Origin of the sequence: Acetobacter senegalensis (assembly GCF_001499615.1) — a bacterium.
In the GTDB taxonomy this organism is placed as follows: domain Bacteria; phylum Pseudomonadota; class Alphaproteobacteria; order Acetobacterales; family Acetobacteraceae; genus Acetobacter; species Acetobacter senegalensis.
The window spans coordinates 3,095,001-3,152,671 of sequence record NZ_LN606600.1 but is presented as its reverse complement, the minus strand read 5'-3'; the positions used below and the strand labels follow the sequence as shown (position 1 = coordinate 3,152,671).

At 53.1% G+C, this 57,671-nt stretch carries 50 protein-coding genes, 1 tRNA gene, 2 rRNA genes, 10 pseudogenes and 2 riboswitches (2 of these 65 cut by a window edge); of the genes and pseudogenes, 28 read left to right on the top strand and 35 right to left on the bottom strand.

What is annotated here, in order from left to right; all coding sequences use genetic code 11:
* The 4 genes from ASN_RS14715 to ASN_RS14700 form a co-directional block, all read left to right on the top strand.
* On the top strand, positions 1-509 hold the 3' portion of the coding sequence (locus ASN_RS14715; RefSeq protein WP_099048385.1) for a TetR/AcrR family transcriptional regulator. The gene continues 103 nt to the left of window position 1, outside the view; the window shows 509 of its 612 coding nt (coding positions 104-612); its start codon lies beyond the left edge, outside the window; its stop codon occupies positions 507-509.
* Positions 510-592: 83 nt separating this feature from the next.
* Positions 593-1,540: an alpha/beta fold hydrolase gene (locus ASN_RS14710; protein WP_086896542.1), complete on the top strand. Its 948-nt coding sequence runs from the start codon at positions 593-595 to the stop codon at positions 1,538-1,540.
* A 17-nt stretch (positions 1,541-1,557) separates the two neighbouring features.
* On the top strand, positions 1,558-2,400 hold the full coding sequence (locus ASN_RS14705) for an alpha/beta fold hydrolase (RefSeq protein ID WP_058988604.1): 843 nt from the start codon (positions 1,558-1,560) through the stop codon (positions 2,398-2,400).
* 109 nt (positions 2,401-2,509) lie between these two features.
* Positions 2,510-3,790, top strand: coding sequence for an MFS transporter (locus tag ASN_RS14700; protein ID WP_058988603.1), 1,281 nt, complete (start codon positions 2,510-2,512; stop codon positions 3,788-3,790).
* Between the two features lie 141 nt (positions 3,791-3,931).
* Here ASN_RS14700 and ASN_RS14695 read toward each other — a convergent pair whose 3' ends face one another.
* Both ASN_RS14695 and ASN_RS14690 read right to left on the bottom strand, forming a co-directional pair.
* Complete coding sequence (locus tag ASN_RS14695; RefSeq protein ID WP_197603297.1) at positions 3,932-4,483, bottom strand: DUF2867 domain-containing protein; 552 nt, start codon at positions 4,481-4,483, stop codon at positions 3,932-3,934.
* A gap of 89 nt (positions 4,484-4,572) precedes the next feature.
* Entirely contained in the window at positions 4,573-4,881 is a 309-nt protein-coding gene (locus tag ASN_RS14690) for a hypothetical protein (protein WP_058988602.1), read from the bottom strand.
* 50 nt (positions 4,882-4,931) lie between these two features.
* Between ASN_RS14690 and ASN_RS14685 the strand changes: the two genes are divergently transcribed.
* Entirely contained in the window at positions 4,932-5,897 is a 966-nt protein-coding gene (locus tag ASN_RS14685) for a LysR family transcriptional regulator (protein WP_197603296.1), read from the top strand.
* Between the two features lie 10 nt (positions 5,898-5,907).
* Here the strand turns inward: ASN_RS14685 and ASN_RS14680 are convergent, their stop codons facing one another.
* Entirely contained in the window at positions 5,908-6,795 is an 888-nt protein-coding gene (locus ASN_RS14680; protein WP_058989369.1) for an MBL fold metallo-hydrolase, read from the bottom strand.
* A 353-nt stretch (positions 6,796-7,148) separates the two neighbouring features.
* Here ASN_RS14680 and ASN_RS14675 point away from each other — a divergent pair, with 353 nt between their 5' ends.
* Positions 7,149-8,042, top strand: coding sequence for a LysR family transcriptional regulator (locus ASN_RS14675; RefSeq protein ID WP_058988601.1), 894 nt, complete (start codon positions 7,149-7,151; stop codon positions 8,040-8,042).
* Positions 8,043-8,697: 655 nt separating this feature from the next.
* Here the strand turns inward: ASN_RS14675 and ASN_RS14665 are convergent.
* On the bottom strand, positions 8,698-9,084 hold the full coding sequence (locus tag ASN_RS14665; protein ID WP_176364899.1) for a winged helix-turn-helix transcriptional regulator: 387 nt from the start codon (positions 9,082-9,084) through the stop codon (positions 8,698-8,700).
* A gap of 100 nt (positions 9,085-9,184) precedes the next feature.
* Between ASN_RS14665 and ASN_RS14660 the strand changes: the two genes are divergently transcribed.
* From ASN_RS14660 to ASN_RS14645, 4 genes are read left to right on the top strand one after another with little or no spacing between them, the layout of a single operon-like run.
* Positions 9,185-10,204 (top strand): zinc-binding alcohol dehydrogenase family protein, encoded by a 1,020-nt coding sequence (locus tag ASN_RS14660; protein ID WP_058988599.1) that lies wholly within the window; start codon positions 9,185-9,187, stop codon positions 10,202-10,204.
* 37 nt (positions 10,205-10,241) lie between these two features.
* Entirely contained in the window at positions 10,242-10,604 is a 363-nt protein-coding gene (locus ASN_RS14655) for a nuclear transport factor 2 family protein (RefSeq protein WP_058988598.1), read from the top strand.
* Positions 10,601-11,035, top strand: coding sequence for a cupin domain-containing protein (locus tag ASN_RS14650; protein WP_058988597.1), 435 nt, complete (start codon positions 10,601-10,603; stop codon positions 11,033-11,035). Before ASN_RS14655 ends, ASN_RS14650 begins: the two co-directional genes overlap by 4 nt.
* Positions 11,036-11,039: 4 nt before the next feature.
* Complete coding sequence (locus ASN_RS14645; protein WP_058988596.1) at positions 11,040-12,191, top strand: L-dopachrome tautomerase-related protein; 1,152 nt, start codon at positions 11,040-11,042, stop codon at positions 12,189-12,191.
* A 183-nt stretch (positions 12,192-12,374) separates the two neighbouring features.
* Here ASN_RS14645 and ASN_RS20625 read toward each other — a convergent pair whose 3' ends face one another.
* The gene (locus tag ASN_RS20625) at positions 12,375-12,656 is read right to left on the bottom strand and encodes a recombinase family protein (protein WP_457851329.1); all 282 of its coding nucleotides are present in this window, start codon (positions 12,654-12,656) and stop codon (positions 12,375-12,377) included.
* On the opposite strand from ASN_RS20625, the pseudogene ASN_RS20585 reads away from it, so the two are divergent.
* Positions 12,584-12,760: pseudogene (locus ASN_RS20585) on the top strand (Tn3 family transposase); the annotation flags it as partial. The gene ASN_RS20625 and the pseudogene ASN_RS20585 overlap by 73 nt on opposite strands.
* 63 nt (positions 12,761-12,823) lie before the next feature.
* Here ASN_RS20585 and ASN_RS14635 read toward each other — a convergent pair.
* Positions 12,824-13,231, bottom strand: coding sequence for a MerR family transcriptional regulator (locus tag ASN_RS14635; protein WP_058988594.1), 408 nt, complete (start codon positions 13,229-13,231; stop codon positions 12,824-12,826).
* A gap of 64 nt (positions 13,232-13,295) precedes the next feature.
* Here ASN_RS14635 and ASN_RS20490 point away from each other — a divergent pair.
* From ASN_RS20490 to ASN_RS14615, 4 genes and pseudogenes are all read left to right on the top strand, one after another.
* Positions 13,296-13,580, top strand: a pseudogene (locus tag ASN_RS20490) (hypothetical protein); the annotation flags it as partial.
* 61 nt (positions 13,581-13,641) lie between these two features.
* On the top strand, positions 13,642-14,049 hold the full coding sequence (locus ASN_RS14625; RefSeq protein WP_269148857.1) for a cation transporter: 408 nt from the start codon (positions 13,642-13,644) through the stop codon (positions 14,047-14,049).
* Between the two features lie 275 nt (positions 14,050-14,324).
* A complete protein-coding gene (locus tag ASN_RS14620) occupies positions 14,325-14,900 on the top strand; it encodes a hypothetical protein (protein ID WP_058988592.1) in 576 nt (191 codons plus the stop codon).
* Between the two features lie 158 nt (positions 14,901-15,058).
* Positions 15,059-15,616 (top strand): phosphate-starvation-inducible PsiE family protein, encoded by a 558-nt coding sequence (locus ASN_RS14615; protein ID WP_058989366.1) that lies wholly within the window; start codon positions 15,059-15,061, stop codon positions 15,614-15,616.
* A gap of 53 nt (positions 15,617-15,669) precedes the next feature.
* On the opposite strand, the gene ASN_RS14610 is transcribed toward ASN_RS14615, so the two are convergent.
* From ASN_RS14610 to ASN_RS14595, 4 genes and pseudogenes are all read right to left on the bottom strand, one after another.
* Entirely contained in the window at positions 15,670-15,999 is a 330-nt protein-coding gene (locus tag ASN_RS14610) for a hypothetical protein (RefSeq protein WP_058988591.1), read from the bottom strand.
* 86 nt (positions 16,000-16,085) lie between these two features.
* Positions 16,086-16,568, bottom strand: a complete 483-nt coding sequence (locus ASN_RS14605) for an Hsp20 family protein (protein WP_058988590.1) — start codon at positions 16,566-16,568, stop codon at positions 16,086-16,088.
* 269 nt (positions 16,569-16,837) lie between these two features.
* Positions 16,838-17,304 (bottom strand): annotated as a pseudogene (locus ASN_RS14600) (YbaK/EbsC family protein).
* An 85-nt stretch (positions 17,305-17,389) separates the two neighbouring features.
* Positions 17,390-18,145, bottom strand: coding sequence for a class I SAM-dependent methyltransferase (locus ASN_RS14595; protein ID WP_058988589.1), 756 nt, complete (start codon positions 18,143-18,145; stop codon positions 17,390-17,392).
* 99 nt (positions 18,146-18,244) lie between these two features.
* Here ASN_RS14595 and ASN_RS14590 point away from each other — a divergent pair, with 99 nt between their 5' ends.
* Positions 18,245-19,027, top strand: coding sequence for a helix-turn-helix transcriptional regulator (locus ASN_RS14590; protein WP_058988588.1), 783 nt, complete (start codon positions 18,245-18,247; stop codon positions 19,025-19,027).
* Entirely contained in the window at positions 19,024-19,560 is a 537-nt protein-coding gene (locus ASN_RS14585; RefSeq protein WP_058988587.1) for a hypothetical protein, read from the top strand. The genes ASN_RS14590 and ASN_RS14585 overlap by 4 nt, the downstream gene beginning before the upstream one ends.
* A 170-nt stretch (positions 19,561-19,730) precedes the next feature.
* On the opposite strand, the gene ASN_RS20290 is transcribed toward ASN_RS14585, so the two are convergent.
* The 3 genes and pseudogenes from ASN_RS20290 to ASN_RS19295 form a co-directional block, all read right to left on the bottom strand.
* Positions 19,731-20,273, bottom strand: coding sequence for an NADPH-dependent FMN reductase (locus ASN_RS20290; RefSeq protein WP_058988586.1), 543 nt, complete (start codon positions 20,271-20,273; stop codon positions 19,731-19,733).
* A gap of 60 nt (positions 20,274-20,333) precedes the next feature.
* Entirely contained in the window at positions 20,334-20,792 is a 459-nt protein-coding gene (locus ASN_RS14575; RefSeq protein ID WP_058988585.1) for an isochorismatase family protein, read from the bottom strand.
* 43 nt (positions 20,793-20,835) lie between these two features.
* A pseudogene (locus ASN_RS19295) lies at positions 20,836-21,015 on the bottom strand (IS5/IS1182 family transposase); the annotation flags it as partial.
* Between the two features lie 171 nt (positions 21,016-21,186).
* Here ASN_RS19295 and ASN_RS14570 point away from each other — a divergent pair.
* Together ASN_RS14570 and ASN_RS20485 are read left to right on the top strand one after the other, a co-directional pair.
* Positions 21,187-22,080, top strand: a pseudogene (locus ASN_RS14570) (DDE-type integrase/transposase/recombinase).
* Positions 22,077-22,381 (top strand): annotated as a pseudogene (locus ASN_RS20485) (VapC toxin family PIN domain ribonuclease); the annotation flags it as partial. The pseudogenes ASN_RS14570 and ASN_RS20485, both read left to right, overlap by 4 nt.
* Before the next feature lie 263 nt (positions 22,382-22,644).
* On the opposite strand, the gene ASN_RS14555 reads toward ASN_RS20485, so the two are convergent.
* From ASN_RS14555 to ASN_RS14485, 15 genes and pseudogenes are all read right to left on the bottom strand, one after another.
* On the bottom strand, positions 22,645-23,298 hold the full coding sequence (locus ASN_RS14555) for a contact-dependent growth inhibition system immunity protein (RefSeq protein WP_157765195.1): 654 nt from the start codon (positions 23,296-23,298) through the stop codon (positions 22,645-22,647).
* On the bottom strand, positions 23,298-23,582 hold the full coding sequence (locus ASN_RS14550; RefSeq protein WP_058988583.1) for a hypothetical protein: 285 nt from the start codon (positions 23,580-23,582) through the stop codon (positions 23,298-23,300). Before ASN_RS14550 ends, ASN_RS14555 begins: the two co-directional genes overlap by 1 nt.
* Before the next feature lie 898 nt (positions 23,583-24,480).
* Complete coding sequence (locus tag ASN_RS14545; RefSeq protein ID WP_157765194.1) at positions 24,481-25,032, bottom strand: contact-dependent growth inhibition system immunity protein; 552 nt, start codon at positions 25,030-25,032, stop codon at positions 24,481-24,483.
* Positions 25,033-25,034: 2 nt separating this feature from the next.
* The gene (locus ASN_RS14540; protein ID WP_058988582.1) at positions 25,035-26,111 is read right to left on the bottom strand and encodes an endonuclease toxin domain-containing protein; all 1,077 of its coding nucleotides are present in this window, start codon (positions 26,109-26,111) and stop codon (positions 25,035-25,037) included.
* Positions 26,111-26,668, bottom strand: coding sequence for a contact-dependent growth inhibition system immunity protein (locus ASN_RS14535; RefSeq protein ID WP_058988581.1), 558 nt, complete (start codon positions 26,666-26,668; stop codon positions 26,111-26,113). The genes ASN_RS14540 and ASN_RS14535 overlap by 1 nt, the downstream gene beginning before the upstream one ends.
* A gap of 48 nt (positions 26,669-26,716) precedes the next feature.
* The gene (locus ASN_RS14530) at positions 26,717-27,268 is read right to left on the bottom strand and encodes a contact-dependent growth inhibition system immunity protein (protein ID WP_086898825.1); all 552 of its coding nucleotides are present in this window, start codon (positions 27,266-27,268) and stop codon (positions 26,717-26,719) included.
* A 2-nt stretch (positions 27,269-27,270) separates the two neighbouring features.
* Positions 27,271-28,038: an endonuclease toxin domain-containing protein gene (locus ASN_RS14525; protein WP_058988580.1), complete on the bottom strand. Its 768-nt coding sequence runs from the start codon at positions 28,036-28,038 to the stop codon at positions 27,271-27,273.
* 8 nt (positions 28,039-28,046) lie between these two features.
* Positions 28,047-28,328, bottom strand: a complete 282-nt coding sequence (locus ASN_RS14520; RefSeq protein WP_058988579.1) for a hypothetical protein — start codon at positions 28,326-28,328, stop codon at positions 28,047-28,049.
* A 74-nt stretch (positions 28,329-28,402) separates the two neighbouring features.
* A complete protein-coding gene (locus ASN_RS18995; RefSeq protein WP_082666708.1) occupies positions 28,403-28,954 on the bottom strand; it encodes a hypothetical protein in 552 nt (183 codons plus the stop codon).
* Between the two features lie 2 nt (positions 28,955-28,956).
* Positions 28,957-29,724 carry an endonuclease toxin domain-containing protein gene (locus ASN_RS14510; protein WP_058988577.1) on the bottom strand — a complete coding sequence of 256 codons (768 nt, stop codon included), beginning with the start codon at positions 29,722-29,724 and terminating at the stop codon, positions 28,957-28,959.
* An 8-nt stretch (positions 29,725-29,732) separates the two neighbouring features.
* Positions 29,733-31,682 carry a hypothetical protein gene (locus ASN_RS14505; protein ID WP_058988576.1) on the bottom strand — a complete coding sequence of 650 codons (1,950 nt, stop codon included), beginning with the start codon at positions 31,680-31,682 and terminating at the stop codon, positions 29,733-29,735.
* Between the two features lie 488 nt (positions 31,683-32,170).
* Positions 32,171-32,661 (bottom strand): annotated as a pseudogene (locus tag ASN_RS14500) (DDE-type integrase/transposase/recombinase); the annotation flags it as partial.
* A gap of 249 nt (positions 32,662-32,910) precedes the next feature.
* The gene (locus tag ASN_RS14495; RefSeq protein ID WP_167541319.1) at positions 32,911-35,028 is read right to left on the bottom strand and encodes a TonB-dependent receptor; all 2,118 of its coding nucleotides are present in this window, start codon (positions 35,026-35,028) and stop codon (positions 32,911-32,913) included.
* Between the two features lie 26 nt (positions 35,029-35,054).
* Complete coding sequence (locus ASN_RS14490) at positions 35,055-36,812, bottom strand: ABC transporter ATP-binding protein (protein WP_058988574.1); 1,758 nt, start codon at positions 36,810-36,812, stop codon at positions 35,055-35,057.
* Positions 36,809-38,539 (bottom strand): ABC transporter ATP-binding protein, encoded by a 1,731-nt coding sequence (locus tag ASN_RS14485; RefSeq protein WP_231948522.1) that lies wholly within the window; start codon positions 38,537-38,539, stop codon positions 36,809-36,811. The genes ASN_RS14490 and ASN_RS14485 overlap by 4 nt, the downstream gene beginning before the upstream one ends.
* 157 nt (positions 38,540-38,696) lie before the next feature.
* Between ASN_RS14485 and ASN_RS14480 the strand changes: the two genes are divergently transcribed.
* From ASN_RS14480 to ASN_RS14455, 6 genes and pseudogenes are all read left to right on the top strand, one after another.
* Positions 38,697-39,695 (top strand): helix-turn-helix transcriptional regulator, encoded by a 999-nt coding sequence (locus tag ASN_RS14480; RefSeq protein WP_082666706.1) that lies wholly within the window; start codon positions 38,697-38,699, stop codon positions 39,693-39,695.
* A 421-nt stretch (positions 39,696-40,116) separates the two neighbouring features.
* Positions 40,117-40,304: pseudogene (locus tag ASN_RS14475) on the top strand (hypothetical protein); the annotation flags it as partial.
* A 373-nt stretch (positions 40,305-40,677) separates the two neighbouring features.
* Positions 40,678-40,884, top strand: a riboswitch (cobalamin riboswitch).
* A gap of 85 nt (positions 40,885-40,969) precedes the next feature.
* Positions 40,970-43,225 (top strand): TonB-dependent receptor, encoded by a 2,256-nt coding sequence (locus ASN_RS14470; protein ID WP_082666704.1) that lies wholly within the window; start codon positions 40,970-40,972, stop codon positions 43,223-43,225.
* 30 nt (positions 43,226-43,255) lie between these two features.
* Complete coding sequence (locus ASN_RS18990) at positions 43,256-43,465, top strand: CbtB domain-containing protein (protein ID WP_081473601.1); 210 nt, start codon at positions 43,256-43,258, stop codon at positions 43,463-43,465.
* Between the two features lie 15 nt (positions 43,466-43,480).
* A pseudogene (locus ASN_RS14460) lies at positions 43,481-43,720 on the top strand (CbtA family protein); the annotation flags it as partial.
* Between the two features lie 50 nt (positions 43,721-43,770).
* Complete coding sequence (locus tag ASN_RS14455) at positions 43,771-45,201, top strand: PepSY domain-containing protein (RefSeq protein WP_058988568.1); 1,431 nt, start codon at positions 43,771-43,773, stop codon at positions 45,199-45,201.
* A 506-nt stretch (positions 45,202-45,707) separates the two neighbouring features.
* Here ASN_RS14455 and ASN_RS14450 read toward each other — a convergent pair.
* Together ASN_RS14450 and ASN_RS14445 are read right to left on the bottom strand one after the other, a co-directional pair.
* The gene (locus tag ASN_RS14450; protein WP_231948246.1) at positions 45,708-46,001 is read right to left on the bottom strand and encodes a hypothetical protein; all 294 of its coding nucleotides are present in this window, start codon (positions 45,999-46,001) and stop codon (positions 45,708-45,710) included.
* Positions 46,002-46,084: 83 nt separating this feature from the next.
* A complete protein-coding gene (locus tag ASN_RS14445; protein WP_058988567.1) occupies positions 46,085-47,179 on the bottom strand; it encodes a Rieske 2Fe-2S domain-containing protein in 1,095 nt (364 codons plus the stop codon).
* 326 nt (positions 47,180-47,505) lie between these two features.
* A riboswitch (cobalamin riboswitch) is annotated at positions 47,506-47,738 on the bottom strand.
* 380 nt (positions 47,739-48,118) lie between these two features.
* On the opposite strand from ASN_RS14445, the gene ASN_RS14435 reads away from it, so the two are divergent.
* The 3 genes from ASN_RS14435 (at position 48,119) to ASN_RS14425 (ending at position 51,379) form a co-directional block, all read left to right on the top strand.
* Positions 48,119-49,102 carry a DUF1852 domain-containing protein gene (locus ASN_RS14435; RefSeq protein ID WP_058988565.1) on the top strand — a complete coding sequence of 328 codons (984 nt, stop codon included), beginning with the start codon at positions 48,119-48,121 and terminating at the stop codon, positions 49,100-49,102.
* Positions 49,103-49,129: 27 nt separating this feature from the next.
* Positions 49,130-50,158, top strand: a complete 1,029-nt coding sequence (locus ASN_RS14430) for a methionine synthase (RefSeq protein ID WP_058988564.1) — start codon at positions 49,130-49,132, stop codon at positions 50,156-50,158.
* 321 nt (positions 50,159-50,479) lie between these two features.
* Entirely contained in the window at positions 50,480-51,379 is a 900-nt protein-coding gene (locus tag ASN_RS14425) for a LysR family transcriptional regulator (protein ID WP_058988563.1), read from the top strand.
* 208 nt (positions 51,380-51,587) lie between these two features.
* Here ASN_RS14425 and ASN_RS14415 read toward each other — a convergent pair whose 3' ends face one another.
* The 5 genes and pseudogenes from ASN_RS14415 to ASN_RS14390 all read right to left on the bottom strand — a co-directional run.
* Complete coding sequence (locus tag ASN_RS14415) at positions 51,588-53,801, bottom strand: TonB-dependent receptor (protein ID WP_231948245.1); 2,214 nt, start codon at positions 53,799-53,801, stop codon at positions 51,588-51,590.
* Between the two features lie 213 nt (positions 53,802-54,014).
* Positions 54,015-54,891: pseudogene (locus ASN_RS18980) on the bottom strand (Nramp family divalent metal transporter).
* A 402-nt stretch (positions 54,892-55,293) separates the two neighbouring features.
* Positions 55,294-55,370, bottom strand: a tRNA-Met gene (locus ASN_RS14400).
* Positions 55,371-55,399: 29 nt separating this feature from the next.
* Positions 55,400-55,515, bottom strand: a 5S ribosomal RNA gene (gene rrf / locus ASN_RS14395).
* A 111-nt stretch (positions 55,516-55,626) separates the two neighbouring features.
* Positions 55,627-57,671 (bottom strand): 23S ribosomal RNA (locus ASN_RS14390); it runs 696 nt beyond the window's last position.

Here is a 57,671-nt window from a genome sequence, read left to right as displayed (position 1 = left end):
GCGCGTCGATGACGCAGCTTGTCGATGCCATGCAGATCAACTCCCCCAGTATTTACGCCGCCTTCGGCAGCAAGGAAGACCTCTTCCGCGAAGCAGTCGAACTGTACGTCGCATCCGATGGCGGCTCGACCATGCGGGCGCTGACCGATGACGATGACGTGCGTCATACGCTACGATCGATGCTGGCCGAGGCAATCCAGACCTTTACCCGCAATGACGAACCGCGCGGTTGTCTGATCGTGCTCGGCGCTCGTCATCTTGGGCCTCTCAGTGACCCCATTCGCACCTTCCTGCGAGACCAGCGCGAACGCATTCGCATCCTCCTCGTAGAGCGTCTGTTAAAGGCAAAACAGAATGGCGAACTGGCGCCCGAAGCCGATGAAAAGGCGCTCGCGGCCTGCGTCATGACGTTCCTCAATGGGATATCGATCGAAACCGTAGATGGCGTGTCACAACCGACGCTCCTCGCTGCGGCCGACCTATTCCTGGATCGCCTGATCCCCCGCTAATATTATGTAACAACCATCACAGAATACTTGCGGGTCGGCACTGAGCGATATATGTGCTGCGTATCACATAAAAGATGATGCGCATGCAACCTGCTGGATTTTCGATCGGCGAACCTGTCTCTGGCTTTGGTTCGGTAACGGGCGTTCCCCTTCTGCCGGATGGCTTTACCGATACCTTCAAGAGCTATCTGATCGATATCGGCGCCGTGCGTCTGCATGCCGTAATCGGCGGCCAAGGGCCTGCGTTGCTGCTGCTCGGCGGTTGGCCGCAAAACTGGTTCGCGTGGCGCGCACTCATGCTGCCGCTGGCCGAACGCTTCACCGTCATCGCCGTCGACCCGCGCGGCGTCGGCCTCTCCGACAAGCCGGAGGATGGCTATGATGCCGATACGCTGTCCGCCGACATGTTCGCGCTCATGGATGCGCTCGGCCACGAACGCTTCGCCATGGTCGGTCACGACATCGGCATGTGGACCGGCTACGCGATGGCTGCTGATCGGCCGGAGCGGATTGCCCGCATTGCGCTGGGAGAGGCGATCATCCCTGGTCTCTCCGCGTCGCCGCCGCTGATTAGCGACGACCGACGCACCAGCGACTTCCTGTGGCACTTTAACTTCAACCGTGCGCTCGGCGTTAACGAGGCGCTGGTCCAAGGCCGTGAGGCGATCTATTTCGGCTACCAGTTCGCCACCAAGGCGGGTTCACCGGAGGCGCTCCCCGCCGCTGCGCGTGACTTTTACATCGAACAACTGCGGCGCGACCCCAAAGCCCTGCGCGCGAGCTTTGAATATTACCGGGCAATCGATGCTTCGATCCCGCAATATCGTCGGCGTATGGCACGCAGGATCGCACTACCGGTGCTGGCCTTCTCCGGCGCCCTTGCGTGCAGCGACATGGTCGAACAGGAACTCCGATCCGTCGCCGATGACGTGCAATCTGTCATCATTCCCGACAGCGGCCATTATCCGGCCGAGGAACAGCCTGAAGTTCTTCTTGCAGCACTTCAGGCCTTTCTCGCTCCCTACGCCTGACAGACAGGAGACACGACATGCCCCACCCTACCCTGACACACGCCATAGCCCAGATCGGCGACGTGCACCTCCATTATGTCCGCGCCGGTAAAGGTGAGCCAGTGCTGCTTGTCCATGGCTGGCCCCAGACGTGGTACGAATGGCATCGTGTCATTCCCCACCTCGTCGAGGCGGGCCATGAAGTGATCGCGGTAGACATGCGCGGTGCTGGCGATTCCTCGCGGCCGGCCAGCGGTTACGACAGCAACACCGTCGCCGACGAGTTGCACGCACTCGTCCGCCACCTTGGCTTCGCAAGCATCCGCCTGGTGGCGCATGATAATGGCGCACGGGTGGCCTATGCCTATGCTGCTCGTCACCCTACCGAGGTCAAGAGTCTGGTGTTCCTCGAAAGCAAGATCCTCGGCATAGAAAGCGACGATGATGCATCGAAGGAATACTGGCATTTCGGCTTCCATCAGGAGGCTGACTTACCGGAAGCACTCCTTGCCGGGCGCGAGCGCGAGTATCTTAGCTTCTTCTTCAAGCGCTATGCGTTCGACCCGCGTTCGATCACGGAAGCCGACATCACCGAATACGTGCGCTGCTATAGCGGGCTCGGTGGGATGCGCGCCGACTTCAATTACTATCGCGCCTTTCCGGAAACCGCAGTGCAAAGCCGCGAACTGGCGAGAACGAAGCTGACAATTCCGGTCCTTGCCTATGGCGGCTCACATTGCATGGGCGAGATCCCACTGCGCTCGATGAAGCTGGTAGCGAATAATGTGCAGGGCGGCGTCATCCCCGACTGCGGCCACTGGGTGCCCGATGAGAAACCGGAATGGATCGCGCGGGAGATCAACAGGTTTCACGGGGTTTAAGGCTGAAGAAACCAGGCCGCTGCGTGAGACAACATTTCCAAACTCGCAACTTGACGATGTTCCCGATCGGCCCCCACGGTCGGGACAACGTAACTTACCGGTCAGTCATATGAAGCTTGCCATACCCCGAAACATGAGAACACAACGCCCGCATGTCTTCGTGCTGGTGGTCGGGCTCACGTTTCTCTCACTGCTGGTATCCGCTGGTGTCCGGGCCACTCCCGGCGTGCTGATGATGCCGTTGCAGGACGCGTTGGGCTGGAGCCGCAGCAGCATTTCCCTCTCGGCCGCAGTGGGCATCTTCCTGTACGGGCTCGTTGGGCCTTTCTCCGCAGCCCTCATGCAGAAGTTCGGCATCCGCCGCATGCTGATTGGTGCGCTGCTGCTGATCGGTCTGTCGACGCTCATGTCACTGGGGATGACGCAACCCTGGCAGTTTTTTCTGACCTGGGGTGTGCTGACGGGCTTCGGGACGGGTGCGGTGGCGATGGTGCTGGGTGCCACAGTGGTAAACCGCTGGTTCGTGGCCCGGCGTGGCACGATCATGGGGTTACTGGCTGCCAGCACGGCAACAGGTTCATTGCTTTTCCTGCCGGGTCTTGCGGCACTTGCCCATCATTTCGGCTGGCAGGCACCTGTCATGGCCGTTGCCGCAACCACCCTGATACTGGTGCCCCTTGTGGCTCTTTTCCTGCCCGAGCACCCGGCTGATCGTGGACTGGTGCCGCATGGGGCAGAGCCGGATCATGAGTCGCTTCGGTATACGGACCAGAACCCCTTACGCACGGCCATAACAGCCCTTCTGGCGGCTACGCGCAAACGAGACTTCTGGTTTCTGTTCGCCACCTTCTTTGTCTGCGGTTTCACCACGAATGGACTGATTGGTACGCACTTCATCGCGATCTGTGCCGATCATGGCATCGGGGAAGTTCCAGCAGCCGGTTATCTGGCCATGATGGGGATGTTCGATCTTGTCGGCACGACGCTGTCCGGCTGGCTGACAGACAGGCTAGATGCACGCTGGTTGCTGTTTTCCTATTACGGGCTGCGGGGGTTGTCGCTGATTGCGCTACCCTTCATCGATTTCTCGCCTGAAAGTCTGATGATCTTCGGAATATTCTACGGCCTCGACTGGATCGCAACAGTTCCGCCAACCTTGCGTCTGTCCAACATGGCATTTGGAGAACGGTCTGCTCCCATCGTGTTCGGCTGGATCGTCTTCGGGCACCAGATTGGCGCAGCTTGTGCCGCGTCCCTCGCGGGCATACTGCGCCAGGCGCAGGGAAGCTATCAGGACATGCTTGTCCTCGCAGGCACTGCTGGGGTTGTGGCAGCGTTTCTCGCCGCAAGCATCGGTAAGGGTCGCGCCTTGCAGAAAACAATGAACTGACCCGATCATCAACCGGAAACAATATAGATTATGCAAAACTGTGCTGTGCGGAAACGGGTTTTTCTCATCTTATCTGGGATTATATGACTTTTTGGGAACACATCGCTTTGTCTCAGCAAGCTCTTTTGTCATCGTAAAGGCTCAAGCTTTCCTTCCTACACGTTTCAAGCTTGACCGAACGACAAGGAAATGAAACGGCTTAATCAAGGCCAGATAAAGACGGCCCAGATTGTTGTGGCAGTGGACGACGGTCGTGACAATTACTTCGAAATCGCTTCCATTCACTGGCATTCGAAGCAAGATCGAAATTTTGAAATCAAGGTGCCGGTCATTTTCACCCAGTACAAGTTCACTTGAATTACGCGCAAGAACCGGGAAAAAATCGATGGATTTGTTTCCCGTTGCGCGCGCCTTACATCGCAGTTCGTCCGTTGTTTTTAGACCGAAGAGAGCTACGATATTATCGCGTATTGCCAGAAGGCCACGAACCCACCAGGCAGGGCGATCAAAAATGATATGCGCTATAAGGTCTATGTCGTAGGGCACATCATTATGAGGTATTAGGCTAAAGGAGTCGACCAGGTCGGCGTCCTTGAATGTGCTGGCAATACTGCTCTCTGGAGGTAGATGAGCCAACTTCACAGTATTGCCCGTACCCTTCAATATCATGTTCAACGGATGATGTTTTTTCATCTCTTTGTCACCAGAAGATCATTCCGGGTCTGCGATGTGATAACTCCAACCTAATCCAAGGATTATCCGAATATGCCGCCGTGACCACCTTATGCTGGTCCCAACAGGCTTTTATCGAACAAGGCCTGAAACTGTACGAATGGGCCTAGCGCTACCACCTGACGATCAAGCAAATGTTCCTGAATCATAGGTAAGCGGTCGAGTTCGGAGTGAAGAGTGGCTTCATCAGCTACTTCATAGATCAGAGTAACGACAGGCGGGCTTGCCGAGAAATAGAACTCGCGGAGCACGCCATTATTATAAGACTCCCAAACCGCCTTGATCTCCGGAACCATGTGCGGTGCGATGTCTTCCACTTTCTTGCCGGCAGCCGGCGTCAGTAAGACTAAGTATTTCATCTCTCTCTCCATTCTAAGTAAGACTTAATATGTGGCAGATGAGGATGCTCTTGAAGCTCAGTAGCGTTCATGTCAGTGTTGACTGCATGTCCACACCATCACTGTCTCCGGGCCTTCTTCAGCTTTTGTGGTTCGTTCGCATCGTTGAAGCTGGCTCATTCGCAGAGGCAGCTCGTCGCGCGGGCGTTACAACTTCAGCCATGTCAAAGGCCCTAGCTCGATTTGAACAAAAGCATGGGGTTCGTCTGCTGCACCGAACGACGCATGCGCTTTCCCTTACTGACGAGGGTGACCGTCTGCTTAGTCAGGGTCGTCATTTGCTGGACAGCCTGGCACAAATAGAAACGTCACTCGCTGAATTGGGAACCCAAAGTGCCGTCGGACGTGTCCGGGTCACTGCTCCAACAGCATTTGCGCGAACCTGTATCATGCCTGAACTACCCGCGTTCCTGCATGCACATCCAGAAATCAATATCGAAATCCAACTGGGTGACGAAATGGCGGATCTCGCCACACGTGGCATTGATCTCGCTATCCGCTCTGGTAGTCTCGTCGGTCTGCCCGGCCATATCTCTCGCAAACTATACTCGTTCCCTTGGGTCGCATGTGCCACCCCCGAATATCTTCAGAGTCATGGTGTGCCGGAAACACCGGCGGATCTGGCAGGACACACGCAAATCGGCTTCAGGAATAAGGGAACAGGCCAAATCGACAATTGGCGCTTCGTGTCACCGATAGATGGAAAGACCATACGTTATGTTCCCCGATCAAAGCATGTCTTTGACGATGCTGAGACCGCCTGGAGCATCATTCGGGCCGGGTTCGGCATCGGGTGGGCACCTGCATGGCTGGGTCTTGATGATCTTCGAAGGGGCCATGTCGTCGAGGTGTTAAAGGACTGGCGGATCGCTGAGGAACCTCTTTCTGCCGTGCGGCTGGAGAAACGCCATACGCCTGCACGCACACAAATCGTTATGGATTTTCTTGCCACCCTCCCTTCGACCTGGAAGATTTAAAAATAGAAATCTAGCGGAAATACCAGTCTATTTTCTTATTGTGTGGTATTACTCTACCTGCGGATGTCATCGGAAAATGCGTGGTAAACACTGTAGCGTCGTGTTCGACAGCGTAATCCAAGGCCCATTTGCGCGACGTAATGGCGGTCTGAGGATCTGCGTCAAAAACGGCACTCCACTCCGGAAAACTAACCTGAATCGGATGATGCATGACGTCCCCCGTAAAGAGTGCACACTCTGTGCCAGACTTCAGGACAATAGATGCATGATGGGGTGTATGCCCCGGTGTCGGGTGAAAGGAAAACCCCTCGAGGATTTCCGTCCCATCCACGTCAATCTGGTCTGCAAGACCCGCCGAAACAATTGGATCAACGCTATCTTCGCGTGTCATGAAGCTGGTTTTATTACGGGCAGTATCATGAGCCGAATCACTAAAAAAGTCGTATTCGGCTTTGGAAAAGAGATACCGAGCATTCGGGAAGGTGGGAACCCAGGTGCCGTTCTGCTTTCGTGTATTCCACCCGACATGATCGACATGCAGATGTGTCAGAAGAACAAAATCGATTTCTTCCGGTCGGACACCAGCGCGCATTAGATTTTCAAGCCATGCAGTCTGTAAATGATCAAAATACGGTGCCGCTGGGCGTGCTTTGTTATTTCCGGCTCCCGTATCGACAAGAATTTTCCGGCCGCGATCCTCAATCAACCAGCTATGAATGCTCAAAAGGATATTTGCTCCTGAAACATCCAGCGTTTCAGACAATTGAGGATAAACCTGAAGAGCACGCGCGCCATCCCAGTCTGGAAGCAGCTGTTCTGGGGAGAGTGCAGCCAGCGTCAGATCCTGAATTTTCAGGATACGGGCATCACCTATGGTGTACCATTGAGGAGCGTTCATAAGCATAGGACTTCCTTTCATTTTCCAGCGTAAGAAAATCGCACTATCAGCGTGAAGTAATCGAGACTTAAATTCTTGTAGGGGGCACCCGGCCGTACGGTCTGACAGGCAACCGAACAGCGAAGACTAGGAGGCTGTCTGCTTGGATCATACGTTTGAGAGACAGCACATGGGCCACGACTTGTTCCCCTCACCCGTCGCCGTCCGGGTGACCCATACGAGAAAGAAAAACAGGCATTTCGAAAGTCTCCATCAGAGAATGGCTTGCTCATCAATCGGAAAGCTCAGCATATTCTTCTTTTTTCGAGGATAAATCGTCTATATAAGACATCAGTCACAACTAAGGGTGATGAATGCTTGACCGTCTGACCAGCATGAAGGTTTTCATCAAGGTTGTAGAATTGGGCTCTTTTGCAGCGGTCGCCCAGCGTCTGAACCTGTCGCCACAGATGGTGGCCAAACATATAGAGGCTCTCGAGCGTCATCTTGGCGCGCGCCTGCTGCATCGGACCACCCGTCGTCAAAGCCTGACAGAAACCGGACGACTTTACTGCGAGCAGTGTCACCTTGTGCTAAAGGCTGCCGAACGGGCGGACAGTCTGGCGGCCAATACGCTTGGTACACCGCGCGGAACGTTATCTGTCAGTGTCCCCGTTACCTTCGGGCGAACGGTATTTCTTCCGTTTCTTCACGATTTTCAAAAAAGATATCCGGAAGTCCAGTTCCAGTTGTCTCTGACAGACCAACGGGTCCATCCCACGATGGATGGCCATGAAGCCGTTATCCGAATTGGCAAACTGGACACGGACCTCACAGCCATCAGTCGTCCTCTGACGGCCTATCGACGGGTCATCTGCGCCACTCAGAATTATCTGGAAAAACATGGAATTCCAGATACGCCTGAAGATCTGACCGAGCACCAGTGTCTCGTGTATGAAAATGCTGGCGGTCCTGTAACGACATGGTCTTTTTCACGGGGGAGCATTACGCGCTCTGTCCCCATCTCTGGCAAGATTATCAGTAATGACTCAAGCGTCCTGCATTCTGCAGCGCTTGCTGGCGACGGGATCCTGCTGGGATATGAGCCAGCGCTGCTTCCAGAAATACAGAACCAAAGCCTTGTCCGCATCCTGTCACATTGGACAATTCCTGACAGACCCATGCATTTGCTCTATAATGCGGGCTCGGTCATGACACCCAAGCTTCGAATATTTGTAACCGAGCTTCAGCAGGCATTTCCCCCCTAAGCATTTTTTCAGCATCAAGGTCCGTTTTTGGGACCCGACCTACGGCGTGTCGTCGTTAAGCCCTGAGAGCTTGAAGTGAGGATTGTACGTCCTGTCGCTCTGTGCTGACTGTTTTCCCGGCTTTGGAGGAGAACAACAGATGCCGCACTATGGCTTACGTGACGACCGGTGAGAGCAGATATCTTTGATTATAAGCACTGCGACAATGAGGCCGCGAAGCAGGCGACCGATGCAGTCTTCAGCCCCGGCATCGCTCGTAAGCGACAGCGAGAACTATGGTACGCAGCCAGGCGACATGCTGACCGAGGAGCAACTCAGGATCATCGCCCAGTTCACGTCCGAAAGGCTAGCAACCTTCATCGTCAATCTAAATCAGCCACGCTCTCTCCCGCCTAGCAGCAATCTGCGTTCGGATATCAAGAGGCAATCAGGAATGTAACTAGATGAACCGATTCGTTGATAGCTCTGTGCTTGGCAGCAGATGTTGTCGAGCATATGAGTGTCGGCTTCTCCACTCTTACCGATTTGCAGCCGACCGTCGGCTTACCCCGCATTGCAGTCGGTCCGCTTCAAGCGAACGACCTGTGGAAGCGGACATTCTGATTCGGTGTGAAAGGGGTACGGGGAGCGGTGAGAGGTTGGCCGAAAACGTACGCTAAGAGTTTGTTGGAGAGCCTTTCATATCGGCGCAGATCTCAGGAACATGTCCGAACGTTGTGTGCTCGTCGCCCCAGGCCTTGAGAGCCATGATAACAGGCTCGAGGGTTTGCCCGCGTGTAGTGAGGCTGTATTCCACCTTTGGCGGAACTTCCGGGTAGACCGTCCTTAAGACAAACCCGTCACGCTCCAGTTCGCGAAGCTGCGTTGTCAGCATTCTTTGGGTGATATTGGGCAGGCGCTTACGGATGGCGTTGAAGCGTAAAGTCCCCTGAAGCAGGTGGTAGAGGATCACGCCTTTCCATTTCCCGTCAATGAGCTGAAGCGTTGCTTCAACAGCGCAGCCGGGGCTGCAATCAAGCGACTTATGGCGAATGCGGGTCATAACGGTATCATTTCCGACACTATAGGCGTTAAAAGTGCGTTCTTGTCTGAAAGCATCATAGCGCTCACGCTTCTCCTGACTCAACACAGGAGCAGATATCATGCGGGCCATCGGTTATCAGACGCCGCTTCCCATCGAAAATCCGGCCTCTCTTCAGGACATCGATCTTCCAAAACCTGTCCCCACGGGTCGGGATATTCTGGTGGAAATCAGGGCGGTGTCGGTCAATCCGGTTGATACGAAAGTCCGCAGCAGCGCAGCACCAGAGGTGGGTCAGTGGCGCGTTCTGGGCTGGGATGCCGCAGGTATTGTTGTTGGAACCGGACCGGACGTGACGAATTTCTCTGTCGGCGATGAGGTCTTTTATGCGGGGGCGATCAATCGCCCGGGGACCAACGCCGAGTTTCATCTGGTTGATGAACGGATTGTTGGTCGCAAACCCCGCTCCCTGAACTGGGCCGAAGCCGCAGCCTTACCTCTGACCGCAATCACTGCCTGGGAGATGCTTTTCGATCGTCTGGACATTGGTCGGCCTGTTCCAGGAACGACATCGTCCGTATTAATCATCGGGGGCGCAGGTGGGGTCAGTTCCATGGCGATCCAGTTGCTCAAGGTTCTGACCGACATCACAGTTATTGCCACGGCTTCACGCCCCGAAACGCAGGACTGGGTCGCATCTCTCGGGGCAGATTACGTGATCGATCACAGCAAGCCTCTGGCCGCACAGGTTGCTGCCCTTCCTACGGGCGCTCCCGGCTTTGTCTTTTCCACGACGCAGACGGATCAACATTTGTCAGAAATCATCGAACTTCTTGCGCCCCAGGGACATTTCGGTCTGATTGATGATCCGGCTGATCTGAATGCCGTCCCTCTCAAAAAGAAAAGCCTGTCCCTGCACTGGGAGCTGATGTTCACCCGCTCACTGTTCGGAACGGCAGACATCAGCGCGCAGGGGAAGCTCCTGAACGACGTGTCGCGGCTCGTAGATGAAGGTCGTCTTCGCACGACGCTCGGCAAAAATCTTGGCGCGATCACCGCCGCCAACCTGCGGAAGGCTCATGCCCTGATCGAGAGCGGTCAGGCCAAAGGTAAGATCGTACTCGAAGGTTTCCCTGCCTGAATGGAGCAGATCATGACTGAAACAGCTAAAAACGCTCGTGGAAACCTGGTACAGGACCGGTGATACGACACTCCTTTCTGATGGAATTGTCTGGAGTGTTCTTCCGACCTTCCCTGAAGGTGGGCAGTATGTTGGACGAAAAGCTGTGGAAGAGCAGTTTTTCACCAGGATCATGAAACATTTTTCGGATTACGTGACACTTCCACACAGCGTCACCGCCAAAGGAAAGAGGGTCGCGACAACAGGTGTTTACCGCGTGCGAACAGCGCGTGGGCAGTCAGGCGATATTGCCTTCGCGCATCTCTGGACCGTGGAAAACGGAGAGATCACGGCACTGCATCAGGTCGCCGATACTGCCGCCATACAGAAACTTCTTGGAAGTGGAGAACTGGTGTTATGAATGACGAAGAGCATCTGATGACCTTGAACCGGACGGGTGGACGGTTCAACCTCAATGAAATTGCCGCAGCGTTCCCGGAAACGGCGGACACAATGCTGCTGGACACCTATCTGACCGACAAGCCTGAAGCCAGTATCCGGGTCTTCCGGATCTATCGGGATGTGCCGCCGCATTATCATACCCAGTGCGATGAAGTGCTTCATGTCCTGTCCGGGACAGGCACATTCTGGATAGATGATCCGGCTGACGAAGCCCCGTTTGCACCCGGCCATCTTCTGGTGTTCCCCCGTCAGGCTGTGCATGCCGTGCCCCGCATTCTGAGCCATCCTGTCGTTTTTCTCGCCATTGATACACCGCGTCGTGCACCGGACGACGTGGTGTTCGTCGATCCTGCCGCCGGCACGCCGTCCGGTTTTATTGCGAGGATCTGACGTCATGGGGCTCATGAAACAGATACGACGGCAGGATTTTTCAAAGAGAACTCTGCACAAAAGCGCCATCGCCGCTTTCATGGCGCTCGTTGCTGCGTGCGCGCACCTCGAACCTGTGCATGCCCAAAACATCAGGATCGAAGCGACCACTAAGTCAATGGACTGGAACGCCGTGGCGCTTGCTGGTGGTCATGTGTTTGTCGCAGGCCCTCGCTGGACCGGGTTTTCCGGGCCTGCCGTGGGTCTTTTGACGAAGAGCAAAGAGATAGAGCCGTTTCCGGATGCTGCCTGGAATGGCTGGAAACCCGGGCAGGATGCGACGCATCGGTTTGTTAGCGTCAATGCCCTCCATGTTGCTCCTGATGGAATGCTTTGGGTTGTTGATACTGGAACTCCCTCTTTTGGAGGCAGCCCCGTATCTGCCGGAGCCAAACTGGTCCGCATTGATCCGGCAACAGGTCATGTGCTGCGGATCTATCCTCTGGGTCCAGAAATCGCGCAGGCAGGCAGCTATATCGACGATATCCGTTTCAACGGGACGCATGCCTATCTGACGGATGCGGGCAAGGCAGCGTTGATTGTTCTTGATATCAGAACAGGCCATGCACGCCGCGTTCTGGACAACGATGTTTCCACACGCGCACGCACAGATCGACTGATTGTCATGGATGGGCACGTCGTGAAGACAGGTCCGCATCAGCCGCTTCTGGTGAATGCCGATCCGCTTGAAGTCAGTCCGGACGGGAAATGGCTGTATTTCGGTCCGCTTGAAGGGCCGTGGTCCCGCGTCCCGACAGCTTTGCTTGATGATTCGAATGTGTCGTCAACCGATTTGTCTGCTGCTGTTCAGCCTTGGTCTGATTTACCTCCCATCGGGGGGAGCGCCATGGATACCGCAGGAAATCTCTATTTCACCAACCTGAGGGATAATGGCGTTTATCGGAGAGACGTTTCCGGAAAGATCACGAGACTGATCTCGGATTTACGTCTGCACTGGGCGGATGCACCTTGTCTTGCTTCAGACGGTCGTCTCTGGTTGCCAATCGCACAACTGGATCGTCTTCCACAGTTCCATCAAGGGCAAGCCCGCAGTCACCAACCGTTTCTGATGGTGTCGATCGATCCTCACGTTACCCACACCAGAGATAAGCCATAAGTCTCAGTTTTGAGAGATTTTTCGTGTTTTTTGCGCCAGAAGTTTTTCCCCATCCGGTCTGATTTTACCCTCGGGAATGACATGTCGATACAACGTCTGGCGGCTGATCCCCAGTTCAGAACACAGATCTCCAACCTGGGTTTCAGGATCACTCATGGCGGCCTAAGCCAGACGAAGTTTGGCTCAGGTCATCTTGAAGGGACGGCCACCCTGCCGTCCTCGGGCACGTGCAGAAGCCAGACCTGCGCGTGTGCGTTCAACGATCAATTCCCGCTCGAACTCCGCCAGTCCGGCAAAGATCGCGAAGATCAAGCGACCATTTGCGGTGGTGGTATCGATCGAGGCTCCTTCGCCCGCCAGGACCTTCAACCCGACACCGCGTTTGGTCAGGTCTGGACCGTGCCGCTCAGCATCTTCGTCAGACGGGCATCGCGGTGCCCGATGACGTGCTTGCTCATGTAGCACCACTCGGCTGGGAGCATATTGGCCTGACAGGTGATTATCTTTGGGGCGAAATCGGGCCGCCGCGAGATAATTTCAGGCCTCTTCGGTTGCAATCCGGTTCCTAAAATCCTTAGCGTACGTTTTCGAACAGCCTCTCACTGCTCCCCGGTAATCTGAGCTGCCTTTCGCTAAACCCTGTCGTCCCCGTAGCCCAGCACTTCGATCACCCGGCATTCCTCGACCGTACCGCGCGCACACCGATCTAGCGAGCGTTGCAGCTCGGCGCGCAGCGCCACCAGCCTCCCAATCCGTCGGTCAATATTCTCGACGTGGCGGCGGGCGATAGCGTCCACCTCGCCGCAGGAACGCTCCGGCTGCTCGCTAAGCGTCAGCAACTCACGAATGTCGGCGATCTCGAAGCCCAGCTCGCGGGAATGACGAATGAAGTTGAGCCGGGCGAGCTCGTCCGCACCGAAGCGCCTTTGCCGCCCTTCCGTTCGTGCCGGTGTCGGAAGAAGCCCGACGCCTTCGTAGTAGCGGATCGTCGGCACCTTGACCCCAGTGCGCCGCGCCAACTCGCCAATCGAGATCCTCATGGTGCTTTTCCCTTGAAGCTCTAGTGGCTAGAGATTGTAGGGTGATCCCGAGAAGGAGTCACCCATGTCCGAGAACTGCTGCAAGTCCGAGACCGCCAGTTGCGCTCCGCCACCTCTGGTCGTGCCCACGAAAACAGTCACACCAACCGTCGAGGTGACGACATGCGGCACCGTCGAGGATAGCTGCTGCCCGAAGGGTGTCCCGGTCTTCGACGGTGTAGACCCGCGCTACAAGCGCGTCCTGTGGACGGTGATCGCGATCAATGGAGCGATGTTCGTGACCGAAATGGCGGCAGGACAGCTCGCTGGCTCGCAAGCCCTCAAGGCCGACGCACTCGACTTCCTGGCCGATACCGTCACCTACGGTTTGAGCCTGGCGGTGATCGGCGCGAGCCTGCGCACGGCGAGCCATGGCGGCACTCGCCAAGGGCGTCTCGCTGTCGCTGATGGCGCTGTGGGTGTTCGGGTCCACCGTCTACCACACGCTAATCCTCGGCGTTCCGCAGGCCGAGATCATGGGTGCGATCGGCGTCCTGGCGCTGGCCGCGAACCTTGCCTCGGTGTTCCTGCTCCTGCCCTACAAGGATGGCGACGCCAACGTGCGCTCGGTGTGGCTCTGCTCTCGCAACGATGCGATCGGCAACCTGATCGTCATGGGCGCGGCGCTCGGCGTCTGGAGCACCACCAGCGCATGGCCCGACCTTGCGGTGGCCGCGATCATGGCTGGCATCTTCCTGTCATCAGCGGTGCAGATCCTGCGGCAGGCATGGGGAGAATATCGAACCGACGCGACTGGCACGAAGGCAGCCGCCGCATAGGGTGAGGATCATGCGCCCATGTCCGCTTCCCGGCAACGCAAAGCGGGCCAGCCACGTCGTAGAAGTAGGCGACTGCAGTCTGCCCGCTATGCTTCCATTAAGACGACAGGTAGTTGTGGGGGCTGAATGGAACGTGGTCTGTAAGGTGAAATACTGACTCAGTCGACATTCATGTGCGCGTTTTTCACCATCATTCCCGTCTTGCTAACGGGCTTTTTGCGCGCCATATTCCTTGCATCGTCCGACACTGCTTATCAGATACGGAGGATTCCAAAATGCATTTTTCGCGGATGTTTCACGCTGGCGCTGTTGTCGCCACATTGGCTTTCGGGGTGGCTGCCATGCCAGCGCAAGCACAGGGTAATTTGCACGTCATTGATGCGCAGGGGCATCAGGTTGGCATTCTGGTGCCAGTCCAGAATATCCCCGCCACCCCCTCGATATCCGATATCGCGATGTTTGACGCCCTTGATCGCATGATGACACGCGATATCGCTGTCATGGAGGCTGCCGACCGGGAACTGACAGCACGACTGGTCAGCACGTTACGCGCCGTTCCGGCTATTGAGCACGGGCTGCCGAAGCAGGTCATGTCCGAACAGCGTGTCAAAGCTGTCAGTATCGGTGAGCCCAGCGCATCCTGTACGCAGACAATTATGATGACCTCGAACGGTCAGTCGGCGCCGATCGTTCATGTGTCGAGCACCGGAGGCAAGGCCTGCTCGACGCTTGTATCATCACTGACCGTTGGAAAGCCCGAGAGTCAAAAGCCTGAGGCCACGACCTTGACCCCCGCCGTGGATACGCGGACGGCAGGTTCCGTGAACGAGCATGCCGGGAGTGTCCTGTAAAAGCAGTCCCTTCCCGCAGGAACGAAGCGATGCGGTTCAAACGGACGGTGAACGCTTTTGATCTGTGTCGTGTCCTGCATGGCGATACGCTCCGTTGTGGGAAAGCCCAACAGAAGACGTGAAACAGTATAATTCAGTTATTGGATGGGAAAACGGTTATGGATGATATTTCCATGAAACGTTCCTGGCACAGCAGGGACTGGTCCCGCCTCATCAGACTGTTCAGCGGCCTGACATTCTATGAGCGCTTTGAACAGGCGATCATCTTGACCCTGATCGCGCTCATTATGCTGGTCAGCGCCGTTGCGACGATGCATCTGATCGGGGCGGTCTGGCATCTGGTTGTCGACGTCGGGGTCGATCCTATCAACCAGACAGTTTTTCAGACGATTTTCGGTGCGATCTTTACTGTCATCATCGCCCTTGAATTCAAGCATTCCTTGTTGGTCGTTCTTGCCCAACATGAGAACGTCATCCGGGTGCGGACCATAGTTCTGATCGCCCTGTTAGCGATTGCCCGCAAATTCATCCTGCTGGATCTGCATGAGGTAACCGCCGCAGAATTGTTCGCTCTTTCAGCCGCTGTTCTGGCTCTGGGTATCGTATACTGGTTGGTTCGCGAACAGGATGCACGCGTCGCGCGAGATGCCCGGGAACAGGCACGTCTCGAAGACACTGCCCCGTCCTGCCGCAAGGCCAGATATCCCTCGGCCTGAACTGTCAAGGAGAAGGCGGCACGAGAAAGTGCCACCTTCTCCTAAGGTTCATATTACATGACGTGCGACGAAGGCGTATTCTTTGTTGTCTCCTGGCCTGATCGGCTCAGATGATCTGTGTTGATCGCCCGGAAGGGCGGGATGGGCTGTCCGGGATAATAAACCGGCCCATTATAGTTCTGATCCAACTGGCTTTCATTCAGCCGGTCAATCAGCATATCGCCTGCGCCGTCCACATAACGAGTGCGCGGCTCGCTTTTTTGCGTTGCAGAAGTCGACGGTGCCGTTCTTGCATCGAATGATGTCTGGGTCTTCCGGGTAACACCATCAGCATATGCACCCGATTGGCACAGCAGAGGCGCAATCAGGGCCAGGCACGACAAAACTCCTCTCATTCTTTTCATGCTCATGATCTTTCGAGACTTCCCCTGATCGTTCAGCCGACCGGGGAAGAGTTTTTGTCACGCCATCAGGCAGCCTCTTTCTGCGCCTCAATCTGAGGCACAACTTGCCCTGCAGGCGTCGTGGACGACGTGATTGCGATACGGCGCGGTTTCAGCGCTTCCGGTATCTCACGCCTCAGGGTGATGGACAGGAGCCCGTTCTCGAAGCGGGCGTCGGTGACTTTCATATGCTCGGCCAGAGCGAAGCGACATTCGAACTCTCTGCCTGCAATGCCGCGATGGAGATACTTGATCGCGTCTTGCGGCTCGGGCGCCTTTCGCCCTGTCACGACCAGAGTATTACGCTCCTGCGTGATCGTAAGGTCATTCTCGGCAAGACCGGCAACCGCCATGTCGATCCGGTAATCATCCTCACTGGTCTTAAGGATGTCGTAAGGCGGCCAATTATCGACCGTCGGAATCCGGTTGGCGAGATCAAGAGCGTTCAGCATTCTGTCAAAGCCGATGCTTGAACGGAACAGGGGTGCAAAGTCAACAGTGGCTCTCATAGCCATATTCTCCTTTGAGCAACATGGACACAAGATTAATGCAGCTTCTGACTGCACGCCGACCCCTTTCGGCAGCCAGCAATCTGTATCTGGATTGCCCTTCAGAGTCTTCAAGAGGCGAAAATGAAAATAACACTGTATCCCCGACTCTCCCTATATCGTGGATCTGAAATACTGCGGCTTAGAGAAGAAACGTTGGAAGAACGACGTCTGCTCTCCGAAAACTGATGCAGGCCTTAAAATGTCGATAAAGAAGGCGAAATCCGACATTAGTGCTGGCTGACATCGACCCATTCTGCGCCAACAAGTTCCACCAGTTGCTCCGGCGTCAGACATACGGAACTGTTCCGATCACCTGCTGCGGGCCAGACTTCGTCAAACGCACGCAAGGAGATGTCGCAGAACACTCTGATCGGCTGCGGCAGCCCAAAGGGGCACACGCCACCAACGGGATGGCTTGTCAGTTCCAGTACCTCGTCCGCAGGCAGCATGCGAGGCCGGTTGCCGAACGTATCCTTCGTCTTGCGGTTATCCAGCCGTCCCGTCCCGTCCCGGCCATGACAACCAGGATCCGCTCATCCCCGACTTTCAGTGCGAGCGTCTTGGCAATCTGCCCTTCCTCCACACCCAGCGCCTGAGCGGCTTCCGCCACTGTCGCCGTGCTGTCTGTCAGCACCACCGGTTCGATATCGGGTGCATTTACCTCGAAAAATGCCTGCACGGACTCCCGGCTCATCTCTTCCCCTCCACAATGCTGGAAAACTGTTGGTCGTCCGGATGATTACACATCCTGCATTTCTCGGACACAATCACAGATCGGTTCAGAACGGCGCCACGCGAAAACTGCCAACATCAATCATGAAACTTCCGTCTGCCTCAATCCCGAAATAGCGCTTCACCGCTTCCGGCGCGGCCTGCTGCAGAGAACGGATGGCCACAACCCGCTCACTCGGGGTTTTCGTGCGTGCCACCCAGCTTGTGAAATCCATACGCAGGCGATGGGTCTGAAAGGCCTCCAGAGCAAACCCCGCCTGTCCCAGAAAAGCCGTCCATTCGGCAGATGAATAATCCCGCACATGCGAGACATCACGCAGCAGTTCCATCGACTGCAGCCAGCTATCCAGCAGGGCAGAAGATGGAGCCGTCACATCAATGAACAGAACCATGCCTGCAGAAGTCAGGACACGTCGAGCCTCCCGCAGACCTGCCAGAGCATCCGACCAGTGGTGGGTGGTAAAGCGACAGAACACGGCGTCAAAAGTTCCAGCGTCGAATGGCAGTTCTTCTGCAGGGGCCTGTATCGTCGTAACATTGTTCAAATTCCGCCGGGCCGCCTCGTGCGCCACGACCTCCAGCATCGAAGCGGTGATATCGCAGGCAACCACCTGTTCGACATGGGGCGCCAGACGGTAGGTCACGTGCCCTCCTCCACAGCCCAGGTCCAGAACGCGCCGCAGCCCTTTGCCCGCGACAAGACCTTCGATCCTGTCCAGATCGCTGCCCTGACTGTGCACTGCGCTGGCAACATAGTCCTGTGCCCGGTCGCCATAATGCCTTGCTGTGTATGAATCCGTCATCTTTTCTCACCTGCCTCTTATGTAATCTGCGACGCCAGATTGCCGGGTACAAAAAGAAGGGATAAGGTCTCATTTTATACTGGTATAAAAACCACCATCATGAACCTTCCTTCTGAACAGCACCGCTCCCTTGGAGCCTTTCTGCGTGCGCGGCGTGACACCCTGTCTCCCCAGGACGTTGGATTGCATGTCTTGCCCGGACGGCGGCGGGCACGGGGGTTGCGGCGGGAAGAAGCCGCCCAACTCTGTGGTATCAGCACGACGTGGTATACGTGGCTGGAACAAGGGCGGAATGTCTCCTGCTCGACGACGACACTGGCGCGTATTGCCACGGCTCTGCATCTATCCCCTGCCGAAAGGCTCTATCTGTTTGAACTGGCACAGTTGAAGGATCCCGATGCCTCACGGCCAGTCACCGCATCCAGTCTTCCAGAACCCGTCCGGACTTTCCCGGAGCAGGTAACCATGCCTTGTTATGTGCTGGATCCCCTGTGGAATGCCTGCGTCGCCAACAAAGCGGGCCGGCGTCTCTTTGTTGGATGGCTGGACAGTAATGAGCGCAACCTGCTGCGCTATGTCTTTCTCGACCTCCAAGCCCGAACCTTTCTGGATGACTGGGAAGGCAGTGCCCGACGGGTTCTTGCCGAATTCCGGGCTGCCAGCATCCATGGCGACACGCATCTGGTGGAAACACTCGTGCAGGAGCTTCGATCCCGAAGTCCGGATTTTGAACGGCTGTGGCACAATCAAAGTGTATTACTACGAGAAGGCGGCCCTCGTCGGTTTCAACATCCGACTGATGGTCCATTGGACTTTGACCAGACTACTCTCACCTTCACGACATGGCCACACTACCAGCTGGTAGCACTGAAACCACGATGAACACTTTCGAAATCTTTCTTCCACATTATGATTTTTCTGAACATCACGCGATTATCATTCGAGGTCAGGCATCTGATATTCTTGATGCCGTTGCAGCTTTCCGCGTACAGAATGATCCCCTTGTGCGCCAGATTATCCGTCTGCGTGAACTTCCTGGCCGACTGATGAAGCGCCTGTCCGCCCCGCCACTGGATCTTGACGATTTTACGCTTTTGGCGCGTACCCGACACGCACTTACCTATGGTCTGGTCGGAGCGTTCTGGCATCCCGATTATGGACTGCGCTCCATTCCTTCTCCTAACACTTTCATGGCTGGACAGCAGGGAGATCTCTGTAAACTGGTTCTTGGTTTTACTGTCGTTCCCATCAGCAAGAGCAAGTGCCGCCTTATAACCGAAACACGTGTTCTCTGCCTCAGTGACAAGGCCCGACAACGCTTTACGCCGTACTGGTTTCTGATCCGCCCCATCAGCGGGTTACTACGCAGCCGCATGCTCTGGAATATTCGCAGGATTGTTGAGCTGCAGTCATGAAGTCGTATCCCGACTTTCAGCGCCGCATTTCGCAATCCCCAGAAAGGCCGCTATGGTTCCGGCCAGTCTCACCATTTCCAGAGCAGTTTTATGATACCTGCCGGAAGTCTCTGTCCTTACTAATGTGAAAATAACAGCGTAATAAGGCGGCTCGGGCATTTCAACGGTACTCATGAAAAGCCAGCCTTTTGCGGTACAAGTAGAGAGAAACTCTCCAGAAACACTTTGATCCTGTCACGATTTTGAGGCTCAGACAGCACTTCGGATATTTGGTTGGACGTCAAGTTCATGAGACTGAACCGAAGAAAAAGATCACAGGAGAATTTACTGCTGACCGTGCCGAATACAGTGCGCAGATCGGCAAGCATATCGTCTCCCCGATGCGAAGCATGCATCAGGGCAATCGGCTTTTCAGTAAGAAGATGACCGGAGACAAGCCAGTCAATGGCATTTTTCAGTCCTCCGGGAATGCTGCGCACATATTCCGGGCTGGACACGATCAGACCGTCACTCGCAGCGACCTGATCCATGAAGGTACACACTTGTGGCGGAAGTTCACCCGTTTCCAGGTCTGGCGAGAACACCGGAAGCGCACTCACCTGATCAAATACTGAGATAGAAAATGTCGCTGGCGCCATGAACGACAGAGCGCGCAGCATCGCAGTATTTGTCGAGTTGTGTCGTGCGCTTCCTGAAATAGCCAATATTTTCACGATAATGCTTTAATTATCATATTCATATAAAACCCTGGAGCTATGGCTGTCGATAACACCTCATTCCGAGGTATGGATTATCTTACCTGTCGGCATGACTTTTGCATAGGCGAATGCCAACGCCGCCATATATGCAGAATGGACCTGATTTGCCGGAACTTCTGTCCGGTTGAACTCCAGATCACGCGTGGCGATCGCGTCATGCACCCCGGTCACGTCGCATCCGAAGTCAACCGCAGCACGGACGGTCGCGTCGATGCAGACATGGCTCATTGCGCCTAGAATGGTCAGTTTCCGAATTTCCCGCTCATCAAGAAGTGTTTTAAGGTTCGCATCCCGGAATGCGTTCGGATGGTGCTTGAGAACTACCGGCTCCCCTTCCTTCAGCAGGACAAGCTCGTTGATCTGTGCGCCATATTGCCCAGTGAAAAGAACAGAGTGCCCGCCAATGCCAGCCCGACCCCGGTAAGACTTCCTGGCTGCTGCCCTCCCCCATGATCTCCGCCGGCTCTGTTGCACAAATCAGCGATATGAGCGGGAATAGGTCTTTTATGACCCTCTTTTACTGGACGGCGTGTGTGAGAGGGATTCCGAGTGCTGTAATTTGGTTGAGTATGGCGACGCGGACGTGAACCTCCGTGACCTGACGGTCGAAATCCTAGGCCGTCAGACGCTGCCCCAGCAGTTTGATGCAGTGCATTTTCGTCTCGATACGGCTTCTTCTATGATAACCGCTCCATCTGGAGGGTTCTAAAAACCCCATGGTTTATGTGCATGTCTATGATTCCATGCCTCCTATGGTGATTGGGTGGGTGACTAGCAGTCAGGTTATGAGACGTCATTGGGATGATGTAGCGTGGGAAATACCGTGTTACGCTCTATGGTTTTCTTCCGTCTGCAGAGAGAACGAATGATGCTTCAGATCCATCTACAGGCACGCACGACACCAGCCGTCCGGGCTGACATAGCGCGTTCATCAGAACCGGCATCCGTGCTCGCCAGACGCTACGGGATCAGCGATGAAACTGTCCGCAAGTGGCGCAGGCGTGATTCAGACGCCTGCCAGAACCACAGCAGTCGTCCCTGGAAACTGACCTGGAAAGCCTCGGAGGAAGAGTGCGGCATTTCCTGCCTTATATATCGGGACAGCATCTGGCGTATTCTGAAAGATGCTGGATTGAACGGGCTACCTTCTGCCCCAAAGACCGCACCAGTTCGGGAACATTCCGGGATTACGATCCCGGTTATGTCCATATCGATATGAAACATCTTCCTAAATTGCAGACGGCAGATGGAGAACGATAGATGCTCCCGCTCGGTCCATCTGGCCGTCTATGACGGGGAGAATGCCGATAATTCCTTCGATTTCCTCAAAGCTGTCAAAACCGTCTTTCCGTTCCGGATCACCCATATTCTGACCGATCGTGGCTCCTGCTTTACGGCGGATGCCTTCGAAAAAGCCTGTCAGGACATGGGAATCGACCGACGTCGGACCAAAGCTTACTCTCCTCAGACCAATGGAATGGTCGAACGCTTCAATGGCCGTGTCACGACAGAGATGTTGCCGGTCTGTGTCTCAAGCCATAAGGATCTGGAAATTCTACTCAGAGGCTTCTGTTTCGCTTACAATTATCGCTCGCAGCGTGTTCTGGGTGGCGTATCTCCTGCCAAGCGTATCTCCTCATGGCTTGAAAAACATTCCGCGTCCCGTAATCCTGATCACATCAAACAGGCTAGTCGTGACATCATGAAGCAGGTCGACGAAATCCTCGATTATGCCAATGACGTCTCACAACCTGACAGCTAGCGGGGTTGCGTTTCGGGATCGGGGCGATGCCAGCCGGTCGGCGGCGTTCAGTGCTTCATGAGCGGTTGGAGCAGCAGGTTCTGCCTCTCTTCGAGAGGTGTGTCCTGTCGTTCGATTTGGCGGCGTCACAGGCTTATGCCGCGCAATGGCGCGAGCCAGGTTTGAGGGGCGGGCGATCGGGAAGGCGGATTGCTATATCGCTGCGACCGCCGCATCCCGTGGTTATCTCGTGGCCAGCCGCGACGTGTCGCCGTTCGAGGCAGCCGGTGTAAGAGTTCTCAATCCGTGGGAAGATGCCTGATGTCCGAGACAGACCCGGCAGCGCACGCGTTTGAGGATATGTGCGTTGCAATGACACCCAAGTGTTATGGGAAGAGGATACGAGACGAAGGTCCGGATGCAAACGAGAGGCAGGAAGGGGTTTTCCTGCAGGTGGTCGGAGACATCTGGATAGAGCGGCAGGCGCTAGCATGCATCATCGGTCAAGCCAAAAATCGACGGGATCAATGATTCTTGCTGTTTTTATCGGAATCATTCTCTGATCTGGCGGTGATAGACCAAGAATTATCCTGATAGCTGCTGCCGCTTAGATTGATCGTTTGCGACGGTATTTTTTGCCGTAGGTATCACGGGAAAAAGGGGCTCGGTAGATTTACCCGGACCTTGACACTTGGCAAAGGCTTTCAGGACCGTATTGCCAATCTCTTCGTCGTAGGCGGCAAAAGGGACGCGAAAGACGCGGCCTTCGTTCTTGTCCAGCCGCCACGTGGAATAATTACCGGAAATGGAGCATTTAGATGCTTTGACAACGATATCAGGCTCTAATTCGTAACACCAGGAAATAAAAACACGGTCCGTTTTCTTCCAAGCCATCTCCCTCAATTTATAGCCGTAGGTACTGGCAACTTCGTCCCAGAAGGCGAGACGCCGCTCGGTAGAAGCAGCTTTCATTGCTATGAGTTGTTCTCCGTCGATTGGAATGTGAATGGGCGGTCTACAATACTCACTGGTGTCAAGAGCTTGTCTTACGTTTGCGCTGATCCATTCGGGCGTCACATCGCGTGCCGCATGGATCGCCAGCCCTCGCCGCGAGAAATACATTCCCCCCCATATTTCCTCGGAGATAATGGTTATGTATCTGTCCGTACGATTGACCGAACACGACTTGCGCTTCGTGCCTGGAGGGGGGACTTTAGCGAATTGTTTCGGCTTCTTCATCACGACACCGGGTTAATGTTGAATGTCAGAGACTTGCCGTTGGCAGCGGAGACGTCGTTCATGGCGTCGTGGTAGACTCTGCAGAGAGCTTTCCTCTCTGCGCGCGTCTGGTCGTCTCTGTTCCAGGCTGCTTCACGGTTTTTATAGCCATAAGTCGCGGCAATCTCGTCCCAAAAAGCAAGACGACGTTCTGAAAAAGCTGTTTCCAGAGCAATACGTTTTTCTCGATCAAGGGAAACATCCGGAGCAAAACACTCTTCAGGGATCAGAAAACGGCTTGCCAAGAGTGCGTCTCTTGTCGTTTTGCCAAGCCATACTGGTGTAATAGCGTCGCGAGGCCTGTGTGTTGCAATACCTTCAGGCGAAAAATGAGATCCTCCATAGATATCATACGAATAAATTGCGATGTAACGATCTGTCCAAATGATCGCACAATGCTTCTGTCTGGTACCATATGGTCGCAGTTTGGGAAGAATACACGGTTTGCGTCGACGTCTCACAGTGAAGTGCCCTACCCCTGAACAGTATTGATTGTGAAGGACAGGGACTTACCAGATTAAGTTTTCTGCCTTAGGCATCACGGGAATAAAGGCTCAGTAGATTTGCCCGGTCCTTCACATTTGGCAAAAGCTTTCAGGACGGCCTCACCGATGTCCCTGTCCGAGGCGTCGATCGGAACAGAAAAACACGACCTTTATCGCGATTAGTGGGCCATGCCGAGTGCCCTCCACCACGAGAGCTTTTTGTGCTTAACAATTCGATATCATTCGTCGAATCAAACCGCCATGATGCGGCTACGAGGTCAAACTTTTTCCAGGCCACATCACGACTTTTGTAGCCATACGATACAGTAATGTCATCCCAGAACGCAAGACGGCGTTCGTTGGAGGCTTCTTCCATGGCAATCCGAGCCTCTCGGTCAAGAGAACCTCCATCGATGGGTGTAAAACTCTCACTGGTCTGAAGTGCCAGGCGAACATTCCGACCGATCCATTCGGGGGGGACGTTCCTTGGTGCATGAATGACGTGGCCTTTCCGGGAAAAATAAATCCCATACCACACTTCCTCAGAGTCTACGGAAATCCATTTATCGGTTCGCCTGATGCTGCAACTTTTGCTACGTATGACAGCCATGATCAGCTCACCGTATCAATCTGGATTGAAATACTCTTTTTTAATCTTTCAGGCATAATTGGGTTGGCAAGCATCCAAGGCTTGTAGAGCAACGGCTCCAAGCGCTTCGTCGGAAGCATTAATCGAAACATGAAAAACTTTACCTTGGTTTTCATTTGTGCTCCACGCTGAATGGCTTGTTCCTCTTCCCCTTGAAGCAGAAAACCTTATCTGATCTGTTTGCTCACACTCCCAGTTAGCAAAAACAAGCGCTGATTTGGTCTGCGCTTCTCGCCAGTCCTTGAAGCCGTATTTCTCCTGAACACGTGTCCAAAAATCCATATAGACAGGAAAAGATTTTTTGTCTTCCTCAAGGTTTTTTTCTCGTGGCAGAGGATATTCTCCCCACTCAACGACATAGTCCCGACTTGTTTCCAGAGCTTTACGAAGGTTTTCTCCAATCCATTCCGGATTAGCATCCTTGTGGTCGATAAACGTGGACCATCCAGTGGTGGAAAAGAAACTTCCTCCACGAGTATCCATTGAAATTACAGCAATATATTTACGGGTTCGTATTAGATGAGCACGAGCTTTCCGAACACGGACTTTTGCATCACTCATATTCAACCGATATCCTTCACTTTGAAATCAATGGTTTTGCCAGTTCCGGTAACTCGATCGTTTGCTTTCTGAAGAGCTTGGCATATTGCTTTCCATTGAGAATCCGTTGGTTCTGCAGGCACACCAAGATCAAGCACATAATGATCAATATCATTTTGAGCAAAGGAGAGCGTCGGGCTTGTAGGTACATTGGTGGTGTAGCGATAAGTGCCACTATCTTCATCATATCGTATCATCTGCTGGACGTCGGCAAGTAGACGGCCTTGAATTCGCTTTATGAATTGAGCAGATGGCGGAGCACTATTGCTTCTATCTTTATAAGTTGATGCATTAAGATCGATTGTCTTATCACTGATAGCAGTTTGAGAATCACGATTCCATTCGTCGAAAGTTCTCCAGTTACTACGATCAGAATTATAGTCGGCCAACCAGAAATATCCTTCGCTCTTTAGTCTCTGAGCATCCCAGACTTCAAAGGGGTTTCCTTGTGCCTGGATACCATTTCCTTGGGATACCCATTGCACACCGTCTTTCCATTGAATTGTTGGCCGTCCTGCCATCTGGCGACCGTCTACATTATTTGCGGCGGCAATATCGCTATTTTGTACGTCTTCTGAATGTTTCCCTTTGAAAGTCGGAACATCACAGGGATCCTTATCCCCTTCCTGAATGACATCATTAATATTGTTCTGGACGTCTTCCTGATCGGCAACAGCTTCGACTAATCCAGTACCACCAGTTGATATTACCTGACGAAACTGATCTGCTGTCCCGGCATCGTTCATCATGGGATCTGTCAAAGCACTTGCGAGCACGGCCTTGGCCTGATTAATGGACAGAGAAATATTTTCGATGATTTGCCCATAGGAAGCGGTGCCAGCTATCGGCTGATAAGCTGCGGCTTCTGCGGCGAGTTGATCGGCTGTCTGGTTCTGTATGGTGGTGGTCCAGGCATAGGAGAGATTATACAGGGCTGTGCCTGCGGTCTGGAGTGCGGTAGTATCCGGTGGGAGCTGCCCCCAGTAAGTTGTCTGGCAGTTGCCAAACGAGCAACTATATAAGTTTTCTGCCGTAGGCATCACGGGAACAGGGGCTCTGTGGACTTGCCCGGCCCTTCGCATTTGGCAAAAGCTTTCAGGACAACCTCACCGATGTCCCTGTCCGAGGCGTCGATCGGAACAGAAAAAACGCGACCCTCATTGCGGTTTCTGGGCCATGCCGAATGCCCACCACCACGAGAGCTTTTTGTGCTCTTCAACATGATCTCATTGGTTAAATCAAACCACCATGATGCAAACACGAGATCAAACTTCTTCCAAGCCAAGTCGCGACTTTTGTAGCCATACGATACAGTAATGTCATCCCAGAACGCAAGACGGCGTTCGTTGGAGGCGTCTTCCATGGCAATCCGAGCCTCTCGGTCAACAGAGCTTCCGTCGATGGGCGTAAAACTCTCACTGGTTTGAAGAGCCAGGCGAACATTGAGACCGATCCACTCGGGGGTGACATCCCTTGGTGCATGAATGACATGGCCTTTTCGGGAAAAATATGTTCCATACCACACTTCCTCGGACTCTATGGAAATCCATTTATCCGTTCGCCTGATGCTGCATCTTTTGCTACGTATCGCGGCCATGATCAGCTCACCGTATCAATCTGGATTGAAATACTCTTTTTTAATCTTTCAGGCATAATTGGGTTGGCAGGCATCAAGGGCTTGTAGCGCAACGGCCCCAAGCTCTTCGTCGGAAGCATTGATCGAAACATGAAAAACTTTACCTTGGTTTTCTCCCTCATACCACGCGGAATGTCCTCCACCTTGGCCTCTTGACGCGAGGAGACGTATCTGATCCGTTTCTCCGTAGTCCCAGTTTATGAAAACAAGTGCTGATTTTGACATGGCGGCAAGATGATCTTTAAAAGCATATTCGTCCCTAATCCCAAACCAAAATTTCTGTTCTGCTTCTCGTGATCGTCTTTGTGTTTGTTCAAAGTCTTTTTGTGGGATTGGGCCGTCACCATACCATGGTTGAGAGTCGCGACTTGTGGTGAGTGCTTTACGCATATTTTTGCCAATCCAGATCGTCGATACTTGTTTTCTGGGGATGACAACAGACACTCCAAAGGGAGAGAATAAACTACTACCCCAATCGTCACGGCATATAACTGCGTAGTATTTACGAGTTCGAATTATATTTGCCAGCCGTGAGCCAGTTTTGTTGAATTGTTTATTCATCTTTATGTAATAATCCTCACAGCGAAATCAATATCTTTTGTACTGGTTCTCGAATCTTCGGCAACACGTTCCTTTGCGCGTTGAAGAGCTTTACATATTGCTTCCCACTGCTCATTCGTTGTCTCAACTGGAACACCTAGATCCAAAGAAAAGTGTTTGATTTGTGTTTGGGTTACCTGAAGAGATGTCCCGACTTTGTCAGAACCATCATTGTAACGATATGGTCCCAAATCGGACTCATAACGGATCATGTCTTGTACATTGGCGAGAAGTCTACCCTGTATATTTCTCATAACCTGATAAGACTTAGCTCCCATATCGATAGTCTTGTCGCTCACGGCTATGCCTGATGATGCCTGCCATTCGTCAATTGTCTTCCAGTTGCTTTTTGGTGTTTGATAATCTGCGAGCCAGTCATATCCTTGATCTTTAAGTCTTTGCGCATCCCAGACTTCAAAGGGATTTCCTTGTGCCTGGATACCATTTCCTTTTGATACCCATTGCACACCGTCTTTCCATTGAATTGTTGGCCGTCCTGCCATCTGGCGACCGTCTACATTATTTGCGGCGGCAATATCGCTATTTTGTACGTCTTCTGAATGTTTCCCTTTGAAAGTCGGAACATCACAGGGATCCTTATCCCCTTCCTGAATGACATCATTAATATTGTTCTGGACGTCTTCCTGATCGGCAACAGCTTCGACTAATCCAGTACCACCAGTTGATATTACCTGACGAAACTGATCTGCTGTCCCGGCATCGTTCATCATGGGATCTGTCAAAGCACTTGCGAGCACGGCCTTGGCCTGATTAATGGACAGGGAAATATTTCGATGATTTGCCCATAGGAAGCGGTGCCAGCTATCGGCTGATAAACTGCGGCTTCTGCGGCGAGTTGATCGGCTGTCTGGTTCTGTATGGTGGTGGTCCAGGCATAGGAGAGATTATACAGGGCCGTGCCTGCGGTCTGGAGTGCGGCAGTGTCCGGTGGGAGTTGCCCCCAGTCAGCATAGACATCCTGAATGACACCATGGGCCCGATCAGACTGTGTCAGGGTCATGATCGCACCCCAGTAAGTCGTCTGGCGGTTGCCAATCTGCTGGATTGACCCGCTGACCCAGCTGTTTTGATCTTTCAGGCATAATTGGGTTGGCAAGCATCCAAGGCTTGTAGAGCAATGCTCCCAAGCTCTTCGTCAGACGCATTAATCGAAACATGAAAAACCCTGCCTTGGTTTTCCCCCTCATACCAAGCAGAATGTCCAGCTCCTCGTCCACGTGAGGCTTTTAGACAGACTAGATCTGTGTCATCGCATTGCCAAGAGGCAAAAACTAAAGCAGATTTAGACATTGCGGTTATATGATCTTTAAATCCAAACACATCACGTATACGGAACCAGAAAGTTCGTTCGGCTGATCTCGATAAGCCGATTATTTCTTCACTCATATCTTGGGGCAGAGTATCTTTACCAAATTTGTATGATAAATCCCGACTAGAACGAAGGGCGGTTTTTAAGTTGTTTCCGATCCATATTGAAGTTGCATCTTTTCGTTCGATAAAAACGGACGCTTCCTTAGGAGAAAAATGTATTCCACCCCACCTATCATTACATATAATAGCAATATATTTCCGCGTTCGAAGAATATTTGCTCGTTTTATTTTTGGTGAATCATCCATTCCCTGCATAATTAAGTAATTTCCTTAATTCTAAAGTCAATGTCTTTTCCATTTGTTGTAGGATCCATAGCGACCCGGTCCTTGGCACGCTGAAGCGCTTTGCAGATCGCTTGCCATTGATCATCCGTTGGGTCAGATGGAACGCCAAGATCGAGTACATAATGATTAATTTCTGTTTTAGAAAATTCGACGCTTGTTCCAACTTTTGAAGAGCCATCATTATAGCGGTAAGGACCAGAGTCTGTATCGTACCGTATCATTTGTTGCACGTTTGCCAAGATTCGAGCCTGAATGTTTCTCTGTATTTTGTAGTATGGGGCCCCGAGATCCATAGTTTTATCGCTAATTGCTGTTCTGGAGTTATTGTTCCACTCATCAAAACTTTTCCAGTTGCTTTTCGGCGTTTGATAATCTGCGAGCCAGTCATATCCTTGATCTTTAAGTCTTTGCGCATCCCAGACTTCAAAGGGATTTCCTTGTGCCTGGATACCATTTCCTTTTGATACCCATTGCACACCGTCTTTCCATTGAATTGTTGGCCGTCCTGCCATCTGGCGACCGTCTACATTATTTGCGGCGGCAATATCGCTATTTTGTACGTCTTCTGAATGTTTCCCTTTGAAAGTCGGAACATCACAGGGATCCTTATCCCCTTCCTGAATGACATCATTAATATTGTTCTGGACGTCTTCCTGATCGGCAACAGCTTCGACTAATCCAGTACCACCAGTTGATATTACCTGACGAAACTGATCTGCTGTCCCGGCATCGTTCATCATGGGATCTGTCAAAGCACTTGCGAGCACGGCCTTGGCCTGATTAATGGACAGGGAATATTTTCGATGATCTGCCCATAGGAAGCGGTGCCAGCTATCGGCTGATAAGCTGCGGCTTCTGCGGCGAGTTGATCGGCTGTCTGGTTCTGTATGGTGGTGGTCCAGGCATAGGAGAGATTATAGAGGGCTGTGCCTGCGGTCTGGAGTGCGGTAGTATCCGGTGGGAGCTGCCCCCAGTCGGCATAGACATCCTGAATGACACCATGGGCCCGATCAGACTGTGTCAGGGTCATGACCGCACCCCAGTAAGTGGTCTGGCGGTTGCCAATCTGTTGGATTGACCCGCTGACCCAACTGTCATCGCTGCCGACATCCTGCCCCGTTACAAACTTAACCTGCTGCTTGAGGATGCCATCGTCGTAAGTTGCCAGTTCTGAGTAGGTCTGGTTGAGCGTACGGGTGTTGTTTCCCATGTCGTTCATCCAGGACTGAATGAATCTCTGTTCATCTCCGGTTGGTGTTGGTTCGCGGCCCTGCACATCACGGATCAGCTGATTCAGGGTGCCCTGCATTCTGTCAGAATGCGCATCAATCACACGAATACCTGAGAGGCTTGTGCCGCTATTGAGGTTGGAGCGTAGCCAGTCTCTGTCCGCGCTACCTGCGTTGACAGCGTACAGCCTCTGTTCATAGACATCGAAGGCGGCATTGGCCCTGTCTGAATTAATCAGGTTATTTCGGGCACTCGCGAGCGTTTCCTGCCGATTGCCGATTTGCTGTTTCGTGCTGACGACCCATGAATCATCGGCACCGACATCCTGATCGGTTACGAATTTAACCTGCTGTCTGAGAAGATCATCGTCATAAGATGCCAGGCCAGAATACAAGGTTGCAAGTGTCGTGTTTCCGTTTCCAAGGTCATTCATCCAGGACTGGATGAATGACTCATCACTTCCAGAGCTTGCAGGTTCCCGGCCCTGTACGTCACGGATCAATTGCATCAGGGTATCCTGCATCCGGCTTGAATGGGCATCAATCACCCGAATCTCCCGTAAGCTCTTCCCGTCATCAAGGTTCGACTGTAACCAGGTTCGCGTCGGATCGTCAGCATTGACACCATAGAGCTTCTGCTCGTAGCTATCGAAGATGCCGTTCTCACCATCATTATAGATCAGCCCATGCCGAACTGAACCGAAAGTCTGCTGGCCGTTGCCGATCTGGTCTTCCTGAGACTGGATCCAACCGTTATCGTAATCACCCGGTTCACGATCCTGAATATCCCGAATAACCTGCTTCAATTCATCCGTTGCTCGCCACGAATGGGCCTCGTTGATCCGGAATTGCTGGAACGTTATACCATTCTGAAACAGTTGCTGTTTGGCATATTGTTGGTCTGTATCATTTGCAGCCTGGCCATGGACCTCCTGATAAACGGTGCTAATCGCACTCTTTTCCGCATCAGAATTGAAAATGGCTTCACGCAATGTTCCGAAGGAGACACCTTTGCCAAGGTAATCTTCTCCTGCTGAAATGACGTCAGAAGAGGCATTGTCTCCCATTGCCGTTTGGAATTGACCTTGAAGTTTGTCGGTTGTGATCTGAAGATGCGCGACTTCCGACATGACCGGTGTGATATCCCGATAATTTACGAGTACACCATTGATGACGGTCTGGGTTGCAGGCAACGCTTCCAGTTTTGGGATGTAGGTTGCAGATTCCGCTGCTGTGGGATCACGTTCTTCAATCGTGTTGAAGATGTATTTGTCAGCCTCTTCGGCCGTATTCCAGGTCTGGGGCGCTGGGGTCGTAAAACCAGGCCAGGAGAAATTTGATCCGGTGACAGCGAGGAAGGAGACAGCCGTCAGGCCGGCTGACGGCGTTGCCGCTCGTGCGGTCTCAGATCCTGAGCTGGAGGCGGTGTCAGAAACAAAAATGGCTGAAGAGGGGGAGAGAAATTGCATCTTCCCCGTTGTGCCCAGGGTAGATTTTGTTCCCGAGACAACAGAGGAAAGCGCCTCGTGCTTATTAAGAAGGGAGGACGATAATGCGGTGCTACTCTCAGGAGAGATGCCTCCATTCTTTGAAAGGAAAGATTCAATGGATTTTAGGGCCGCTGGACTCGTCCCGAAATAATCGAGCGATGAGTTTATAGGGCCGCCGTCAGTAAAAACCCCAGACACAGGGTCTACAGGAGTGGAAGAAGACGCTTTGAGGAGACTGTGCGTATCGTGTGAAAGTGGGAGGCCAAAAAGAACAGTATCCGTCATCTTTCACACCTTTATCATGCTGCGTGTCAGCGAAACCTGTCCTCTGTTTTGAAGCGAGAAGAGGAAAGGTCATGTTTCCGCCTGATTACAGAGTGTTTATGTCAGAAAAGACAAGAAATTAGTTTCTTGTTCATAAAAAAGTCATAATTGGGCGCACAAACATGTCTTTCCAGAGAAAGTGACTAGCTGTCAGGTTGTGAGACGTCATTGGCATAATCGAGGATTTTGTCGACCTGCTTCATGATGTCACGACTAGCCTGTTTGATGTGATCAGGATTACGGGACGCGGAATGTTTTTCAAGCCATGAGGAGATACGCCACCCAGAACACGCTGCGAGCGATAATTGTAAGCGAAACAGAAGCCTCTGAGTAGAATTTCCAGATCCTTATGGCTTGAGACACAGACCGGCAACACCTCTGTCGTGACACGGCCATTGAAGCGTTCGACCATTCCATTGGTCTGAGGAGAGTAAGCTTTGGTCCGGCGTCGGTCGATTCCCATGTCCTGACAGGCTTTTTCGAAGGCATCCGCCGTAAAGCAGGAGCCACGATCGGTTAGAATATGGGTGATCCGGAACGGAAAGACGGTTTTGACAGCTTTGAGGAAAGCGACGGAATTATTGGCATTCTCCGCGTCATAGACGGCCAGATGGACCGAGCGGGAGCATCTATCGTTCTCCATCTGCCGTCTGACATCACGTGTCACGACGTGACCGCCCCGCAAACGGCCCATCTTTGTCGAGACGGCGGTTCCGTCGATGAAGACCAGCCTGGCCGGATTGAGATCAGACTGACTGTCGAACCAGACTGGCAAACGTAAGCCCGCCCAGTACGCCTTGCGCTATGTAAACACCCCAAATAGAGGGAATAACCCCGATGTTGAACAAAGGGGCTGAACCATTTTTGGTAGCGGCGGCTCTCATTATTTGGAGTTATCTCCGATGGCAACCTTAAGGTTGAAGCCGACAGTTCTGCCAAAACTGATCTGCGCCACATTTCCCGCAGGCCCTGTAAAGGCATAGGTACGGTATAGTTTGTCGGTTACGTTGTTCGCATAAACCATTACCTCGTAACGGCTCCCGAAAGACCAAGTTGTTCTTAGGTCTAGCTGTGTGTACGTAGGCTGTTTTAGCTGGTTGGCAATATCAAAATACTGCGGGCCAGTTACACGCAAATCCAATCCGGGTTCAATACGCCCAAAACCCGTTTGAAACCGCGTTGAAAGATGCCCCGCAGCCATAAACTCAGGAACGTAAGGCATACGCAGGCCAGCATAGTTATTGCCTGCGCCATCATTAAAGCTATCGAACTTTGAGATTGTTCTATTGCCATCTGCCCCAATAATCCAACCGGGTCTGAACTCCCACTGAATCTCCCCTTCCACACCACTGGCATGTGCACGTGCGGCACTGGCAATTGTCTGGTAGCCTGCCGGACCAACATAGACTTGCTCGTTCTGTAAGTGATTATAAAAATACCCCACCCTTACAAAGAATTTCTTATGTCGGTACACCGTCCCTATCTCGTAACTCAGCTCCCGTTCCGGATTGTAGGATGTTGCATCTGCAATGCTTGTTGGGGCGTAGTTAAACCCGGCAGGCTTGTAGCCCTGACTGACCCGGCCATGAAGATGCCAGCCCGGCAAAGCTTCATAATCGAGAGAAACGTTACCGAGGCTCATGTTCTGATTGCGGCTCTTATTGCCCGCATAAAGCGTTTGCCCGCCATAGGTCGAATTGAACGCTATGCTGGACATATCACGCGAGAGACGACCACCTAGCCCCAGATCCAGATTTTTCAAAATATGCCAATAAGCATTGCCATAAAGGGCCACTGTTTCCGCACGGTTATGCGATGCGGTCAGTGGGTAGGGAATGTAACTTGGAACATAAGCGGCCGTCTGGCTTGTACGATCCTGATATGTTGTCTGATGATAAAACCCCGTTACAACGTCAAAAAAACGATGTTTGCCTTCTGTACCAAAGCGCAGTTCCTGCGTATTAGCGCTCCACTGCTCCGGTTGGGTAGAAACATACGAATAGTAAGGGAACGAACGCGAAATATCGCTGTCTTGCCATGAGGCTATGACACTGAGTTTCCACCCATCAAAATGATAGGCGCCGTGTAGAGATTCGTCATGCCCACACCGGCTCAGACGCGGGTCGGGAGTGCCCGGCACAACACTTGCAATTTTACGATCGCGCAAATTGTTGAAGCCCACATAAACATCCTGGCTCCCGTAACTGCAGGAACCATCAACAGCAAAGGCCAACTCCCAGGGCTGGTCGGTTGGCGCAAGTCGCAACGTGGCGCGCCCTCCACGGCTTTCAAAACCACCAAGACGTCTGGAACCCGTGGACGGATTGCTCACATTGCCCTGCTGCTCCTGAGAAGTCAGGGCAATGGAGCCATAAAGCCAGTCTTTTATCAGACTGCCGTCTGCCGTGCCGGTTACATGGTAACCATAACGGCTTTCCGCCCCGGCCTCGAACGAGGCATGGGCACGCGGACCGGGCTGGCGCGTTGCAATATCAATCACGCCGCCTTCAGCACTCTGGCCATACAGGGCCGCCTGTGGTCCGCGCAGCAGTTGCACGCTCTCAATACCAATAAGAGACTGCATAGCGTTAATGGGAAGCACGGGAACATCATCTACATAAAATGTTGTAGCTGGATGATAGAGGTCCTGCGCCGAGGTAATACCGCGCACTGTAATGGCGGGGAAAAGAAAGCTCCCCGAGTTTTGAATCTGCACACCCGGTAACACGCGCGCCAGATCATTTGTCTCCCACACCTGTTTCTGGCGGAGTTGTGTGCCCGTTGCAAACTGCCCGCTTGTGCCCGTCTGGTCCAGCCGCCGAGGCTGACGGACACCAACGACCTCCAGATGTTCCTTTGCGGCTTTTGGCGCACTTGTGTTGTTTTTGGCCGCTATTGTTTCTGCCTGCGCAGAACAGGATACAAGAACCCCGCCAGCCATAAGGCCTTTATAAAGTTTCTGATGCCACCGTGCTGATGTGTGAGTGTTAAAGTAAGACATATCTTGTTTTCCAAAGAGAGTAAGGGTCAGTTCAGTGGGGCATTGGGAGCAACCCATGACCGGGGGCGCTGTTGTGCGTGCCAGAGCCGAGCATAGGTGCTGTTGAAAGACATGAGGGCTTTGTGCGTGCCACGCTCCACGATGTGACCGTTCTCCATCACCCAGATTTCGTCGGCGTCCTGTGCAATCCACAGGCGGTGAGCAATTGTGATTACTGTGCGATCCCCCCCAATGTGCTGTAGGGTGCTGCGAATGGCAGCTTCGCTCATCGTATCAAGCTGCGAGGTTGCTTCGTCCATCACCAGTAAAGGTGCGTTCATAAGCAGTGCACGCGCTATGGCGAGGCGCTGCTTCTCTCCGCCGGAAAGCGCAGTTGCGGCAGCCCTGATTTCTGTGTTGAGGCCATGAGGCAGCTGCTGAATAAACTCATGAGCATGGGCTTGTTTGATGGCATCATGCACTGCCGCCTCAGAGGCCGTAGGGCAACCAAGGCGGATATTGTCGGATATTGTTCCTTCAAAAAAGTGCACGTCCTGCGGCACCAGAGTAATGCTCTGGCCAAGCATACTGCGGTCCATGCCCCGCAGGTCCACCCCACCTATTGTAATAGCTCCTGCACCAACGTCCTGCAGGCGAAGAGCCAAATGTGCGAGTGTGGTTTTGCCAGAACCTGAAATACCAACAAGTGCAATTTTTGTACCTCGGCGGATTGTTCCTTCAATCGGGGCAAGGCCACCAGCAGAGGGATTATCTGCATCAAAAAGAACCGAGGCATTTGAAAAATGCAGGCAGTACCCCTCCGGCTCCGCAACTTTTTCAGCCTGGGTCATGTTGGGTCGCACCATAATCTGGCTCATACGGTGGAGTGTATTCCTCGCAAAACGTAGCCCAGCAACCTGGCCTGCCAATTCAACAACACAGCGGGTAAAGCGGTAGGTCAGTATAATGGCTGCAAAAACAGCACCAGCGGAGAGACCTTTTTGCTGAAAACTCATGACCAGCACGCCAATGGCAAGAGCCATTCCGGTCTGGGCGGCAAGGGCATACCCCATAATGGCAGGTGCAGGAGCCACCTCAAGCGCCATCTGGGCTGTTTTCAGGCTGTCCGTTGCCGCCTCTGCACGAGAGGAAATCTGCCCTTGTGTGTCAAAAAAACGGATCTCACCGGCACCTTCCAAAAGCGTCAGTGTAGCCTGCGCATAAGCTTCCTGTGCAGAGGCAAGACCGGCATCGGCCTTATCCAGCAGGCGGAATGCCAGCAGCATCATGCCAATAACAGCCGGTAAACTGAGCGCCAGAACAGCGGCAGCAGAAACTGAAAGGAACCCAATCAGGACAAGAAGCAGAGCGGGTAAAGCCATACCGGGAATGACAATGCCCCACAGATGGGTGAAAATATCTTGCACAGCAGCAAAACGGCTTGTCATGAGGTCCAGCAGCCTGGCGCTTTCGTCTGGCAACTGCCGCTGGGCCGGGAGCGCCATCAGATGATCAAGCAGGCGCAGCCTGATCTGTGACATGGCACGATACGTGCCGGTAAAATCTTGCACCAACCCCTGGGCGCGAAACAGCGCTTGTAGGCCAAAAGCTACGGCCAGACCTAACAGGATCATCAGTGCGCATGTGATACTGCTACGCCCCTCGGCCATCCATTGCACGCTGAGCAGTAACAGGACGTAGCCTGCCGCTTCAGCCACAGAGGATGCCAAGCCATACACAAACCCAGCGCGCAACGCGGGGTCTGCAATAAGGGTGCGCAGCAGAACCTTGTAGTATCCCTTCATGGCATGGCTCCATCGCCAAACTGGTGACGGGCATAGGTTCCATAAAGTGCTGATTTTTCCATGAGGTCTTCATGGCGCCCCAGAGCAGTCAGGTGCCCATGCTCCATAACTGCGATCTGCGCGGCCTCACGCACAGTTGCAAGCCGATGCGCGACAATAAGGATCGTACGCCCCTCAAGCGCACGCGCAAGAGCTTTCTGAATATGGAACTCACGTTCCGGGTCAACAAAAGCTGTTGGTTCATCAAGAAGAATAACGGGAGCCCGACTGACCAGAACCCGTGCAATGGCCAACCTTTGACGCTCCCCCCCAGAAAGACGGGCTCCGTTCCGCCCGATCGGTCCGTGCAACCCAAAGCGTTTGACACACCCAGAAAGATCACATTCGGCCAGAACATCAGTAATGTCACTTTCAGCAAGGTCCGGGCGATACAGAAGAAGATTATCCGCAAGGGAGTGCCCAAGAAGCACAGGATTCTGGAATACCGGGCAAATCAGCTGCCCAATAGCTTGCGGCACAAGTGTTTCAAGATCATGACCGCCAATCAAAACACGGCCGGATGTTGGTTTGAGATTACCTGAAGCAAGCTGCAAAAGCGTACTTTTCCCCGCCCCACTGGCCCCAACAATGCCCGTTACCTGCCCCGCAGGACATGTTAGCGAGAAAGACGTCAGCACATTCTCATTTTCAGAGCGTTCAAGGCTGATATTTTCAAACACAACATCGTAGTATCTGTCGGCCTGAACCGTCACTGATGGATGCAGTGCTGCGGGTTGCGCGGTGCTTTCTGCACGCAGTGCGTTAAGGCGCTCCAATGTTGCGCGCAGGCGTGGAAGCGTGCCTGAAACAAACATAAGACGCTGAAGTGGCGTCATCAGCCCAATGCCAAGCAAAATGGAAAACAGGCAATCAGGCAGGCCAAGACCATGCGTCATGTGCAGGATGATTGCGCATGGCAGCACCAGAAGCAGGTTTGTGCCAACGCACATAAACACCATGACATAGCTCCATCTGGAGCGGCGCGTCATATCGCACGCCAGATGCGCCACATCTTGCAATGCCTCTGTCAGTGGAGGCAGGGAACTCGGGGATCTGTTAAAAACCTTGAGGGTCATCAGCCCTTCCAGACAGGCCATGATGTTCTGGTTGATTCTGACATCAGCAAGATGCCATGCCCGACCATTGCCAGAGGCAACACGCCCGATCTGCCGCCAGGCCCATGCGGCTACTGGCAATAGTCCGACGCTGGCCAAAGCCATGACTGGGGAAATAACCACCAGAAAAAGCAGGCTGACCACAACTGTCACAAGGCTGATAATTGTATCGGGGAAAGTATGCGCAATGGCCGTCTCAAATTCGGCACTGTCATCAAGCGCCAGTTTTTTTAACATTGCTCTGTGACTGGCCGTATAATCAGCCGGAAGTCTTTGTGTGAGATTTAAAATAGCCCTACGTAAATCCCTGACCACATCAAATGCCAACCTGTGGCAGAGCACAGATGTTGCCCCCTGACACAGAAACGGCAGAAAAACGGCGGGGAGCAGAAACAGCGCAATCCGCGTAGCCGACTGGGCAGGAAGAGAACGAAAAAGCTGGCTTAGAACAACAAGTGGGATAAGCGCGCTCAGGGCTGTCAGAACAGAAAAAACACTGACTACATAAAACCGTGGTTTATACCGATTTATATAATCCGAAATACTCAAGCAGTCAGATGAACAACAGGACATGTGCAGGGCTTTGGTCTGTTCCGGCAGGTGGAAAGGCACCTCCCGTCATGATCGGAGTTGACGCTTCTCGCTACCGCGATCGAACCAAACCATTGCGATCCGGTCCTGTAATTGATAATCATTCTTATTATTTTTTAATCCTGAGGCCATAGCGCTCATGTCCGTAGAGATTTTATCGCGTGTTTCACGCACGCAAATGAAGCAGGCTCATGCGTTTTCTCCGTCCTATTACAAGGACGTGGACAAACTCGGCCGGGAAGCGGCCTTACAAGGCCGGATGCGCACCTTCACTCTTAGGGAGGGGCTGGAGCTAGGTGTGTTCGACCTCTATGCGCGCAGAGATTTCATGGGCACTTTTTCCGCCTCCCCTCAGCTTGTTATCGTCCTTATTACTGAAGGCCTCGCCTACGGCACTTTCCGGCATCGCAGCGATCACGCACCGTCCCCGCGTTTGAACTACCAGACGGGAGACGTAATTGTTGCCTGTAATCTGGCAGCCGGGGAAACAACTTTTGGGTTAACAGCAGGCCAGAAATTCAGCGGGCTGGAACTTAGGGTGAGCTTTGATCTACTAGAACAGCTCATGCCCGGTTTTCTTGCCAAGGCGACATCCCACGACAGACCTGTCCAAGTTATAGGAAAAGCCGCGTGTTGGATGGCGCGCCTCTCGCGCACATTCACGCTAGGTGCTACAGCACGGACACTTCGGTCGGCAGCAGTAGATGGCAGACGCTCTCTTATGCTGGAAGGTTTTTCACTGTGCCTGCTGGATGAAGTGCTGGAAGCTTTCGACAGCGACAAGGAAGCAGCACTATGGCGCCAGGCGGGTCGCTACGAAGCATGTATCCGTGAAGCCGCCGCGTTACTGACCACCCACCTCGCCGAGCCATGGACAATCAAAATGCTCGCAGAACGGGTCGGTCTCTCCGAAAAGCGTTTAAAAGACGGATTTCAAAAATACTATCAGAACGGTCCCTATGGGTTTTTACAAAAAATTCGCATGGATAGGGCTAAATCTTTACTTATGCGCCAAACCACAAGCGTAACAGACGTCGCTTTACAGGTTGGATATTCAAACAGCTCGCACTTTGCAAAACTCTTCAAAAGAGAGTTTGGTATCAGCCCATCCAAGGTGCCTATGTCGGGTTTACCATAGTTATATGTTCCGTCACATCAAAGACCAAAAGGATGCGAGACCATCTTCAGCGACGGCACTTTTGGCGCAGCATGCACTGGCAAGCTCGGCCTTCCTTTGAGATTTTGCATGGTTTCCTCCCATTCGCCCTCCTGCATTGCCTGCCAGTCTACCGTGGTCGATCAGAGTGTGAGACAAACCGTCCCGAAGCAAGCAACCATCTTCTGACTGCCAAAGTAATGTGGTTCAGCCGCAGAACAGTCATGTCTGACCTCATTAAATTCTTGCAGGAAAATATGCTTCGTTTTCGAGGCAACGACAATCCGCCATGGAATGGATGCGAGGGTACTCCATGATCTCCCGCACCTTACTCGGCTGCTCGACGGCAAGCAACGAGGGCACCTGCGACAACCGGACGAATATGCGGCGCGAAGAGCTGGAACTACAGATCAATGTGCGTGGCAATCTCGTCGGCATCATGACGGTTGCGTCGGGCAGCGAACAAACGAAAACCCCGCCCGTTTCCGGACTGGTGTTCATGATGCGTTCGCATCGCAAATTCAGATGGTGCGGGGACAGGATTGGTTCTCAGCTTGCGGCAACCGCAAGTTGAGAGCAAAGCAAGATTAATAGGCTGTTTTAATGAACTTTTTTCGGCACACGCATGACCTCCTACTGAAATAAAGGCCCCTACCCTCATAAAGCATAAAGTTCATGCATCCAGGGCTATGTCAGCTTCTGCCGACATTCTGGGCATAAAATTGCTGGATGCCGTTTCTGCATAGCGGACACAGCTAGCGTGATTTCCCGCGACCAAGTTTAGGTAGGAAGCAGCCTTCCCGCTTTCGAAGCAGGAGTGGCATAATCACTTCCTGACCGGCACAAAACCGTTACAAACCCATTCTTTTTCCTCTCGTGTCAGAACCTGAATTCATAGACTGCTTTTCACAATCGAGAACTGGAAACAGGTTGTTTCTGTTGACAAGAACCCGCTGTTTCCTGTCTAGAGACAACCAGCCATGGTTCTTTCCGTGTGTTTGCCACATGGAAGGCTAAGAGGGAAACCGGTGCAATACCGGTGCTGCCCCCGCAACTGTATGCTGTGAGGCTGTCGGAACAAACGCCACTGTTATCTTCGATTGATGACGGGAAGGCTCCAACCTGCCGATGACCAGCAAGCCAGGAGACCTGCCATAGCGTGAAAGTCACGGACGGAGCTGCCGAACGGGGTGTGTCGGGGGCGAAACGATGCTCGGTCGTTTCCACCGCGGTGACGCCCTGTCGGAGCAATTGTCGTGCGTGCCGTACCCCGCGTCTTTGGCCTATTAGTTATCAGTGTTGGCTGTGTTTCGTCTGTTTGTGCCGCAACAGTCCAAACCAAGAAGGCAAAAGCACAGCCCTTTAAGAAACCGTCCACTCTCTGGAATGGCGCGCCCGAAGAGATAACGTCTTATGGCAAGACCCCGACGCTCAAGACAGCTCCGGCCATCGCTGGCAAGCTGGGTCTGTCCATTCAGCATTCTCCCGCCACCATCAATGTCGTTTCACATGACCTGATGATGCAGCGTGGCTATGCCCAGGCCGAGGACGCTGCAGACAGCGCGCCCGGCGTGACATCTGGCGGTTCGCCCGGAAGCCCTGCGCAGCTCCTGATGCGAGGCTTCAGCGGCAATCAGATCCTCGTGCTGCGGGACGGGATCTATTTCGGTCCCACCACAATGGTGAACCGCCCTCAGAACAGCTTCAATCTGGAAAGCGTGCAGATCCTGAAGGGGCCATCCTCCGTTCTTTATGGGCAGGGTGCGGTTGGCGGTACGGAAGATGTGCGAACCCGTGACCCCGCCTTCGATGCACCGCATGCAAATGCCCTGCTGTCCTACGGCAGCTTTAATACATGGAATGCCGGGATCGGTGGTTCAGTGCCAATCACTAAAACACTGGCTCTGCGCACGGATTTCAGTCGTACATCTTCAGATGGCTATGTGAAAGGGGCTGACCCTCACTCGAACGATTTCACGACAACCCTTCTGTGGAAGCCGACGGACAAATTCACTGCTCGGCTGAGCATGGATTATCTGACCGATCGCCTCTCCACCTATTACGGCACACCGCTGGTCAATCTGTCGCAGACAGGGGGACGTGTGGGCGGTCTGCTCAGTTCCTCACAAGGGCTTGGCATTACCAAAGTCTCGATATGGCGTTATTATAATGTGCGTAATGCACAGGCGAGTTCGGTGAACGCCACGCCAACGCTTCATCTGGAATGGCAGGCCACACCAAACATCCTGATCCATAACAGCAGCTACTTCATCTATTCGAAACGTCTGTGGAACAACGCCGAAAGCCTCAGTTATATCAGTTCTGCCGGCAGCACAGACGCAAGTGGAAACACGATTGCACCGGGCCGCATCGGACGCGACAGATTCTACGTTTTCCAGAACCAGCATCAGGTCGGCGACAGTCTCTACGCCCGGTTCGATTCCACAATTTTTGGCATGAAGAACCGCTTCATTCTCGGCGGCGATGCCTACTATCTTCGCTTTATCCGCAACCGTGGTTTTCCCAACGCGGATTATGCCGACAGCGTTTCTCTCGCCAGTCCTGAACAGACAGGACTGGGAGACTTCGCCGGGGAATATCCCTACAAGAAATCCCCCACGACCATGGTGCAGGCCGGGCTGTTCATGGAAGACGTGCTGACCATTCGCGACGATCTGCGGCTTGTCGGGGAATTTCGGTACGACTGGCTTTCGCTGAACCGGCAGAATTACAATCAGGATGGCAGTTACAGCGCCGCCACCAGCTTCAAGGGACACTACAATCCCGACAATTTCCGTATCGGTCCCGTATTCGATATCACCAAAAATGTGAGCGTGTATGGGGTCTATACAACAGGAGAAGACCCGCCGGGCTCCAATCTGTTCCTCGCCAACCGTGGCCAGTTCACGCGTCTGAGCCATTCAAGGCAGGGTGAGATCGGCATCAAGGCGAATGCGTGGGATGGCCGCTTCACGACGACACTGGCATTCTACGATATCCGACGCACCCGCATGCTCGTCGCAACCGGCGTCGATACGGTGGCCACGGCCGGTGCGCAGAAATCGCGCGGACTGGAATGGCAGGGCGATCTGATTCTCGATCGCCACTGGAGCCTCTCCGGCAATGTCGCCTATACCTATTCACGTTACGGCTCCTTCCATCCCAGCGCATCGGTCGATGCGTCAGGTAATCAGGTTCCGGACGTACCGGCCGTCACCGCCAATCTGTGGGCTATCTGGTCCCGTGTGCAGGGTCTGCCCCTCGATCTGGGCGCAGGCATGCGATACGTCTCTTCCCGCAAGGGTGATTACGCCAATACCCTGACCCTGAAGGATTATGCGCTCATGAATGTTTTCGCCGCATGGCATACCTACAAGGGTGTGACCGTGTATGGCCGTATCGACAATATCGGCAACAAGCACTTCATCCAGTGGGCGGACACCAGCTATCCCGATCAGGTGCTTCTGGGTGCGCCCCGGTCTTTTTCTATCAGTGTTCAGGCTGGTTTCTGATAGCCTGCCCGCCATAAGGAGTAATCATCCATTACCACCTGCACTCTTCCTCCGGTTTCCGCAGCAGCGCCAATCCCTGTGAAGTCCCTGCTGCCTTGGGCTGTTTTCGGAACGCTCCTGTTCGCCCTGCTGCTTTATTTCGTTGGTGCGGAACAGGGCGCGACGTCCCTCGTCTCCGGTCACATGGTGCATGAATTCGTCCATGATGGACGCCATCTCCTCGGTTTCCCGTGTCACTGACGGGGATCTGAGAACGTGATGGATCGCCTGCTGCCCCGTGGCATGTTCGCTGGGATACTCGCCGCGCTGCTCGCTTTCCTTTTTGCGCGGATCTTCGGTGAATCGCAGGTGAACCTGTCCATTGCCTACGAGGCTCATCAGGCCGCTCTGGCGCATGAACCGGCCGAACCGGAACTGGTGAGCCGCGCGGTGCAGGCAGGATGGGGGTTGCTGACCGCGATTGTAATGTACGGCGCAGCCTATGGCGGTCTGTTTCGGTGCAGCTCGGGTGCGCCTATGGTCGCACGTGTGCTTGAGGCCTCATCGTGACGGCCGTGACAATTTCTGTGCATCATTATATTCGCAAACGCCTGCTCAGAACTCTTTATATCACCCATCGCTGGCTGGGGATCAGCATGGGGATACTCATGATGTCGTGGTGCCTTTCAGGGATGGTGATGCTGTGGCAGCCTTGGCCTACCCCAGATCGTGTCTCAGCTGAAAAAGTACATGGTCTTTTCCATCTGCCTACACATCTGCCCCTGATTAACGCCTTGAACGAGTATGGGGCACGCTTCCAGTCGTTCCGCCTCAGCATGACCGGTTCCGAACCAGTTCTCACCCTCGTTCCTATTTCTGGTCCGCCTGTCAGCATTGATTTGAGGACAGGAAGAGCGGGATCCATCACACCAAACGATGCCAGTATGAATGCGGCGGCTTACGCATCCTCCGTTGGGGTGCAAAGTCCGCCTGTTTTCACTGGTACGACCACGGATGACCAGTGGGTGCTTGATACTCCCGGTAGACTGACTGGTTTTGAACGATTTCGCTTTTCAGGTCCGCAAGGACTTGTCGTCTATATATCATCATTGACGGGGGATGTAGTGCAGGCGACTGATACGAGTTCGCGCGCATGGTCCTGGATGGGTGCAATCCCACACTGGCTTTATCCTGCCATATTGCGACGCAATCCTCTGATGTGGAAATGGACCGTCATCTTGCTGGCGGGAATAGGAATGTTTCTGACAGCAACCGGCCTTTCCATCGGCCTTTTACGTCTGAGACGTCGATGGCCATTTTCGTATTATCGTCGCTGGCATCTTGCCCATCATCTTGGCGGCATGATGTTTGGCCTTCTTGCCTTGTCTTGGATCACTACAGGTTTTTTCACCATGAATCCAGGCGGCGTTTTTGCAAGCGAGCGAGAAGCGCGTTCGGCCGTGCATGTGACAGGAAGTGTGACGGGCGAGGAAATCCTCGCAGTTCTTAACCGTATCGTCCGTCTACATACGGTTGACTGGACAGACGTAAGCAGTGCGTTTCTAAAAGGGCATATCTTCTTGGCCGTTACTGATTCTGTTGGCAATCACAAACGGCTTGATGCCCAGTTGTCGCCGTCTCTGCTCACAACAACAGAGTTAGGGGCATCAGCCACCTTTCTGGCATCCCCAGACCTGTACTATTTCAATCGCCCCACGCACACGCGTCATTTCCCTGTCATTCGTATGGCCGCTGCAAACGGAACGCTCTTTTATCTTGACGCACGAACGGGAGAAGTGATCACCGCTTTCGACAGTGCGGCACAAAAGTCCCGCTGGTGGGTGTATGGACCGCACAACATGGACTTCTGGTCGTGGTTGCGGTCTCCTACTGCTCGTTTGATGGTGATATTCCCCACCCTGTGCTGTGTTTTGAGCATTTATATAACCAGCGTCACGATCGGTATGAGACGTCTCGGTTTTATAAAGCGCCGGTAAATGTTCAAATAAACGAGAGAAATATCATTTCTAATGAATAATAAGTTTTAGTGATAAATGATAATATCTTGTCTGAAATATTCTATTTACTCCGTCATAGAATACCATCTGATAGCAATTTGCGATGCAAGTTGCATCCTCTACGCGTAAGACGCGCCGCCGCGCTTCCCCACCGCGCGGAAAATCCGGCGGCCACATATCCCATCAATATCAATGATGCACGAATGCTACCATGATCCCCTTTGGGGACACCATACTCGCCACTTATCGGAAGGGAGAGGATGAATCGGCATTGTTCTTTTGTGAGATCTTTTGCGCCCAGATAGGGTCTGGCGGCCCCGCTTTGAACGGGGAAATCCATGACATTACTCACGGCCTGTCTCCTATTAGTTCGAATTCTTTAAACAATCATACGTCTAGCCTGTGTCCACTTGCTGGCGGCAAACTTCGTCTAACGGAACAACGGAAATTCAGGACAACGAGATCATGACATCAATAGTCCGGTGCTATGTGCGACAATACATGCTCATCGCGGCTTTTTGCGCCCCGATCAGGTTCTGGACCGCAATATAGGCTTGCGCGTAATGTTTCCCTGATGCGTCTGCTGATATATCGGGAAGTGCCATTATCATCTCCATCGCCGCGTCCAGAAGCGGCCTGAAATGTGCTTCCAGATAGTTGCCGCGTTCGTGATACGTGATTGGTAAATCGGCCACCATCATTTGAAACAGTTCATAACCATTCTGCTGCAATTGTTCTTCTTCTGGCAAAGACACATCACTTCCCAAAAGGGAAACCACACAGGTTCGATCCGGTGCCAGAAGAAGGATCTTCTCAAGCAAAGGATGAAGAACATGAGAAGACCGCGCGATAATAGGCAATCTCATGGGTCGGCCTCTTCTGCGCTCTTTGGCATCTGACCACACCGCCTGAGCAAATCGCGAAGTTGTTTGATAACCGGGAAGACTTCCTGATTGTGATCTCCGCCGAGGTCTTTCCAGGCGGCCTGTTCCAACTCGACAATCTCGCGATCTTCAGAGAAGACGCGCTCCGTGAATGCGACCACTATTGGCCAGGCAATATCCAGTAAAAAAGGCACTTTCAGTCGTTTGATCGACAACAGACCGAAGACACGGTTGGTCAGCTCCTCACGGTCCTGCGGGAGATACGAGATCCACAGTTCCATCACGGGATCCTCAATCCCTTGCGTTTCAATACGCAGGCTCTGATAGGGATATTGTGTCCTGATGGTCATGACGTCCCGATAGGCAAAATCCCGACCGTCACGGCGTCTCTGGCCGTAAATCAGCGCCTCACTCAAAGGCTGCTTGCCGCCCGTTCGTGCAAACGTGTAACGGGCCTCAACAAAATCATCTCCGTGATCCATTCCCAGAAACCGTGGCTTCATTTTGCCGACAAGTCGGCTGTGCAGAACCTGGTGATTCATATCCATCAGGTTTTCATGCATGAAACTGTAATGACAGTTCACCACCTGGCCGAAGCGCCGCGTGCGGTAACTTCTGTCTCTCACCCTTGGAAAGTCAGGGAATGGGGTTTTGTCCGCAAGAGACTGATCCCCCATAAAAACAAAAATGAGCCCATCTTTTTCTCGACAGGCCCAAGTCCTGAGACGCAGACATTGCGCTTCGGCAGAAACATTGGGCGAAACACATTGTCCGTCTCGGTTATATTTCAAACCATGAGCGATACAGCTTAGAAGATCACCATGGGCCTCTCCTTTTGCGAGCAGAACCTGCCGATGGGCGCACAGGCCATCCAGAGCGTAAGGCACACCGCTTCTGGGACGCACGACGACGATATGCCGTCCTGCAAACCGGACATCGATTGCCTTTTCCCGTCCCAATTCACGGGACCAAGCGACAGGATACCAGAAGTCCGGATTGGTTCTGACTCGTCTTAAATCGATCTGTGCCGCGCACACTGAATGGTCTGAAATTTGGTGAAGCTCGTTTTCCATTGCCTCGGCATTTCAACTGGCTCAGCGCAAAGCGAAACGAAGCAACACCCCGACATAGAGCGTCATACCGTCTCTCACAGTTTCTCTGAGCAAGTGTACCCGTTACCAATACCGGACAGAATGGGTCATTGTCCGGTGACTGAATCTCAAGTGTCTAACGGATCAATGCTGTCTGCAGCACAAAAGCGTCATTCGTATATCGGCCAGAAATGATGGGGGAAAAACCCTGGCCTGAAAAGAGTCCATCGCCTGATTCATCAGGAACGACCGAGGCATGAGGCAGACAGGCATATATTCTCTCCTCCCTTCGGTCATCCCGCCCGATGGTTGGTGGCTGAGCAATGGCAGGTCTCCTGGCTCACGGATCATGGCCAACTGGTTCCAACCTTCCCGTCCCCTATGGGAACAGTGGTCCACGTTCAGAGCGAACGAACCAGCGGCATACCGCCTACAGTTGCGGGAGCAGCCTCCGACTTTGCGCCTGGACGGTCGTCTGACCAGTGCGTGACGGAGTTCCCTATTAACCCGCTTGCGCGGGACCATTGAAGCGTTTGCCTCTGTAACATGCCGCCAAACGCATCCAGCGTGCAAGCTGGAACATCATGGATGGGGCAGAAGGCAGATATCAGTTTTTCGCATGTAGAACGTCCGTCTAGCTCGCCGACACGCCGGAAAACAAGCGCCACATTGATAGTGTCTCTGGCTTTATCTCCTCCGGGTAAAACTTTGCTTCCATCAACCCATGAACGATATTTATGTTTTTATGAAATCAAATCATTTTTGTTCACTGTATCATTCGGGCATAAAGCAGACACCGCTCTTACCAGCGCACATGACGATGACCACGACCTGAGAGAACTGGAAACAAAAATTGGGACCCCCTCGAATTCCCATAAATAAAAATCTGGTTTTTCGTGGTAAAAGGGATGAAGAACCATAATGATTAAGGACTTTACATTCAGTATCAATCGACTTCGCTTTGATGAGAACTATCATCCATCCGATAAGACGCGCCTCACGACCAATTTCGCCAATCTGGCGAGAGGGGAAAGCCGTCAGGAAAACCTGCGTAATGTCCTGCTGATGATTGACAATCGTTTCAATGATCTGGCCCATTGGGATAACCCCAATAGGGATCGCTATTCCGTCGAGCTTGAAATCATTTCCGTCGACATGGATATCGATTTTTCTGGCAAAAGCGACAGCTTTCCGCTGATCGAAGTTCTGAACACGACGATTGTCGATAAAAAAGCCAACAAGCGCATAGAAGGTCTCGCAGGGAACAGTTTTTCCTCGTATGTGCGGGACTATGACTTCAGCGTGTTGCTACCGAAATATAACAAAGATAAGACAGAATTTAACGTTCTTGATAATTACGGGAACTTGCATGGAAATCTTTTTAAGAGCGTTGTGAATTCCACGGCATACAAAAATAATTTCAGGAAATCCCCTGTCATATGCCTTAGTGTCTCAACCAATCGGATCTATCGTCGGACAGAAAATCAGCATCCTGTATTGGGTATTGAATATCAGCAGCGCGAATTTTCCCTGACGGATTACTATTTTAAAAAAATGGGAATGCAGGTTCGCTATTTTATGCCGCCCAATAGCATGGCACCATTGGCGTTCTATTTCTCCGGCGATCTGCTGTCTGATTACTCCGCTCTTGAGCTTATCAGCACCATCAGCACGATGGAGTCTTTCCAGAAAGTTTACCGTCCTGAAATTTACAATGCCAATTCTGCTGCTGCCGATTGTTATCAGCCGAGCCTGAAGAATCAGGACTATTCAAATACCCGAATTGTCTACGATCGCGAGGAGCGCAGCCAGCTGGCGACCGCACAGGGGAAATATACGGAAGAGAATTTCATCAAGCCGTATCACGATGTTCTTGAGCAGTGGTCTGCCAGTTACGCCGTTTGATCAATCAGAAACACAAGGCCATCCCTTATGAAAACACTGCTCCCTACCTCAACGGCTGGCAGCCTGCCCAAACCTTCATGGCTTGCCAAACCCGAGACGCTCTGGTCACCCTGGAAATTGCAGGATGAGGAACTGATCGAGGGTAAACAAGATGCGCTGCGTCTGACCCTGGACGATCAGGATCGTGCCGGAATTGATATCGTCAGCGATGGTGAGCAGACACGTCAGCATTTCGTCACGACGTTTATTGAGCATCTCAGTGGTGTCGACTTCGAAAACCGTCAGACGGTTAAAATTCGCAACCGCTACAATGCAAGTGTGCCGTCAGTCGTAGGCACCGTGACGCGTGAGAAGCCAGTCTTTGTCGAGGATGCGAAGTTTTTACGCACACTGACGAAGAAGCCCATCAAGTGGGCGCTGCCTGGCCCTATGACCATGATCGATACACTTTATGACGGCCACTATAAAAGTCGCGAGAAACTGGCCTGGGACTTCGCCAAAATCCTCAATCAGGAAGCCAAAGAGCTAGAGGCGGTTGGCGTCGATGTCATCCAGTTTGATGAACCCGCCTTCAATGTTTTCTTTGATGAGGTGAACGACTGGGGTATCGCAACATTAGAAAAAGCTATTGAAGGACTGAAATGCGAAACCGCAGTCCATATCTGCTACGGCTATGGCATCAAAGCCAATATTGACTGGAAAAATACTCTTGGTCAGGAATGGAGACAATATGAAGAGATCTTTCCCAGACTGCAGAAATCCAATATCGATCTGATTTCACTGGAGTGTCAGAACTCCCGCGTTCCGATGGATCTGATTGAACTCATTCGTGGAAAAAAGGTCATGGTCGGCGCTATTGATGTGGCAACCAATACCATTGAGACGCCCGAGAAGGTCGCTGACATCTTGCGAAAGGCGCTTCAGTTTGTCGATGCCGACAAGCTTTATCCCTGCACCAACTGCGGTATGGCTCCTTTGTCGCGCGAAGTGGCGCGAGGCAAACTCAACGCCTTAGGCGCAGGCGTGGAAATTGTTCGCAAAGAGCTCTCGGTCTGAGAGACCGCTGGATTGGGATTTCGGTGGTGGAAGAGGCGTAGAGACAACCACGTCGGTGCGCTCTTCCGACAGCCTGCTTTTTAGTGTGTCAGTCATGTCAGGCGGAAAGAGGCGCAGCGCCCACTTTTTTCCTGAAGGCTTCAGGCGGAAGATTGAGGCCGCCTTTAAATCCAGAACGAAGAAAGCGGTAGTTGTCAGTCGAAACCATGGGAAACTATCCGAATGGATCGCGCAGAAGCGTCACGATAAGCGTTTATAAAAATGAACTGAAATGATATATTTTTATCATTATATGAATTTTGTGCATTTATTGGACGAGACATGAGTATTCTGGAGCGTAGTCATCTGACAATCATTCGGGAAGTCACACGAGAGGGCTCGTTGACAGCCGCCGGAATGCGGCTGAATCTGACCCAGCCAGCGCTCAGCCATTCTATCCGCAAGATCGAGCAGCAGCTCGGCGTAAAGATATGGCGGCGGGAGGGACGGTCACTCGTGCTCACCCAGGCAGGGGAATGGCTGTTATCACTGGCGAACCGTCTGCTTCCGCAGTTTGAACTTGCAGAAAATCGCCTTGAACAATTCGCAAATGGCGAGCGTGGTACACTACGCATCGGCATGGAATGCCACCCCTGCTATCAGTGGCTCCTGAAGGTGGTCTCTCCCTATTTAGATAGATGGCCGAAGGTTGATGTGGATGTGCGACAGAAGTTCCAGTTTGGTGGGATTGGCGCGCTGTTCAGTAATGAAGTTGATATTCTGGTCACACCTGATCCGCTTTACAAACCCGGCCTGACGTTCACACCGGTTTTTGATTATGAACTCGTTCTGGCTGTTGGTCCCGAACATCCTTTACGTGAGGAAAAGTTCGTATTGCCGGAGCAGCTTGCAGATGAAACATTGATTACCTATCCCGTTCCGTCAGAACGGCTTGATATTTACATGCAGTTTCTGCAACCAGCCGGGATTGGCCCACGGCAGCAAAAGCAGATTGAGACGACGGACATCATGCTGGTGATGGTGACCCATGGAAGAGGCGTCGCAGCGCTACCGCGCTGGCTGGTGGAAGAGTATGCCTCCCGCTTTGAACTTTACCCTGTAAAACTTGGCAAAAAAGGCATTGCGAAACAGATATTTCTTGGTCGCCGCGAAACTGACGAAGAGATTCAATATCTGCGAGATTTTATCGAATTCGCCGCTTCACCTCATTCAGATCATTAAGGATTGTTTCCGAAATTCACATTGAGAATGTCTTCGCGTCTCTGCTTTTTTACGATGTCCGGTTTCTCTCTTTTCCTTTCGATACCGATGTTCCGTTTACGCCTCACCTCAGCCATTTGACCTTCGATCTGCGTTGCCAGAGAGCAGACATGGGGCCCCTTATTATCTTCCATTCGCTTGAGAATACTAACCATACGGTGATGAACGGTCAGAACTCCGAAACAACTGAGAAAAACGTTCCACGCCGCTGGCCATATTGTGCCTGATAGATTCCGACCCCGCTGCCGTTCCTGAGCTGATAGCGTTTGTCGAACAGATTAACGACATCAGCCCGCACCTTGATGTCGTGTCCGAATGGAACCTTTGTGAAGGTGTGTTGGTAGCCAATGTTGAACACGTCATATTCCGGCTCTTTCTCAAGGTTCGCAAAGCCGCTACGCAGGCCATAACCATAGACGAAATCGACATAGGCCATATCGTGCTTCGTGGTCCACGAAGCGCCGGCTGTCGCGGTGAATTCTCCCTGATGGTCAAGCTGGATGGCGTGACTCTTGATATAGGCCAGCTCAGCCGTATCAAACTGGTATTGTGCGGAATTGATATCACGAGCCGACGTTTTTACGTAGGAAAAATTCCCGAATAATGACCATGGCCCATGTCTCCATGAACTTCCGAATTCGGCACCGTAGACCCGGCCACGTTTGTAGCTGAATGGTGCCAGGATCACCGCACGGCCGAACTGTCCGAGATCGGTGAGATCGTGCGCCCATTTGGCGTAGGCATCGAGTGTGATCTGGAACTCGGGTGTGATGCGCTGAAGAATGCCCCCATCCACATAGTTTGATTTTTCGACCTTCGTCGCGTCATTGATCAGGTTAGCTGCAGCATTGGTTGTGCCTACGAGTTTGGCCAATGTTGATGGATAGACATACTGGGGTGAAGGTGGAGCGAAATAGCGCGAATAACCGATGTGAAGGGTCGTGGTTCGTGTCGGTTTCCAGACCATGTTCGCACGGGGACTCAACTGTCCCTCGTTGCCAAAGGAAGACGCGAACCGGTCGTAACGGATACCATAATTGAACGTCAGATTATGGGTGATCTTGTATTCGTCCTGGATATACGCCCCGGCCTCGACCGACCAGTTGCCTGTGTTGTCGATCAGGCGCACCGGTACATTCGAACTCTGGTTTCCTTGCGCATCGACGGGAAAGGCCAACGTATTGGTATCCAGCCGTTCGGACGTGTATTGCCCCAGAAGACCGGCCCGCAACGTATGGTGGTGCGCTACCTCGTATGACAGATCGAACTGCATGCCGCCGGTTGTGAAGTCGTTGACCTCATGTTCGGAAACACCCTGATAAATCAGGTCACGATCGCGATCGGGCGTGTAATCGATCCGGCCATAACGGAAATAGGGTGATGCCTGAAAGTTCAGCTTGTCCGTTGTACGCTGATAGGAGAGCACGGCGTAGTAATTCTGTTCCGTCTGGCTGTCATTCATCTTCGCCCAGTTCATTGACGGATCATGAGGATTCACGCCGGCCACATCATAAATGGTGGTATAGTCGGGGCTGTTCACATCGAATGTCTTGAACGAATTGGGAATTTCGAAATCCGCATAGGAGGCGCTGGTGAGCAGCGTCACCCTGCTGACATCGTCAATATGGTAGGACAGGTAGGAGAAGGCTTTTTCCTGCTCCGTCACATCATGAACGGCTCGGAAGGTATCGCTCGGGTTTTCAATGCCGATATTGTTACGGGTGAACGACAGCGTGGTGAAATAATCCAGCTTTCCATGCTGGCCACCAAGCTGCACGGACGGCACGAACGTGTTGTAGCTCCCGCCATAAAGCGAGACCTGGTTGTGCTTCAGGCTGTCGCCGGTCTTGGTGGTCACATCCACCACCCCTGCTGTGCGGAAGCCGAACTGTGCTGGCAGGGTTCCGGTCAGTAGATCCACCGACTGGATGATGCGGGTATCGAGTTCCTGCCCGAAGCCGTTCAGTCCTTCGGGCAGCAGCACACCGTTGACGCGGTAAGTGAGACCCCCGTGCTCTCCACGCACATGGACCTCGCCGTAACTGTCGAGCACGACACCAGGCACACGCAGAAGGATTTGGCTGAAGGCCGCATTCTGTCCCCCTGGTGTGGTAGTAATCTGATGCTGGTCGATGTGGTAGTCGACAGCTCCCAAGCCGGGGAAAATGCGCGCGCGCTCCTGGTTAAGGTGGCCGACGACATTGATGTGCTCAGGGACGCTTGAGTCGGTCGGAGCCGATTTTCCAGACGGTGTGGCCTTCTTCCGTGCGCTTTTTTTTCTCTCGTGGCGGGCAGATTCGACATTCTGCGTCGCTGATGCGGGCTTGGCGGTCATAGTGCCCGTACCCAGAGCGATAGTTTCATCAGCCGTTGCCGTGTTCATGCAGAACCAGCTCAGTCCCGCAGCCACGCAGGAACACAGCATAGCGCGTGAACTCGCGCGAAGTCGGATGCATTTATGACCGGAATTCTCCCCGGAATGCCTGTGCTTATAGGAATAGCATTTGCTATATTTCGAGGTGAGCATGAGGATATGGTTCTTCTGTGAAGGGTGCCCCGAGGGCGGTTGAGCCTAGGAAATCGTGTCGAAAAGCAGTTAGAAGTTGAGAACCTGAATGACAACCGCCACGATCCACGAGAGCGCGGCGAGTTTCTTGGAAATGACGAACTCGCCCATTTTTCGGCGGTCGGAGACGAACAGGACCAGAGGAATGACGGCGAAGGGCAGTTGTATCGACAGAATGACTTGGCTGAACAGCAGCAACTCGCGATGTACAGCATCTGGCTATTGGTCACGATCTCAGGCAACGGAAGGAAACCCTTCACGATACCCGCCAGAGGCGGGGCTGCCGCCACGACCTGAACGGCGAAGCAAATGGCAATGATGCTCAGAAGCCCGATGGTAAAGGCTTCCAGATAGTGGAAGCCCCTGTTCATCAGGAACAGGACAATAAAAGTATCGAGCACCGAGATCACGGCGCCCGCAAGCAAAGGAATCCCGAACAGGAGTTGAAGCGCCACGGCCGTGCCGATGACTGCGGCCAGATCGCAGGCGATGATGGCCAGTTCGCAGGCCAGCCACAGCATGATGTTGATGGCCGGTGGAAAATGGTCGCGACAGGCCTGTGCGAGATCCCGCCCGGTCGCGATACCCAACCGAGCTGACAGGCCCTGGAGCAGGATCGCCATCAGGTTCGACAGCATGATGACGGAAAGCAGGGTGTAGCCGAACTGCGCACCGCCCTGGAGATCGGTCGCTCAATTACCGGGGTCCATATAGCCGACCGAGACCATGTAACCCGGCCCCACGAAGGCCAGAAAGCGCCGGAGTCAGGATGGTCGCCAGACGGCAAATGCACCGTGGCAAAGGCTTCCGGCAGGCTGTTACTGTCGGTTTCCGTCAGCTTGGCAAAGCGCGAGGCTCTAGGTTTCGAGACGGGAGACGGAGTGCTGACGTGAGTGCGATGGGCCATGATGACGCAGTAGATCGTACACTTCGACTATATGCAATATGCTATATTAAAAAGTATATACAAAATTATCATGTAGATAATCCTATATATAGCATTTACTATTCTATCCTCATTGGAATATATCTCCCAGACAGAAACAATTCTTCCCAGCAAGCTAGCTGTTAGGTTGTCACTCTCTCCCCTCCCCGCTCTTTCTCCTGCGCGCGATTACGCCCCGGTACGCCGGAGCACGCCGATTTACGCCTGCGTACGGAGCAGTTGGTTGCGGGTATCATGGACCCCGATTTGAACCTACCGGCGTTAAACCCTTGAAATAATGAGGAATTTGATAGGCGTGTCGTGTTGGGCGCAACAAAAAACCCCGCCAAGTCAGGGACTTAGCGGGGTTTTGAGGGTGTTTCATGGTTGCGGGGGCAGGATTTGAACCTGCGGCCTTCAGGTTATGAGCCTGACGAGCTACCGGGCTGCTCCACCCCGCGTTTGTGGTGATTTTAGGGTGATTTGGAAGACCTGGCGGCGACCGACTTTCCCACGACTTAAGCCGCAGTATCATAGGCGCTGGGGGTTTTCACGGCCGAGTTCGGGATGGGATCGGGTGGATCACTCCCCGCCATGGCCACCAGGTCATCCAAATCACCCTTGAGTTGGGGTGGTGTGGACGGTTGGGTATGATGAAGTATGACGTTTTGCATGGATGATTTCTGTGCACGGGCCGTTCTTTTAAGGGAACGGTAAGAGAGTGAGCCTATTGGGCGATTAGGACCAGTTAGCTACACGCATTACTGCGCTTCCACACCTGGCCTATTGACGTGATGGTCTATCACGGCCCTTGGGGAGACCTAGTTTTGAGGTGGGTTTCCCGCTTAGATGCTTTCAGCGGTTATCCCGTCCACACTTAGCTACCCGGCGGTGCCGCTGGCGCGACAACCGGTGCACCAGAGGTGTGTTCATCCCGGTCCTCTCGTACTAGGGACAAATCCTCTCAAGTCTCCAACATCCACGGCAGATAGGGACCGAACTGTCTCACGACGTTCTAAACCCAGCTCACGTACCACTTTAATCGGCGAACAGCCGAACCCTTGGGACCTGCTCCAGCCCCAGGATGTGATGAGCCGACATCGAGGTGCCAAACCTCCCCGTCGATGTGGACTCTTGGGGGAGATCAGCCTGTTATCCCTAGAGTACCTTTTATCCGTTGAGCGATGGCCCTTCCACGCGGGACCACCGGATCACTATGGCCGACTTTCGTCTCTGCTCGAGCTGTCACTCTCGCAGTCAGGCGGGCTTATGCCATTGCACTCAACAGCCGGTTTCCGACCGGCCTGAGCCCACCATCGCGCGCCTCCGTTACACTTTGGGAGGCGACCGCCCCAGTCAAACTGCCCACCATACAGGGTCCCGGATCAGGCTAACTGACCGCGGTTAGACATCAGAAAAATTCAGGGTGGTATTTCAAGGATGGCTCCACGGGAACTGGCGCCCCCGCTTCAAAGCCTCCCACCTATCCTACACAGAATGTCTCTGATGCCACTGTAAAGCTGCAGTAAAGGTTCATAGGGTCTTTCCGTCTGACCGCGGATACCCCGCATCTTCACGGGGAATTCAATTTCGCTGAGCCGATGCTGGAGACAGCGGGGAAGTCGTTACGCCATTCGTGCAGGTCGGAACTTACCCGACAAGGAATTTCGCTACCTTAGGACCGTTATAGTTACGGCCGCCGTTTACCGGGGCTTCAATTCAGTGCTCTCACACCTCCTCTTAACCTTCCGGCACCGGGCAGGCGTCAGGCCCTATACGTCGTCTTTCGACTTCGCAGAGCCCTGTGTTTTTACTAAACAGTCGCTACCCCCTGGTCTGTGCCACCCGCCAATGGTTGCCCACCAACGGGTCTCGCTTATCCCGAAGTTACACGAGTAATTTGCCTAGTTCCTTCAGCATCGTTCTCTCAAGCGCCTTGGTATTCTCTACCAGTCCACCTGTGTCGGTTTCGGGTACGGTCTATACGCCAGAGCTATTTCCTGGAATGCGCAAAAAGCCAGTCCAATCCATTAAGGACTGACAACATCTTGCATTCGTCACTTCTGACAGGTTCAGGAGTGTTCACCTGATTCCCATCGACTACGGCTTTCGCCCTCGCCTTAGGGGCCGACTAACCCTGCGTGGATTAACCTTGCGCAGGAACCCTTGGACTTTCGGCGACAGTGTTTCTCGCACTGTTTGTCGCTACTCATGTCAGCATTCGCACTTCCGATATCTCCAGAGAGGGTCACCCCGTCTCCTTCACAGACTTACGGAACGCTCCGCTACCGCGCATATCATAGATATGCACCCACAGCTTCGGCACGTGGCTTGAGCCCCGTTACATTTTCGGCGCAGGGTTTCTATTAGACCAGTGAGCTATTACGCTTTCTTTAAAGGATGGCTGCTTCTAAGCCAACCTCCTGGTTGTTTTGGAATCCCCACATCCTTTCCCACTTAGCCACGATTTGGGGGCCTTAGCTGGTGGTCTGGGCTGTTTCCCTCTCGACAATGGACCTTAGCACCCACTGTCTGTCTGCCAGGCTATACTTCCGGGTATTCGGAGTTTGGTTAGGTTTGGTAAGGCTTTGGGCCCCCCTAGCCCATCCAGTGCTCTACCCCCCGGGGTAAATACCTGACGGTCTACCTCAATAGATTTCGCGGAGAACCAGCTATTTCCGAGTTTGATTGGCCTTTCACCCCTAGCCACAGCTCATCCCCGACTTTTTCAACAGGCGTGGGTTCGGCCCTCCAGTGCGTGT

What these genes read in the sequence shown, in the direction of transcription:
- ASN_RS14645 (WP_058988596.1), top strand. Translation starts at nt 11,040, where the DNA reads ATGGGGCTCATGAAACAGATACGACGGCAGGATTTTTCAAAGAGAACT.
- ASN_RS14525 (WP_058988580.1), bottom strand. Translation starts at nt 28,038, where the DNA reads ATGATGAACGATGCCGGGACAGCAGATCAGTTTCGTCAGGTAATATCA.
- ASN_RS14660 (WP_058988599.1), top strand. Translation starts at nt 9,185, where the DNA reads ATGCGGGCCATCGGTTATCAGACGCCGCTTCCCATCGAAAATCCGGCC.
- ASN_RS14585 (WP_058988587.1), top strand. Translation starts at nt 19,024, where the DNA reads ATGAACACTTTCGAAATCTTTCTTCCACATTATGATTTTTCTGAACAT.
- ASN_RS14490 (WP_058988574.1), bottom strand. Translation starts at nt 36,812, where the DNA reads ATGAAGGGATACTACAAGGTTCTGCTGCGCACCCTTATTGCAGACCCC.
- ASN_RS14615 (WP_058989366.1), top strand. Translation starts at nt 15,059, where the DNA reads ATGGATGATATTTCCATGAAACGTTCCTGGCACAGCAGGGACTGGTCC.
- ASN_RS14520 (WP_058988579.1), bottom strand. Translation starts at nt 28,328, where the DNA reads ATGACCCTGACACAGTCTGATCGGGCCCATGGTGTCATTCAGGATGTC.
- ASN_RS14625 (WP_269148857.1), top strand. Translation starts at nt 13,642, where the DNA reads ATGGCGGCACTCGCCAAGGGCGTCTCGCTGTCGCTGATGGCGCTGTGG.
- ASN_RS14590 (WP_058988588.1), top strand. Translation starts at nt 18,245, where the DNA reads ATGAACCTTCCTTCTGAACAGCACCGCTCCCTTGGAGCCTTTCTGCGT.
- ASN_RS14605 (WP_058988590.1), bottom strand. Translation starts at nt 16,568, where the DNA reads ATGAGAGCCACTGTTGACTTTGCACCCCTGTTCCGTTCAAGCATCGGC.
- ASN_RS14595 (WP_058988589.1), bottom strand. Translation starts at nt 18,145, where the DNA reads ATGACGGATTCATACACAGCAAGGCATTATGGCGACCGGGCACAGGAC.
- ASN_RS14695 (WP_197603297.1), bottom strand. Translation starts at nt 4,483, where the DNA reads ATGAAAAAACATCATCCGTTGAACATGATATTGAAGGGTACGGGCAAT.
- ASN_RS14505 (WP_058988576.1), bottom strand. Translation starts at nt 31,682, where the DNA reads ATGCAATTTCTCTCCCCCTCTTCAGCCATTTTTGTTTCTGACACCGCC.
- ASN_RS14430 (WP_058988564.1), top strand. Translation starts at nt 49,130, where the DNA reads ATGAAAACACTGCTCCCTACCTCAACGGCTGGCAGCCTGCCCAAACCT.
- ASN_RS14620 (WP_058988592.1), top strand. Translation starts at nt 14,325, where the DNA reads ATGCATTTTTCGCGGATGTTTCACGCTGGCGCTGTTGTCGCCACATTG.
- ASN_RS14415 (WP_231948245.1), bottom strand. Translation starts at nt 53,801, where the DNA reads ATGAACACGGCAACGGCTGATGAAACTATCGCTCTGGGTACGGGCACT.
- ASN_RS14705 (WP_058988604.1), top strand. Translation starts at nt 1,558, where the DNA reads ATGCCCCACCCTACCCTGACACACGCCATAGCCCAGATCGGCGACGTG.
- ASN_RS14425 (WP_058988563.1), top strand. Translation starts at nt 50,480, where the DNA reads ATGAGTATTCTGGAGCGTAGTCATCTGACAATCATTCGGGAAGTCACA.
- ASN_RS14530 (WP_086898825.1), bottom strand. Translation starts at nt 27,268, where the DNA reads ATGAATAAACAATTCAACAAAACTGGCTCACGGCTGGCAAATATAATT.
- ASN_RS14435 (WP_058988565.1), top strand. Translation starts at nt 48,119, where the DNA reads ATGATTAAGGACTTTACATTCAGTATCAATCGACTTCGCTTTGATGAG.
- ASN_RS14680 (WP_058989369.1), bottom strand. Translation starts at nt 6,795, where the DNA reads ATGAACGCTCCTCAATGGTACACCATAGGTGATGCCCGTATCCTGAAA.
- ASN_RS14495 (WP_167541319.1), bottom strand. Translation starts at nt 35,028, where the DNA reads ATGTCTTACTTTAACACTCACACATCAGCACGGTGGCATCAGAAACTT.
- ASN_RS14665 (WP_176364899.1), bottom strand. Translation starts at nt 9,084, where the DNA reads ATGACCCGCATTCGCCATAAGTCGCTTGATTGCAGCCCCGGCTGCGCT.
- ASN_RS14510 (WP_058988577.1), bottom strand. Translation starts at nt 29,724, where the DNA reads ATGATGAACGATGCCGGGACAGCAGATCAGTTTCGTCAGGTAATATCA.
- ASN_RS14690 (WP_058988602.1), bottom strand. Translation starts at nt 4,881, where the DNA reads ATGAAATACTTAGTCTTACTGACGCCGGCTGCCGGCAAGAAAGTGGAA.
- ASN_RS14700 (WP_058988603.1), top strand. Translation starts at nt 2,510, where the DNA reads ATGAAGCTTGCCATACCCCGAAACATGAGAACACAACGCCCGCATGTC.
- ASN_RS14545 (WP_157765194.1), bottom strand. Translation starts at nt 25,032, where the DNA reads ATGAGTGATGCAAAAGTCCGTGTTCGGAAAGCTCGTGCTCATCTAATA.
- ASN_RS14480 (WP_082666706.1), top strand. Translation starts at nt 38,697, where the DNA reads ATGTCCGTAGAGATTTTATCGCGTGTTTCACGCACGCAAATGAAGCAG.
- ASN_RS14485 (WP_231948522.1), bottom strand. Translation starts at nt 38,539, where the DNA reads ATGTCCTGTTGTTCATCTGACTGCTTGAGTATTTCGGATTATATAAAT.
- ASN_RS14635 (WP_058988594.1), bottom strand. Translation starts at nt 13,231, where the DNA reads ATGAGGATCTCGATTGGCGAGTTGGCGCGGCGCACTGGGGTCAAGGTG.
- ASN_RS14650 (WP_058988597.1), top strand. Translation starts at nt 10,601, where the DNA reads ATGAATGACGAAGAGCATCTGATGACCTTGAACCGGACGGGTGGACGG.
- ASN_RS14535 (WP_058988581.1), bottom strand. Translation starts at nt 26,668, where the DNA reads ATGGCCGCGATACGTAGCAAAAGATGCAGCATCAGGCGAACGGATAAA.
- ASN_RS18995 (WP_082666708.1), bottom strand. Translation starts at nt 28,954, where the DNA reads ATGCAGGGAATGGATGATTCACCAAAAATAAAACGAGCAAATATTCTT.
- ASN_RS14540 (WP_058988582.1), bottom strand. Translation starts at nt 26,111, where the DNA reads ATGCCTACGGCAGAAAACTTATATAGTTGCTCGTTTGGCAACTGCCAG.
- ASN_RS14710 (WP_086896542.1), top strand. Translation starts at nt 593, where the DNA reads ATGCAACCTGCTGGATTTTCGATCGGCGAACCTGTCTCTGGCTTTGGT.
- ASN_RS14675 (WP_058988601.1), top strand. Translation starts at nt 7,149, where the DNA reads ATGCTTGACCGTCTGACCAGCATGAAGGTTTTCATCAAGGTTGTAGAA.
- ASN_RS14555 (WP_157765195.1), bottom strand. Translation starts at nt 23,298, where the DNA reads ATGAAGAAGCCGAAACAATTCGCTAAAGTCCCCCCTCCAGGCACGAAG.
- ASN_RS14445 (WP_058988567.1), bottom strand. Translation starts at nt 47,179, where the DNA reads ATGGAAAACGAGCTTCACCAAATTTCAGACCATTCAGTGTGCGCGGCA.